This is a genomic window from Vibrio sp. QJM3NY_21, assembly GCF_057785975.1.
The window spans coordinates 1,672,474-1,730,144 of record NZ_CM173514.1; the positions used below are offsets into that span (position 1 = coordinate 1,672,474).

General features: G+C 44.4%; 49 protein-coding genes and 1 pseudogene (2 of these 50 only partly in view). 21 read left to right on the forward strand and 29 right to left on the reverse strand.

Going from position 1 to position 57,671, the window contains the following annotated elements; genetic code table 11:
- The 5 genes from AC3CID_RS22800 to AC3CID_RS22820 all read right to left on the reverse strand — a co-directional run.
- On the reverse strand, positions 1–382 hold the 5' portion of the coding sequence (locus AC3CID_RS22800; RefSeq protein WP_488527538.1) for a LacI family DNA-binding transcriptional regulator. The gene continues 617 nt to the left of window position 1, outside the view; 382 of the gene's 999 nt are visible here — the first part of the coding sequence; its start codon is at positions 380–382; its stop codon lies off the left edge, out of view.
- A gap of 99 nt (positions 383–481) precedes the next feature.
- Entirely contained in the window at positions 482–1,921 is a 1,440-nt protein-coding gene (locus AC3CID_RS22805) for a 6-phospho-beta-glucosidase (RefSeq protein WP_488527539.1), read from the reverse strand.
- A gap of 266 nt (positions 1,922–2,187) precedes the next feature.
- Positions 2,188–3,318, reverse strand: coding sequence for an RHS repeat-associated core domain-containing protein (locus tag AC3CID_RS22810; RefSeq protein ID WP_017081371.1), 1,131 nt, complete (start codon positions 3,316–3,318; stop codon positions 2,188–2,190).
- On the reverse strand, positions 3,308–7,000 hold the full coding sequence (locus AC3CID_RS22815) for an RHS repeat domain-containing protein (RefSeq protein WP_488527540.1): 3,693 nt from the start codon (positions 6,998–7,000) through the stop codon (positions 3,308–3,310). The genes AC3CID_RS22810 and AC3CID_RS22815 overlap by 11 nt, the downstream gene beginning before the upstream one ends.
- A gap of 63 nt (positions 7,001–7,063) precedes the next feature.
- Positions 7,064–8,191 carry a hypothetical protein gene (locus AC3CID_RS22820; RefSeq protein WP_054545941.1) on the reverse strand — a complete coding sequence of 376 codons (1,128 nt, stop codon included), beginning with the start codon at positions 8,189–8,191 and terminating at the stop codon, positions 7,064–7,066.
- 889 nt (positions 8,192–9,080) lie between these two features.
- On the opposite strand from AC3CID_RS22820, the gene AC3CID_RS22825 reads away from it, so the two are divergent.
- Complete coding sequence (locus AC3CID_RS22825) at positions 9,081–9,290, forward strand: hypothetical protein (RefSeq protein ID WP_235451147.1); 210 nt, start codon at positions 9,081–9,083, stop codon at positions 9,288–9,290.
- Between the two features lie 169 nt (positions 9,291–9,459).
- Here AC3CID_RS22825 and AC3CID_RS22830 read toward each other — a convergent pair whose 3' ends face one another.
- Together AC3CID_RS22830 and AC3CID_RS22835 are read right to left on the reverse strand one after the other, a co-directional pair.
- The gene (locus AC3CID_RS22830) at positions 9,460–9,984 is read right to left on the reverse strand and encodes a hypothetical protein (RefSeq protein WP_488527541.1); all 525 of its coding nucleotides are present in this window, start codon (positions 9,982–9,984) and stop codon (positions 9,460–9,462) included.
- A 51-nt stretch (positions 9,985–10,035) separates the two neighbouring features.
- Complete coding sequence (locus AC3CID_RS22835; protein WP_488527542.1) at positions 10,036–10,425, reverse strand: VOC family protein; 390 nt, start codon at positions 10,423–10,425, stop codon at positions 10,036–10,038.
- Positions 10,426–10,634: 209 nt separating this feature from the next.
- Between AC3CID_RS22835 and AC3CID_RS22840 the strand changes: the two genes are divergently transcribed.
- Positions 10,635–11,534 carry a DMT family transporter gene (locus tag AC3CID_RS22840; protein WP_114634510.1) on the forward strand — a complete coding sequence of 300 codons (900 nt, stop codon included), beginning with the start codon at positions 10,635–10,637 and terminating at the stop codon, positions 11,532–11,534.
- On the opposite strand, the gene AC3CID_RS22845 is transcribed toward AC3CID_RS22840, so the two are convergent.
- Positions 11,531–12,433 (reverse strand): LysR family transcriptional regulator, encoded by a 903-nt coding sequence (locus tag AC3CID_RS22845; RefSeq protein WP_065206627.1) that lies wholly within the window; start codon positions 12,431–12,433, stop codon positions 11,531–11,533. The two genes, AC3CID_RS22840 and AC3CID_RS22845, sit on opposite strands and share 4 nt — an antisense overlap.
- Positions 12,434–12,621: 188 nt before the next feature.
- Here AC3CID_RS22845 and AC3CID_RS22850 point away from each other — a divergent pair, with 188 nt between their 5' ends.
- Both AC3CID_RS22850 and AC3CID_RS22855 read left to right on the forward strand, forming a co-directional pair.
- Positions 12,622–14,694, forward strand: coding sequence for an alkyl/aryl-sulfatase (locus AC3CID_RS22850; protein WP_488527543.1), 2,073 nt, complete (start codon positions 12,622–12,624; stop codon positions 14,692–14,694).
- 356 nt (positions 14,695–15,050) lie between these two features.
- Complete coding sequence (locus AC3CID_RS22855; protein WP_488527544.1) at positions 15,051–15,881, forward strand: SDR family NAD(P)-dependent oxidoreductase; 831 nt, start codon at positions 15,051–15,053, stop codon at positions 15,879–15,881.
- Positions 15,882–16,033: 152 nt separating this feature from the next.
- Here the strand turns inward: AC3CID_RS22855 and AC3CID_RS22860 are convergent, their stop codons facing one another.
- Both AC3CID_RS22860 and AC3CID_RS22865 read right to left on the reverse strand, forming a co-directional pair.
- Entirely contained in the window at positions 16,034–16,735 is a 702-nt protein-coding gene (locus AC3CID_RS22860; RefSeq protein ID WP_488527545.1) for a lipoate--protein ligase family protein, read from the reverse strand.
- A 166-nt stretch (positions 16,736–16,901) separates the two neighbouring features.
- Positions 16,902–17,480: an O-methyltransferase gene (locus tag AC3CID_RS22865; protein WP_488527546.1), complete on the reverse strand. Its 579-nt coding sequence runs from the start codon at positions 17,478–17,480 to the stop codon at positions 16,902–16,904.
- A gap of 91 nt (positions 17,481–17,571) precedes the next feature.
- On the opposite strand from AC3CID_RS22865, the pseudogene AC3CID_RS22870 reads away from it, so the two are divergent.
- The 5 genes and pseudogenes from AC3CID_RS22870 to AC3CID_RS22890 all read left to right on the forward strand — a co-directional run.
- Positions 17,572–17,763 (forward strand): annotated as a pseudogene (locus tag AC3CID_RS22870) (IS110 family transposase); the annotation flags it as partial.
- 143 nt (positions 17,764–17,906) lie between these two features.
- The gene (locus AC3CID_RS22875; RefSeq protein WP_488527547.1) at positions 17,907–18,806 is read left to right on the forward strand and encodes a homocysteine S-methyltransferase family protein; all 900 of its coding nucleotides are present in this window, start codon (positions 17,907–17,909) and stop codon (positions 18,804–18,806) included.
- A 113-nt stretch (positions 18,807–18,919) separates the two neighbouring features.
- Entirely contained in the window at positions 18,920–19,930 is a 1,011-nt protein-coding gene (locus tag AC3CID_RS22880) for a Gfo/Idh/MocA family protein (protein ID WP_488527548.1), read from the forward strand.
- A 10-nt stretch (positions 19,931–19,940) separates the two neighbouring features.
- Positions 19,941–21,461 carry an SgrR family transcriptional regulator gene (locus AC3CID_RS22885; RefSeq protein WP_488527549.1) on the forward strand — a complete coding sequence of 507 codons (1,521 nt, stop codon included), beginning with the start codon at positions 19,941–19,943 and terminating at the stop codon, positions 21,459–21,461.
- Positions 21,462–21,614: 153 nt separating this feature from the next.
- Complete coding sequence (locus tag AC3CID_RS22890) at positions 21,615–22,013, forward strand: DUF1090 domain-containing protein (protein ID WP_102500893.1); 399 nt, start codon at positions 21,615–21,617, stop codon at positions 22,011–22,013.
- Between the two features lie 102 nt (positions 22,014–22,115).
- Here AC3CID_RS22890 and AC3CID_RS22895 read toward each other — a convergent pair whose 3' ends face one another.
- From AC3CID_RS22895 to AC3CID_RS22930, 8 genes are all read right to left on the reverse strand, one after another.
- Positions 22,116–23,210, reverse strand: coding sequence for an HDOD domain-containing protein (locus tag AC3CID_RS22895; protein WP_054545956.1), 1,095 nt, complete (start codon positions 23,208–23,210; stop codon positions 22,116–22,118).
- Positions 23,211–23,444: 234 nt separating this feature from the next.
- Positions 23,445–24,500, reverse strand: coding sequence for an alcohol dehydrogenase family protein (locus AC3CID_RS22900; RefSeq protein ID WP_488527550.1), 1,056 nt, complete (start codon positions 24,498–24,500; stop codon positions 23,445–23,447).
- Entirely contained in the window at positions 24,497–25,015 is a 519-nt protein-coding gene (locus AC3CID_RS22905; protein ID WP_135454218.1) for a TetR/AcrR family transcriptional regulator, read from the reverse strand. Before AC3CID_RS22905 ends, AC3CID_RS22900 begins: the two co-directional genes overlap by 4 nt.
- 412 nt (positions 25,016–25,427) lie before the next feature.
- A complete protein-coding gene (locus AC3CID_RS22910; RefSeq protein WP_488527551.1) occupies positions 25,428–26,903 on the reverse strand; it encodes a glutathione synthase in 1,476 nt (491 codons plus the stop codon).
- A 61-nt stretch (positions 26,904–26,964) separates the two neighbouring features.
- Positions 26,965–28,773: an ABC transporter ATP-binding protein gene (locus AC3CID_RS22915; RefSeq protein ID WP_488528008.1), complete on the reverse strand. Its 1,809-nt coding sequence runs from the start codon at positions 28,771–28,773 to the stop codon at positions 26,965–26,967.
- Positions 28,774–28,813: 40 nt separating this feature from the next.
- Positions 28,814–30,634 carry an ABC transporter ATP-binding protein gene (locus tag AC3CID_RS22920; protein WP_488527552.1) on the reverse strand — a complete coding sequence of 607 codons (1,821 nt, stop codon included), beginning with the start codon at positions 30,632–30,634 and terminating at the stop codon, positions 28,814–28,816.
- Between the two features lie 6 nt (positions 30,635–30,640).
- Positions 30,641–32,272, reverse strand: coding sequence for a glutamate--cysteine ligase (gene gshA / locus AC3CID_RS22925; protein ID WP_237298574.1), 1,632 nt, complete (start codon positions 32,270–32,272; stop codon positions 30,641–30,643).
- Between the two features lie 160 nt (positions 32,273–32,432).
- The gene (locus AC3CID_RS22930) at positions 32,433–33,368 is read right to left on the reverse strand and encodes a LysR substrate-binding domain-containing protein (RefSeq protein ID WP_017075712.1); all 936 of its coding nucleotides are present in this window, start codon (positions 33,366–33,368) and stop codon (positions 32,433–32,435) included.
- Positions 33,369–33,488: 120 nt separating this feature from the next.
- On the opposite strand from AC3CID_RS22930, the gene add reads away from it, so the two are divergent.
- Positions 33,489–34,487: an adenosine deaminase gene (gene add, locus AC3CID_RS22935; RefSeq protein WP_054545970.1), complete on the forward strand. Its 999-nt coding sequence runs from the start codon at positions 33,489–33,491 to the stop codon at positions 34,485–34,487.
- A 167-nt stretch (positions 34,488–34,654) separates the two neighbouring features.
- Positions 34,655–35,239 carry a sugar O-acetyltransferase gene (locus AC3CID_RS22940; RefSeq protein ID WP_372243353.1) on the forward strand — a complete coding sequence of 195 codons (585 nt, stop codon included), beginning with the start codon at positions 34,655–34,657 and terminating at the stop codon, positions 35,237–35,239.
- 37 nt (positions 35,240–35,276) lie between these two features.
- Here the strand turns inward: AC3CID_RS22940 and AC3CID_RS22945 are convergent, their stop codons facing one another.
- Entirely contained in the window at positions 35,277–36,233 is a 957-nt protein-coding gene (locus AC3CID_RS22945; protein ID WP_488527553.1) for a helix-turn-helix transcriptional regulator, read from the reverse strand.
- A 239-nt stretch (positions 36,234–36,472) separates the two neighbouring features.
- Here AC3CID_RS22945 and AC3CID_RS22950 point away from each other — a divergent pair, with 239 nt between their 5' ends.
- Together AC3CID_RS22950 and AC3CID_RS22955 are read left to right on the forward strand one after the other, a co-directional pair.
- Positions 36,473–37,717, forward strand: a complete 1,245-nt coding sequence (locus tag AC3CID_RS22950; protein ID WP_488527554.1) for a membrane dipeptidase — start codon at positions 36,473–36,475, stop codon at positions 37,715–37,717.
- A 283-nt stretch (positions 37,718–38,000) separates the two neighbouring features.
- Entirely contained in the window at positions 38,001–38,714 is a 714-nt protein-coding gene (locus tag AC3CID_RS22955; protein ID WP_065206599.1) for a GntR family transcriptional regulator, read from the forward strand.
- A gap of 29 nt (positions 38,715–38,743) precedes the next feature.
- Here AC3CID_RS22955 and AC3CID_RS22960 read toward each other — a convergent pair whose 3' ends face one another.
- Positions 38,744–39,943: an enolase C-terminal domain-like protein gene (locus tag AC3CID_RS22960; RefSeq protein ID WP_076679333.1), complete on the reverse strand. Its 1,200-nt coding sequence runs from the start codon at positions 39,941–39,943 to the stop codon at positions 38,744–38,746.
- 260 nt (positions 39,944–40,203) lie between these two features.
- Between AC3CID_RS22960 and AC3CID_RS22965 the strand changes: the two genes are divergently transcribed.
- From AC3CID_RS22965 to AC3CID_RS22975, 3 genes are all read left to right on the forward strand, one after another.
- A complete protein-coding gene (locus tag AC3CID_RS22965; protein WP_488527555.1) occupies positions 40,204–41,637 on the forward strand; it encodes a PTS transporter subunit EIIC in 1,434 nt (477 codons plus the stop codon).
- 107 nt (positions 41,638–41,744) lie between these two features.
- A complete protein-coding gene (locus tag AC3CID_RS22970; protein ID WP_488527556.1) occupies positions 41,745–42,713 on the forward strand; it encodes a sugar kinase in 969 nt (322 codons plus the stop codon).
- 3 nt (positions 42,714–42,716) lie between these two features.
- Positions 42,717–43,346 (forward strand): bifunctional 4-hydroxy-2-oxoglutarate aldolase/2-dehydro-3-deoxy-phosphogluconate aldolase, encoded by a 630-nt coding sequence (locus AC3CID_RS22975; RefSeq protein WP_488527557.1) that lies wholly within the window; start codon positions 42,717–42,719, stop codon positions 43,344–43,346.
- A gap of 95 nt (positions 43,347–43,441) precedes the next feature.
- Here AC3CID_RS22975 and AC3CID_RS22980 read toward each other — a convergent pair whose 3' ends face one another.
- The 6 genes from AC3CID_RS22980 to AC3CID_RS23005 all read right to left on the reverse strand — a co-directional run bounded on the left by AC3CID_RS22980 (position 43,442) and on the right by AC3CID_RS23005 (position 49,672).
- Complete coding sequence (locus tag AC3CID_RS22980) at positions 43,442–44,593, reverse strand: M20 aminoacylase family protein (RefSeq protein ID WP_479281970.1); 1,152 nt, start codon at positions 44,591–44,593, stop codon at positions 43,442–43,444.
- A gap of 24 nt (positions 44,594–44,617) precedes the next feature.
- Positions 44,618–45,580 carry a DMT family transporter gene (locus tag AC3CID_RS22985; RefSeq protein WP_171327679.1) on the reverse strand — a complete coding sequence of 321 codons (963 nt, stop codon included), beginning with the start codon at positions 45,578–45,580 and terminating at the stop codon, positions 44,618–44,620.
- Between the two features lie 3 nt (positions 45,581–45,583).
- The gene (locus AC3CID_RS22990) at positions 45,584–46,579 is read right to left on the reverse strand and encodes a DMT family transporter (protein WP_114634486.1); all 996 of its coding nucleotides are present in this window, start codon (positions 46,577–46,579) and stop codon (positions 45,584–45,586) included.
- Positions 46,580–46,659: 80 nt separating this feature from the next.
- Complete coding sequence (locus AC3CID_RS22995; RefSeq protein ID WP_488527558.1) at positions 46,660–47,619, reverse strand: DMT family transporter; 960 nt, start codon at positions 47,617–47,619, stop codon at positions 46,660–46,662.
- A 23-nt stretch (positions 47,620–47,642) separates the two neighbouring features.
- Positions 47,643–48,413 (reverse strand): maleate cis-trans isomerase family protein, encoded by a 771-nt coding sequence (locus tag AC3CID_RS23000; protein WP_017082838.1) that lies wholly within the window; start codon positions 48,411–48,413, stop codon positions 47,643–47,645.
- Between the two features lie 95 nt (positions 48,414–48,508).
- The gene (locus tag AC3CID_RS23005; RefSeq protein WP_488527559.1) at positions 48,509–49,672 is read right to left on the reverse strand and encodes a M24 family metallopeptidase; all 1,164 of its coding nucleotides are present in this window, start codon (positions 49,670–49,672) and stop codon (positions 48,509–48,511) included.
- A 342-nt stretch (positions 49,673–50,014) separates the two neighbouring features.
- On the opposite strand from AC3CID_RS23005, the gene AC3CID_RS23010 reads away from it, so the two are divergent.
- The 3 genes from AC3CID_RS23010 (at position 50,015) to dpaL (ending at position 52,403) form a co-directional block, all read left to right on the forward strand.
- On the forward strand, positions 50,015–50,692 hold the full coding sequence (locus AC3CID_RS23010) for a helix-turn-helix transcriptional regulator (RefSeq protein WP_408683886.1): 678 nt from the start codon (positions 50,015–50,017) through the stop codon (positions 50,690–50,692).
- A gap of 22 nt (positions 50,693–50,714) precedes the next feature.
- Positions 50,715–51,098, forward strand: a complete 384-nt coding sequence (locus AC3CID_RS23015) for a RidA family protein (RefSeq protein ID WP_488527560.1) — start codon at positions 50,715–50,717, stop codon at positions 51,096–51,098.
- A gap of 126 nt (positions 51,099–51,224) precedes the next feature.
- Complete coding sequence (dpaL, locus tag AC3CID_RS23020) at positions 51,225–52,403, forward strand: diaminopropionate ammonia-lyase (RefSeq protein WP_479301698.1); 1,179 nt, start codon at positions 51,225–51,227, stop codon at positions 52,401–52,403.
- A gap of 107 nt (positions 52,404–52,510) precedes the next feature.
- Here the strand turns inward: dpaL and AC3CID_RS23025 are convergent, their stop codons facing one another.
- Positions 52,511–53,062, reverse strand: a complete 552-nt coding sequence (locus AC3CID_RS23025) for a disulfide bond formation protein B (RefSeq protein ID WP_488527561.1) — start codon at positions 53,060–53,062, stop codon at positions 52,511–52,513.
- A gap of 9 nt (positions 53,063–53,071) precedes the next feature.
- Complete coding sequence (locus AC3CID_RS23030; RefSeq protein WP_017075701.1) at positions 53,072–53,227, reverse strand: DUF5993 family protein; 156 nt, start codon at positions 53,225–53,227, stop codon at positions 53,072–53,074.
- A 297-nt stretch (positions 53,228–53,524) separates the two neighbouring features.
- Between AC3CID_RS23030 and AC3CID_RS23035 the strand changes: the two genes are divergently transcribed.
- Complete coding sequence (locus AC3CID_RS23035) at positions 53,525–55,768, forward strand: hypothetical protein (protein WP_488527562.1); 2,244 nt, start codon at positions 53,525–53,527, stop codon at positions 55,766–55,768.
- 62 nt (positions 55,769–55,830) lie between these two features.
- Here the strand turns inward: AC3CID_RS23035 and melR are convergent, their stop codons facing one another.
- Positions 55,831–56,850: a transcriptional regulator MelR gene (melR, locus tag AC3CID_RS23040; protein ID WP_488527563.1), complete on the reverse strand. Its 1,020-nt coding sequence runs from the start codon at positions 56,848–56,850 to the stop codon at positions 55,831–55,833.
- Between the two features lie 327 nt (positions 56,851–57,177).
- Between melR and melA the strand changes: the two genes are divergently transcribed.
- Positions 57,178–57,671, forward strand: the start of a protein-coding gene (melA, locus tag AC3CID_RS23045) for an alpha-glucosidase/alpha-galactosidase (protein ID WP_114634478.1). Its footprint extends 859 nt past the window's final position; the window shows 494 of its 1,353 coding nt (coding positions 1–494); the start codon lies at positions 57,178–57,180; its stop codon lies off the right edge, out of view.

Consider the following 57,671-nt stretch of genomic DNA (forward strand, 5'->3'; position numbering starts at 1 on the left):
AGCACTGTGGATAGATGATGATGCCCGCGCACTTCATATCCAGCAGGAAGTTGATTGCCTTTCTTTCGTCTTCAGCGCTGTGTTTGCCATCGGTGATCACCAGCTGGTGATTCGACTTTTCGCTATAAGAAGCCGCGTGATACATCAAAGAAGAAAAGTAAGGGCCATTGAACAAGTCATTGGTGATTACAAAACCGATGAAGTTGGTCTTCTTGGTCGCCAATTGCTGAGCCAACAGGTTTGGTCGATAGCCTGTTTTTTGAATCGCATCGAATACCTTTTTCACCACATCTGGGCGCACGATGTTCTTGCCATTTAAGACACGAGAAACGGTCGATTTAGATACGCCTGCGCGGTTCGCGACATCAAGCATGGTTACCATTCGCTTCTTTTCCTTTATAAAAAATTAGCCGACATAGGCCGACTAATTCATTGCAAAATGACAGCTCACAGTTCACATAACTGCGCTGGGAAAGGCATTCTAAATAGTGGCACCGTTAGATGCAATCACGCCTTTATACCACTCGAACGACTTCTTACGTTTGCGATCTAAAGTACCGGATTGATCGTTGTGCTTATCTACGTAAATGAATCCGTAGCGCTTTTTCATCTCACCGGTCGTGAACGACACCAAATCGATGCAGCCCCAAGGGGTGTAACCCATGAGATCAACGCCATCAATCGCAACCGCTTTTTTCATCTCTTTGATGTGGTCGCCAAGGTAAGCGATGCGGTAGTCGTCATTAATGCTGCCATCTTCTTCAATGGTATCAACAGCGCCAAAACCGTTCTCAACGATGAACAATGGCACTTCATAACGTTCATACAGAGAAGCCAAACAGAAACGTAAACCCGTTGGATCAATTGGCCAGCCCCAATCGCTAGACTGGATGAACGGGTTATCAACCGAGTTCTCATGACCGCCGTCCATCGCCTCTTCAGTCGACTGATGCGAAGAAGAATCCAAGGTATTCGACATGTAGTAGCTAAAACCTAAGTAATCGGCCTTACCTTCTTTTAGGATCTGCTCATCTTCAGGTTGCATCTCAATGTTAAAGCCTTTGATTGCCCAGTCACGCTTAGCGTAATTTGGGTAATGACCACGCACCATTACATCCGAGAAGAAATAACGGTCACGCATCGCTTGCTGTGCCACCATAATGTCTTCCGGCTTTGAAGAGCGAGGGTAAAAAGGCACCATCGCACACATCGCACCAATTTGAAGATCTGGGTTGATCTCGTGACCTTTCTTAACCACCAAAGCACTCGCCACAAACTGGTGGTGAACCGCTTGATACATGGCTTGTTGCGGCTTTTCGCATTGTGGGAACTTCACGCCAGAGCATAACCAACCGAAGATATCCGCCGAGGTATTCATCTGGTTGTTGATCTCGTTAAACGTCATCCAGTACTTCACCTTGTGCTGGTAGCGTTCCATCACTGTGGTCGAGTACTTAACGAAGAAGTCGATCACTTTACGGTTCATCCAACCGCCGTATTCTTTGGCTAGGTGATAAGGCATTTCAAAATGGCTCAGCGTCACTACTGGCTGAATATCGTATTTCAACAGCTCATCAAACAGATCGTCATAAAACGCTAATCCCGCCTCACACGGCTCGGCTTCATCGCCATTCGGGAAGATACGTGTCCAAGCAATACTGGTTCTAAAACACTTAAAGCCCATCTCAGCGAATAACTTAATGTCTTCTTTGTAACGGTGGTAGAAATCAACAGCCACTTGGTTTGGGTAGTTTTCACCATCAATCACACCATCTGTAATTCGACGTTGTACACCATGAGCGCCTGCCGTTAATACATCGACCACACTCACACCTTTACCATTCGCATCCCAGCCGCCTTCTAGCTGATGCGCAGCAACCGCACCACCCCATAAAAAATCGTTCGGAAATTCGTTGTTCATACCATTACTCACTACAAGTTGTTCGTGAAAAAGATTGGGATTAGAAAAGCAACCGCCACTCTGAAACCGATTTCAATAAAGTAAAGATACATACTGAAACCGGTTTCAACAATGCCTTTTTGATCTTCTGTTGACCTAAGTGAGATCTAAGGAAAGTAATCATGGTTGATGGATAACGTTCGAGAACGCCTACACAGAATGCAAAAAAGCCAGTTCAATAAGGATTGAGCTGGCTTTGTGTTGTTAGAGAAAAAGAATAAATCAGACTACGACAATGGCAACTGACGGATCATCTGCTGAACCTCATTACCATATTTTATTCGTTGTCGTGTCTCTTCGAGTGCGTACATTTGCGTCTTCTTAGCTGCAGGGTTGGCACTTCGACCTTCCGTAACCATGGTATCCGCAGAAGACTTTTCTTCATCTAATCGCCCAGGGATTGTTTTAACCGATGACCAACCTAAACCACCAATCGAGCGCGCCGTCATTATGCCTTGATAGATGGTATAGCCTCGGGCGCCCACTTTGACTTGTCCAAGAAGAATCTTGGTAAACCCACCATGAATGGGAGGAGGCGTGTACGTCATCGTCTTACCGCCCTGCGTCATTCTGGTCGCAATCACCTGTCCCTTAGAGCTGCCTATACGCATAGCTGGGTTCGTTTTAGAGGCCCACGCAAGATTGTACTCACCGGAAGGTCTAATCTTGTTCATCAAACGAGAACCAAGACCGGGCTGAGTGACATCTTCCAATGCCCCACCCGCTCTTACCCAACGTAAGTTCTGAACCGACTTGTAGGCTGAATATCCGCCACTCACCACACCAATGATATCGAATGGAATGGTCGCAATATCGAGTTTATGAGAGATATCCCCATCATCGATAACACCCGAGGCAATTTGTAGCGCACCACTAGTCATACCTGCAATACCACCGATGATACCTGCAGCCAATACCAAGCTAGAACCGCCCGTTGGTGCAGCTAAGGCAATACCAACAATACCCGCAATAACCCCAAAAGCACCAAATAAGATCTTACTGATATTCAGATGTCCACTTGGGTCGGTGAAGTTAATCGGATCGTTATGGCAGTACACATAAGCATTGTGAACCCCCTCATTGAAAGGGGCCAAACTGTCCGGTGCATTGAAGCGCATCAACTTCGGCTGGTAAACGCGATAACCTTGGCCTAGATGGTAGCCTTGCAGTACAGGATCCAACCACTCGCCATTAAAGCCAATCTCCGAATGAGAGATGGTCATCGACTGCGCCATCGCCAAACGAACCGAAGTCGGAAGCAGTGAGATACCACCAGCCACCGCTGCAGTTTGACCAATTTTAATCAGGAACTCACGTCGATTAAGTGGGGTAATAAATACCGAGTCTTTATTGTTCATTTGCATTCCCCGCTTGATCACGTTGCCCATATGGAGAGTAACGGTACATAGACCCTGTTTTACCCGACGTATTTGACGCGATTACCGAACCATTTTGATCCGTGGCCAATAACGTGGTTTCCGAGTCCATCTCTGACCATTTAGGAACTCCTTCGTGATAGATATACTGAGTGAGTTTGCCATTTTCCTCGATCGAAGCGAGGTCACCCCATAGATAGTTAAAGTGACGAGATTCAGAAGCGGACTGTTGTGTAGATAGTCGGTCGTTGCTGTCATATTGATAGAGCCATTCGGTATTATCAGCTAACACACGCTGTAATCGGTCGAAATTGTCATATTCAAGAATTCGACCATCCGCATCTTGAATCATGTTGCCATTCAAGTCGTATTTCACTGCTACCTGACCGTCGAGTTGTGGGTGGGAATGAGTAATACGAGTCAACTGGCAAGGGTCATCCGACTCATAAAAGTAACGAGCAAAATCCTCAGATTCAGCAGTAGCTGTGCGTTGCGTCAGCATGTTACCTAGCTCATCATAGCTCCAATCAATAGACGTCATAGGCTGAGACCAATCGCTCAGTGGGCCCGCGCCGAAGAACTCGACTTTAATCAACTGAGAGAGGTCATCATAGGTATAGATTTCCGTCAGATTACCTAAAGTTGCACACTCCTTTTTACGAGAATTAAGCAGCCCTAACGCGTTATATTCTTGTGATTGCTCAAAGATATAATTATCGTTCAAGGCTATAGCTCGGTTGACTTCGCGACTATATTCATCCCATTCGAGTTCAGTGACTTGGGTTTGATTACCCGATATCAATGTTTCTAGTATCACTCGATCAAACTCATCATATTCGTAGTAAACCGTTGTTGAATTTGAGCTCAGCTTCACCAAGCGCCCGAGTTCATCATAACCATATTGGCGAGTGTCCGTGTCACTCTCAACTGCAGCGATAACCCCACCATCGGAGTAGCTGTAATAACGAGACTGACCATCATTCACCTCGGCTTCAGGCAAGCCTTTCGTTGAGTAGGTAATGGTACTTTGATTGCCTTCACTGTCCTGACTCCCTGTCGGTAAGCCGGATATTGGATCATGTCTGTAACTAGAAGCCTGCCCATCAGACGACTTAGCACTTAACACACCCAATTGGCTATCGCGAGTAAATAGCCTTGTTGGTGCTGCCATACTCGTTTCAGTTTCTGGGATATTGCTGCTATCCGCATAAGTCCACGCCAATGAAGCTTGGGGACTCGCTCCTCTGCGCAAAGATCTCGGACGCCCCAATCCATCAATATCGCGTTGCCCTAAAGTCACCCCACCAATTTTCAGGTCTACAACTTGTGACTGATCGGTGTGTTCAGCGTAAGTGATATCTTGATCGACACCGTTCGCTTGAGTCATGCGAATAACACGATCAAAACGGTCGTAATGGTAATACTTGGCTCGAGCGAGAGGATTCGTTTCTTTAATCAATCTTCCCCATGAGTCGTACTCATAATTCCAACTGTTGATGCCTTGCTCTTTTTTCTCTTCTAGCCCCCAGCTGTTCAGAGAACTGACCGTCATGGTCAAGCCTTCAATACCTTGGGTTTTCTTACGTGAGGCGAGATTATTGAACTCGACACGACGTTTTCCATTCGCTAACAGAGTCGCTTTAACCTGATCCCACTCATCGTATTCATAGCTTTCTGTTAACACCACAGGCGCCGATCTGGAATTGCGATCAGGCAGCACATCGTAGGTACTCTTGCTTTGGAGTCTGCCCAACGCATCGTACATTTTTGTCCATACGACCGAGCTACCAACTTTAGCCTCTAATTCACGTCCTTGACCGTCCCAGCTTTGTTCACACAAGTTGCCTTTGCAATCCGTTAGCAACAGAGTTTGTCTGCTCAAACCAGTATCAACAATGTATTGATACGAACGGGCTGCACTTCCTTCAATCCGTTCTTCAGTAGTTCTACGAAGCGAATCATAAGTAAATGCACAGCTAACTCCGTCTGAATCGACATGACGCGCGAGTTCTCCAATATCAAGGTAGTGCCCAACCGCAAGATTGGTTTTCGTATTGTCGTGACAAGTCAGCTCTTCGTGTTCTTCAAGGACATCGCTATCCAACTCATAGCGATAGTGAGAAATAGCAGAATACGTGCCGTTAGGATGAAGAATGTCATTTTGGACTGAAGCCAATCGGCCGAAAGAGTAAGTCTCACCAGTATCAGTTTGATAAGCGTAATGACTTCTATAGCGTTGGACGTCTTCTTCCAAACTCAGAACCACATCACGATGGCCATTCAGCCCCTCAAGAGAAACGTATTGATAAGAGATCACTCTCTGTTCTGATCCATTGTTGAGCGTACGAGATTTTACGAAATTCACCATGTCAGTAGGCGATGCAGGGCAATCTGCTTCACCATTTTTTGCGTAATATTCGTAACGTTCTGCGATATTATTCTCATCAACGAACTTAAGCATGTTGCCATATTCGTCGTAGCCCCATAATCGACTTTGAGCTTGACTATCTGCCCCTGAGAACCAGATTTGTTCCTCTTTGCTGATCAGTGAATACTGAGCGGGTTGAGCGGAAAACTGTTGATTATCAATCGCGGGGTATTCCAGCCTTTTCAAATGAACAAGGTTTCCGTTAACCTGCCGGGCTTCTTCAACGAGTAGATGAAATTGATTATATGTTTGCGCTGTTACAACGGTGCCATTTTCGATTTTTTGGACGCGATAAGTATATTCGTAACCACGCTCAAGCAGGTTATCAAGCCCTTCACTTAATTCACCACCACGTACACCATAACCCATGAAATTGCGGCTATCTGTACCAACACTGTCGTAGGTTGTGGTAATAACTGGCGAATTAAGGGTAAGGACATCGTGTGCAGTAACCGCTGGTAAGTAAGTCATTGAGTTGACTCGAATACCATCAGCTTTATATCTCAAACGCTCGGTCAAACCACAAGGGTGATTTACTTCATTGATTAGCGTATATGAACCAATGCTTTCATAACCGAAACTATAGCTACCTGCTTGTTCTGGTAAATTGCATTTGACGAGCTTGTTATTGCTAAGAGTAAGACTGAAGTAAGCTTCATGGGTACTACCAATATTAGTAAAAATATTAACGCGCCCTACCGAAATATATTCGACCCACAGCAGTGCGGTCTGTTTAGTTGTTCTGTCATCCCAAATTTTATCTAGGCGCTTATTTTGTCCCACGTTGAGCCAAGAAAAGTAGAGAGCATGACCATTGCTTTGGGTGATCTTAATGATGTCGCCATCTTTATCTAAAAGATCAGTACGGCCATTTTTATACGTGATTTCATAACCATTCGCGCTAGACGATACCGAAAAATCGAGTAGCTTTTTGTAGCGAATACTCATTTCGATATTGGCATTTAATTCAGCACGGTAGGATTGTCCATTTGCAAGATAGAGCTGTTGGTTCTCGATGTCGTATCTTGGAAGATTCAATTTCCAGCCTTTACCGAAACCAAGGTTGTCTGTCGAGTAAGGTGAGAATTGAATGGATATATCCAGATTTGGTCCCTTAAGCCAATTACCAATAAGAGAGCCAAGTAAGATTTGATATGAATAGCTTCTGGTTCTTTGGTCTACGCCTCCCGAACAAAAGCTATCAAAGTTAAAAGCGTTTGAAGTCCAATTAGACATAAATTTCCCCTAAAGTGAATGAGTTAGCCCAAATGGTTGGGCTAACTCTGTTTTATCCGAATGTTACTGGCTAACCAGGTTCCAATGGGTGTAATCCCATTTCTGGCCGCCACCGGTAAATTCACTTTGAGGATAAATAAGCTTTAGTGGTCCCTTATTTCCGTATTGGTCAAATACAGTAAATCGGTACTCTTTTTGAGAATCATTGTTCGATGTCCCGCTATTTGAATAAAGCAATTGGCTTAGAGTCACTGATCTTAGTTGCTGGTTAACTCGCCATACCGCCGTGCGACCTTCGCCAGCGGCGCTATTCCAAACATATTCATCAGATACATTACGCTCTGAACCTGGAGCGAACACATAACCTTTCACTGAACGAAAACCATTAGTGCAATCTGAATAACAACCTAACCACTCATCGTTTAGGAACACCTTATCGCTGTCCGACTCGTCGAAGTTATCCATAGCAACCTCGACCAGTTTCACTGAAGTATCTTTGGGCGTCACATAGAAGTTATACATCTCAGCTTTTTCGAAATAGAACCCATCAGCGTTACTCTCTTCCCATACCTTGTCACCTTCTCCAATCTCTGAAAAGTCAGCAGCACTATAGGACTTAGGCTGTACGCTTTGATAGAAGGCACTTGATTCATTTGGATAAGCGCAGCTGTCGTAATAGTTATTGTCATATTGGCTACCAGTATTGAATTTAACTTTCATACAAACTTCACGATGCTGAGCTACCTCGTTGCTATAGACCCAAGCGGTTAATTTGGTATCAGATGCTGCAACCCGAGACGTTGGTAGACCCTTAGAATATCCATAACTGTTCCCCATTTGGTGAGAATAGTCATTTGGGTTCAATGTATACCCCCAGCAATCTCTTCCGTAGGTACAGTCTTTATTTTTGCCTAACTCTTGTTCACTATTCTTAAGGTAAAAAGATATCGCACCTTCTAAGTCACTCTTAGATACGGTCACTGGTCTGCCGTAGCTATCTGCGAAGGAAACAGAAACACTGAGTTTTGACTGCATTCTCCCGTTAGCATAAAAAGGCATAGGTACGCCGTTGCTTTCATTATGATCAGCCGTTAAGTCATCGGCCACCACATGATAATCACTATTAATTCCTGCAAAACTTGCACTAGAAAAAAAACACGCTGACATTGCTAGTAACAATGATTTATTCATCGACAACTTCATAGTATTAACTCTACATATTATTAGGTAAGAAATTAAAGAAAAGACAATGATATCTCTGGGTATAACAACTTTGTTGATAGTTAAATTCACCCTAGGGTCTTTGCCCTATTTTAAAATTCACACTATCAACGATTACAAGTGACATTATCCATTCTGATAACCATTGCTTACACGCCATTTAATTGATTAAACAGACAGCGCTAATTTAATTAATCAATTCATCAATGTAAAATTTAAAAGTCTTCTTAGCCCTAGCCAAGCCATAAAATCTAATGAAAAACTATACTCATAAAAAACAACAACTTAAATTCTCACATGTAACATTATTTCAAATTCATTCATGCAATAGCCACACTCAGAATCGAGAGGGAATTACTTTTTATAAAAATAAGCCTGTTTATTTGTGGTGACTCGCATCGTTACAGCACCTTACTGTTGATACTATCAGCGCTTTTACATTGTTTTTATATTAAGAAGAACTATTAGAGATAATTACCCTTACCAATAAAATGGTAATATTCATTATTCAGCTTATATCCTCAGATATCTACCGCGTTCGTTAATTACGTCAAAATATAAAAACCACCATAAAATCACTACTGCGTTCAATTATTAACCGACAAGATGATAATTTATATGCTTTTATCTAATTTCTATTAATATAATTAATGAAAAGTTAATGAGTTCTTATTAATGCTCTCTCTCAATATTTTGAAAACTCTGTTTGCCCCCTCTACCAAGGTAGACTTCACACTCTAGAAAGCGAGTCTCTGTTCTATGTTGTTCTACGTTGGAACTCGGCTTAGTGGCCACGTTAGGCACAACGATTGCTGCTATCTGCGTAAGGAAAATGGCGAATGTGGAATAGAAGGTCGTAGTGCTAGCTTATCAAGTCATATTCGTGGGGGGTGTTGCGCTGATTCCGCCGCTTATCGAGTGGCAATGGCCGACGTGGTATGAGTTGGTGCTGTTAGTGTTGGTCGGTGTTATTTCTTCTATCGGCCAATGGTTTGGTGTCAACGCTTACAAATGGGGAGAAGCGAACATGGTTTCGAATGTTGAGTTCTCACAGATAATCTACTCATGATTCTTGGTTACTGTTGTTTGCCGAGTTGCCAAACACCATAACGCTGATTGGCGCCGCGGTGATTGTTTTCAATGCCATTATGCCTTTTATAATCCAACTCAAGAAAGGTCAATAATTCACGGCTCCATTTGCCCCTACCAATTCGATAGGGACGAATGGCACCCCAACATCAATGCTGCTCAAAATACTGGTCATGCTGTGATTTACCAGATTGGTCTTGAGTTCCAGGGTAGAACTGGACGAGTGTCTGATCGGCTAGTGTGAGGTGAATCCAACCCTCTTTAACTTTCAGCCAATTGGTGCCGTTGGTTTCATAGACGGCAGGAAAGTTGCCCCAGCCAGACTCTGATACCTGCAGCTCTTGAAAGCGGTTAATCGGGGTTAGCTTATTGCTGTCGAAGTTTGCGTCGGCATAAACTGATAAAGGCTCAATGGCATCGTTTGGCTTGAACGTATAACAGCTCACTGCGGCTGAAGTGCGATCAAACCATTGGTAGGGTTGTGCACCTGTTAGATCATAGACCGTACAGTCGTTAAATTGAATGGCCCATTCTTGATGGGCTTTGAAGCCAAGGTATCCAACGGGTTGGGATGGTTCAGGCTTCGAGTCAGCCTTTGGTTCATATACCGGTTCTGAGGTAGCACATCCCATAAGCCCAAGACTAAAAAGAAAAGTCAAAACACGCTTCATCATTGTAATACCTCCGTTCCGTTAGTAGATGAGTAACTCAATTAAGTCTCTACATTAAACGGTAAGTTCCAAGCGATTTCCATCAGGATCGAGTATACAGCTCTCATAATAGCCATCACCTGTTCTTCTTGGACCATCTAAGCGTTCATAACCGTTTTCAACCAAACGTTGAGTCAGTTCATCAACCGCTTGTTCCGACCCCAATGAGATGGCCATATGAATGAAACCGGTAAATTGATCATAGATATCATCTTTCGATTCAGGAACCGAATCCATTTCCATGATTTCTAATCGGCTACCACTCTCGAAAGAGAGGAAGTAGGAAGAGAAGCCTTTAGTTGGGTTGCGATATTTCTGGTTAGACGCCGCACCAAAGTAATCTTCATAAAACCGCTTAAGTACTTCGAGCTGTTTTGTCCATATTGCGATGTGTTCAATCTTCATTTTGTTCACCTAAGTTTGATGTCTAACACTAGATTACTCATCAAATCAGGATCAATAAACAGAACGAAATTCATCGAATGAGTTCCTGTTTAACGGTCAGTTGAGTCATCAAAATAATAACAAGTAGCTGAACAGTATTAACATCTAAGTTTGTGTAATAGTTATCTTTCCTCCATAGTCAGTGTTTTACACATTCTGAGATATAAGCCGTGAACTTTATAAAACTAATAACTCTCGCTGCGATATGGGGCGGTTCGTTTCTGTTCATGAGAATTGCCGCTAATCCGCTGGGCCCTGCGGTGCTGATTGAAGCGCGAGTTCTGTGCGCTGCCGTCACTCTACTCTTGGTTTCTTTTTATCTGAAAAGGAAGCTTTCTTTTAATGCCCATGCGAAACACTTTTTCATTCTTGGTTTGTTTAATACCGCACTTCCCTTTTTGTTTTTCGCTTATGCAGCGCAAACACTGAACGCCTCGACACTCGCTATCTTGAACTCTACCGCGCCAATATGGGCGGCGATCATTGGTGCGATATGGACAAAAACAACACTCGATGCAAGAGTTCTATTAGGGCTAGGTATTGGGGTAACGGGAGTTGGCGTGTTAGTTGGTTGGGACGCGATGAACATTGGCCGTGAGGCTGTGCTTCCTATCTTTGCGGCGGTGATGGCGGCCTTTAGTTACGGAATAGCGTCGAACTATACCAAACAAGCACCCAAAGTTGAGGCATTCAACAATGCTCATGGCAGCATGTGGGCGGCGGTATTAATCGTGTTGCCGTTTGTCTTCTTTATGCCGATGAGAGAGGCTCCGGATCTAACCATCACCACATCGGTGATCTTATTAGGCGCCGTATGTACTGGGCTTGCTTACTTGCTTTACTTCAATCTCGTTTCTGAATTGGGTGCGCCTTCGGCTCTGTCTGTCACCTTTTTGATTCCAGTGTTTGGCATCTTGTGGGGCAACCTTTTCCTAGACGAAGCGATTGGCCTTAACACCATTTTCGGTTCGGTTCTTGTTATTACCGGCACCATGTTAGTGACCGGTATGACACCTTCTAAGATAATAGAGAGCGTCAAACAAAAACGAGCAGCAAGAGCGGCTCGTTAGTCGGCCATGTATTGTTGAATCCTGTTTCTTAACCACTGATGAGCAGGATTCAAATCGGTTCTCTTATGCCAAATCATATACTGCTTCATGGGCAAGACCTCAAACGGCTGGTCGAGAACTTGCAATTGGAATCGCTCCGCAAACTGATTAGCAAAATCACGAGACGTACTACCAACACAATCAGAGCCAGAGACCAACACACACATCGTCATCAATGAATCACATTCGGAGCTGACTTTTCGCTGTTGTATCGGGCTTTTCGTAAAGTAATCTGCGGTATAAAGGCGAGAACGACGCATTCTGAAGGTGATGTGTTTCTCATGATAATACTGCTCTTCCGTCACCGAACCATCAATCCTTGGGTGCCCTTGCTTGGCGATCAATACGAGCTCATCTTCGATCACTTGCTGGTTCATATAACCATTCACTTGTGGATAGTGAATATCGATCGCTAAGTCGGCTTGCTGCATGCTCAAACTCTGCAGCAGATCTTCTTCATTGCTTGGCACCATATTGAATTCAATCGAGATGTTACCAAGCGTATCGTCCTTTTCCACAAGGGGCTGAAGCTTGGTTAAACCGATCTCGTTGACCAAAATTCGAAACACATGATGCTGCTGATTATCGAATTGCTTCAAGGTACTAACAGCGCTGGTGATTCCCTCGAGTGCAGGTTCCACTCGGCTTGCTAGTTGCACCGCAGCATTGGTTGGAATGATCCCTCGCCCTTCACGAATAAAAAGATCAGTATCAAGCTGAGATTGGAGTCGCTTCAAGGCTCCACTTACCCCGGGTTGAGTCATACCAAGCGATTCTGATGCAAGCGTGATCGACTTTAATCGATACACTTCTAAGAACACGCTCAATAGATTTAAATCCAACTTTTCCACGTCGCTCACCGTTACTCTCCCTGTCAATGTGGTCTTAATCAATCATAGGTCAGGTTTCGTCTTCGTTCCCCAACCATTGCATGACTCAATACATAGCCAATCGTGATGTATTAAATAAAGCTTACTTTATTTTTTGCTATATGTCTTATTCCTATAATCGCCTCAACGAAACAAAATTCTGAAATGAAGAGGCTCTTATGACAACTTCTCGCACGTTCAAAAATGCATCACTGTTCCTAGCTATCTCGCTCGCATTCCCTGCGATTGCAGCTAACCATGACCACGCACACTTCAGCGAAATTGGCGATCAAGGTGGCAAAAGCGCAACCGAGATGACCACTAAAGCAAACCAAGAGTTCGCAAAAACACTTAACTTTGCCGACACTCGCGCTTTCGACAATAACAATAAAGGTCTTGTTGCTAGCTTTGATCAAGAGACGGGTGACATCATTCGTAATAGCTTTAACTTCATCGATCCAAGTGTAACGAATGCAGACCAAGCACCAGATTCGGTAAACCCTTCACTGTGGCGCCAAGCGGTATTGAACCAAGCGGCGGAAGGTTTATATGAAGTTGTTCCGGGTAAAGTTTACCAAGTTCGAGGCGCGGATTTAGCGTCTATCTCTTTCATTCGTAGTGACAACGGTTGGATCGCCTACGACGTTCTTCTTACCAAAGAATCAGCCGCCAAATCACTCGAATTCTTCAAGAACAATGTGCCTGATGGCGGTGAACTGCCAGTCGTTGCAATGATTTACTCTCACTCGCACGCTGATCACTTTGGTGGCGCAAGAGCAATCAAAGACGCGTACCCAGATGTAAAAGTGTACGGTTCGAAAAACATCACTAAAGAAATCGTCGACGAAAACGTATTAGCAGGTAATGCGATGTCTCGTCGTACTGCTTATCAATATGGCGCAACCCTGAACCGACACGAACACGGTATTGTTGATGCGGCACTGTCTAAAGGCCTATCAACCGGTAGCATTACTTACGTCCTGCCAGACTACGAACTGAACCATAACGAAGAAATTGAAACTCTGGTTATCGACGGCCTAGAAATGCAATTCATGGATGCTTCAGGTACCGAAGCAGCATCTGAAATGGTGACCTACATTCCAAGCATGAAAGCACTTTGGACTGGCGAACTGACCTACCAAGGTATGCATAACCTGTACACGCTTCGCGGTGCAAAAGTACGTGATGGTTTGAAGTGGTCTAAAAAAATCAACGAGATGCTCGTCACTTGGGGTGAAGAAACTGACGTGTTATTCGCCTCTCACTCGGCACCAGTTTGGGGTGAACAAGAGATTTCTGATTACCTGAAGATGCAGCGTGATGCTTACGGATTTACTCACAACCAAACGCTTCGCTTAGCGAATAACGGTGTGGTTCTACAAGACATCGGTGACGAAATTTACAAGGTAATGCCAGACAGCATTCAACAGTCTTGGCACACCAATGGTTACCACGGTACCTACTCTCACAACGCTCGCGCTGTGTACAACATGTATCTTGGTTACTTCGACATGAACCCGGCTAACCTAAACCCATTACCAATCGAGCCAGAATCGGTGAAGTTTGTGGAGTACATGGGCGGCAGCGATGCTGTGATAGAAAAAGCACAGCAAGATTTCCAAGAAGGTGAATACCGCTTCGTTGCAACAGCACTGAATAAGGTGATTCAAGCTGAACCAGAGAACAAAGTTGCACGTGGCTTATTGGCAGATACTTACGAGCAATTAGGTTATCAATCAGAAGGCGCAGGTTGGAGAAACATCTACCTAACGGGCGCTCAAGAACTTCGTATTGGCACACAACCGGGCGCACCAAAAACTGCATCTCCAGATGTGTTGGCTAACATGACCATTGAGAACTTGTTGGATTACTTAGCGGTAAAAGTGGATTCATTGAAGGCTCAAAACACGCCATTTACGATGAACATTCAATTACCTGATGTAAAAGAGTTCTACTACGTTGAAATGTCTAACGGCAACCTGAACAACATCCAAGTATCAGAGCTGCAAGATGCGGATACCACACTGATCATCAATAAGTCTGACGTGTCTGATATCGTGCTTAAGAAAACAAGCCTTGGAAAACTGCTAGAAGATGGCCAAGCGGGCGTCAAAGGAGACAAATCATCACTTAACAAACTGCTGTCTTCACTGACAGAAGCTGACACCTCTTTTGAGATTGTTCCTCGTCCAAACAAAGGCGAAGAAGTAGACGCTGAGTTGTACCAAGATTCACACGAGCACGCTCACTAGATAGCTCTAAGGTAAAATAATCACAACGTCAAACTGGCCTAAATAGGCTGAAACAAGGCTAATACGACCAAGCCTCAACCATTAAACTGGTTGAGGCTTTTTTGATTTTAGCTTTATTCGATATCAAGAAAATAAATGAGAAACCCCACTCACAGCACTCAAAAAGCATTGAGTAAATCTTCTTATCAAGCCCAGAAAAACAGTACTGTGTTTGTTAAACCACACCCTTGTTTCACGGTTTATCAATCGCAATACACATCCGTACTTTCTATATCTCAGCATGTGAAGTAGTAGAAACTTTGTGCAATCAAACTTTGTTATAAAAGTTGTCCGGACTCTTTATTCAAGGAAGGAAGATGCGAAAAAAGATCATGATTACAGGTGCGACAGATGGTATCGGTTTAGAGACCGCGAAAATGTTAGCCCAACAAGGGCATCACATCCTTATCCATGGACGTAACCCAACAAAACTCAGCAAAGTAGAAACCGGCCTTTCTCGATTATCCAAGGATGCGATTATCGAAAGTTATGTTGCTGATCTCTCTTCTCTTTCTGAAGTTGAAGCCCTCGCCAACCAAATAAAGTCGAAGCATGAAGAGCTCGATGTACTCATTAACAACGCTGGCGTCTACAAGGTTTCCGAGATCACCACCAAAGACAATCTCGATGTCCGCTTTACCGTCAACACCATTGCCCCTTATTTACTGACTCAAAAGCTGCTACCACTTTTTGATGCCAACGGTCGCATCGTCAATCTATCTTCAGCCGCTCAGTCATCGGTCGATCTCAAGGCGATAGTCAGCCCAAACCCTGACGCTTTAGATGGCCCCATCTACGCACAAAGTAAGTTGGCGTTAACGATGTGGTCAATCCATCTTGCGCACCAATTAGGAGAGCAAGGGCCCCTAATCATTCCCGTTAATCCGGCCTCATTTCTTGGTAGTAAATTGGTTAAAGATGCGTATGGTTTGGAAGGTAATGACTTAGGGATTGGCGCTGATATCTTATGCCGAGCGGCACTATCGGAAGAGTTTTCTGATGCCTCAGGACGGTACTTTGATAATGATTCGGGATTATTCAAAGACCCTCATGCAGATGCATTAGATACGGAGAAAAATCAAAAGCTGGTGACAACTCTCGACCAGTTACTTGCAGAACAGCTCGAGCTGAAATCCCACTCTCGCTAGCCAGATACAATACAAGGAGTGCTCCATATTTAGGGGCACCAAAAACCCAAAACTGTCTGATGTCGTGACGAGAGAGCTTCAACTATTATTTCGATAGCATTGAAATGGTTCCTCTCCCAACAAATTGGCATAGCGTTAGCGAAATAGCGACATTACGCGTACTTGATAAAAGCTTGGCTCAACCGTTGAAAAAGTGAATCTACGTTGGGTAGAGTTGCCAAATGCGCGGACAACGGAGTATGAACCTGCGCATCTACCACGGTTGGGTTACTGCAAACTTGATTATAAAAGTTCACGGGTATCACTATGTTTTCTAAGTCGACATCTAACAAGATACAGGCTTGTGAAAGTACTATTTGACCACCCCCTCGTTTAAGCAAAACACGCTGAGCAGTACCCACTATTTTTTGTTTGTTGATATTGAGGTTGTAGTCGCCATCACAATAAGAACCTGGGGTTGCGTGTACGTCCACATCAACGCCTAACTCTTTAAAAAACTGAGTTAAAACATCACATAAATGCAGATACGCTTTTTGGATATTGTAGGCTTCATCACGAGGCCAATGGTAAATGTGCGATAGGTTAATGATACCCGGCAATTGGGGAACGGGAGCGCCACCTGTTTTACGTGAGGTGAGTTGCCAGCCTTGTGCCGCAAGTTGCTTTCTAGACTCTACGGTCACTGGCCACTTTTTACCTGCGGGTAAAACGAGTGTTGGCGTTTTTGCTTGCCACAGCATTAAGGCTTGTCCAATCTCGCCAGCCTGTATCTGCTGCAATAATTCAGCTTCTTTTTCAAACGCACGATCAACATCAATGTGCGGGTAACGTACGAGTTTATTCGTTAACTTCAATGCACTTTCCTCTACAGATTGTGGTGACCTAGTATTTGACGTTCTGGCATGGTCGATGAGATAAGCATCTCTCCAAAACCCAATCGTACAATCTACTTAATAAAGTGGCTTCGGGTTTGTTCAACACTCGGGATTTAGTGTTGGCTGCGCAACACCTTAATCCTTGTTAGGCAACTTTCACGCACATCACTATGCCTGTTGACCAACAAAGCTTCGCAACAACAAGATCATCTCGCTGTGATAAGTGCTCTATCAACGCTCGAACCTTTTCATTGTGCTCCTCTGACCAATCGGCACGAATTTGCATATCATCTATGATGTAAAAACCACCAACTTTTAGGCAAGCTAGAGCTTCATCTAGGTAGTGGTATTTACCTGGCCAAGTATCAGCAAATATCAAGTCAACCGACAATGGAAGGGTTCGATCGATAACATCCTCACCATTAGATAAAACAATTTCAATCCGTGGATCTTCCCCCAGATAACGGCGAGCTACATCAATATTTTCTACCGAATTATCTACCGTTGTTAAGTTCGAATCCTCCGACATTCCATGCAATATCCATGACGTGCAAAGACCAGTGCCAGTCCCTAATTCTAACAAGTATCCCGATTGCTTACTTGCAGCCAAAGCAGATAAAAATGAACCTATCGGAAGTTCTGATAATTGAGGAAAACCAATTCCAAGTGTGGCTTTCAATATTGCTTCATATTGTTTGGGATAAACTTCCATTGTCTCGTTCATATACTTTTCCTTGTAAACTAACGAATGACATGGATTCCCCCTTCTGAGGATCTGCCACACTTATGTGGTACTTAAATGCATCGGAGGCACCATGTCTGATTATTCTTATTTCTGCGGTATCGACCGAGCTAAGAACCACTTTAGCCTTCATGCCAATGACCAAAACGGTAAAGTCATACTTCATAAGTCAATAACCCGCTCTAAACTACTGACTACAATAGCAAATATGCAACTCATACGTATAGATAATGATACGTGTGGTGGTGCACATTATTGGGAAAGGGTGAATATAAATTATGCCGTGGCTATCTCCAAAACAGTCCGACACCTTTTCTCGTCCACACCAGGTCTTGATGGCTTCTGTCTGACAAGGTTGTCTGATATGGTGACGGCAGAACTTCAGCAATTGTTTAGATAGTATTAAATATGAAAACACTAACCATACTTGATGGCGGCATGGGCCGAGAACTTAAAGAAATTGGCGCGCCATTTTCTCAACCGCTTTGGAGTGCTCAAGCGCTGATTGAAGCACCCAATTTTGTCAGCCAAGCGCATCAAAACTTTGTCGATGCAGGTGCTGAAATCCTGATCACCAATAGCTATGCGTGTGTACCTTTTCATTTGGGTGAAGCGCTGTTCGAGCAACGCGGCTTTGAACTAGCCGCACTGTCCGGTGAACTGGCTAAAGCGGTTGCTGACAATGCTTTTCACACCGTGAAAGTGGCGGGCGCGATTCCACCTCCATTTGGCAGCTACCGACCAGACTTATTTAAGGTAGAAGAAGCGGCGCCAATTATTCAAACGCTTTACGATGCCCAAGACCCGAATATCGATCTTTGGATAGCGGAAACCATCTGCAGCCTGAAAGAATTCGACTCCATTCATGCGGTACTTAAGCAGTCAGATAAGCCGTGTTACTACGCATTCAGTTTGGAAGATACCAAGGGCGATTCTGCCAGCATTCGCTCTGGCGAAAGCGTAACAGAAGCGACCAAACTTGCCTGCCAATCGAACGCGAAAGGCATTATGTTTAACTGTTCAGTGCCTGAAGTGATGGATCAAGCCATTATCGATGCTAAGAAAGTGATCGATGAGCTAGGTAGTAGCTTAGAAATCGGGGTATATGCCAACAACTTTGCACCTATCAGCAGCGAACATGAAGCGAATGACATGTTTCAAGAAATGCGTGAGCTGGATGGCCAGGGTTATTTAACTTATGTAAAACGCTGGCACGCATTGGGTGCGAATATTGTCGGTGGCTGTTGTGGCATCGGGCCAAAACACATTCAAGCCCTAGCCGATTGGAAACGCTCCATACAGAGCTGATCCAGAGCTTCAACTAGAATAAAATAAATAGAGAACAGGTTGAGAAATCTGTTCTCTATTTGTATGTGGCGTCTCTGAGTACACTGAGACAAAACAACGATTTGGAGCAACTGATGAGCGACACGCAACGAAAAATCAAATGGGGCATCGCAGGGCTAGGCAATATCGCCAATCGATTCGCAACAGCTGTAACAGAGCATAGTCTGCATGGTGAACTGTATGCCGTTGCCGCAAGAGATCACTCACGCGCAACCACGTTCGCCGACAAATTTGGTAGCCACAAGGCTTATGGTTCTTATGAAGAGATGGCGAATGACCCAAATGTTGAAGCGGTTTACATCGCTACGGTTCACCCATACCACCAGCCACTTGCTGAACTGTTTCTAAAGAATAAAAAACATATATTGGTTGAGAAGCCGGCTTTCACCAATCTTGCTGATTGGCTTGAGATGAAAGCCCTCGCCAAGAAAAATGGCGTGATGCTGTTAGAAGCGATGAAAACTGTGGTGTTTCCCGCGTATCGTGAGCTCCAATCATTCTTGGTCAATAACCACATTCAAATAGATTCAATCGAAGCCAGCTTTGGTAACCATCACGACTATGAGCCCAATTTGTTTATCTTCAATCCGGATTTGTCAGGCGGATCAACGCTCGATGTTGGGGTCTATGGGCTTTGGTTCTTCTACGATTTGTGTCGAACACTGGGTGTGAATCCTTCAAAACCTCAGGTAGAGATGTCATGTCTGTATGAGGGGGCGAATGTTGATACCGATGCGTGCTTTACATTCTCTGGCGATATAAACGGTAAGATATCGGCATCAACGGTGCAAAACCTTCCCCGATCAGCACACTTGACTGGGCCCAACACTAAGATCACCATTCACGAAAAATGGTGGAATCCGGCCTTTATTGAGATTGAACATCAAGGGCAGAAGTCGACCATCAACAAACGAGTGACGGGCAATGGGTTCGAATTTGAAATCGACCATTTTTCAGATTTGGTGCTTCAAGGCAAAACTGAATCGGATATCCTAAGCTCAGAGGTAACCTCTCAAGTGCTCGATACGATGGAGAAAGCACTCATTGACTCTGGCTATAAACATTTAACTCAACCTCGTCGTTAGGAAAAGCAAATTGGGCAACCTTAAGCGCAAGCTTGAACTGTATGAAAAGATATTTCAGGCTTTTGGGCCTGGAGTATCACATTGTCAGGTCAACCAACTGGCCACACTGCTGCACGTGAGTGAACGTCACGTTCAAACCTTACTCAAAGCGATGACAGCACAAGGCTGGATTGAGTGGCACGCCAGCTCAGGCCGCAGCAAGAAGGCACAACTCACGTGTCTGGTTGAGCCCATTGAGGCGTGTTACCAATACGCACAAACCCAAGCTGACGCAGGCAACATCGAACAGGTGTTTAGCACCTTGAGCTTCAATGGCCGCAATGCTGGCGCTGAGTTACAAGCCTTTCTAAGCAATACCAATCCGTCGGCGCAGAATATCGCGTATATCCCATTTCACCGAGAACTCGAAGCGCTTCACCCTCAACGAGTACTTAGACGCACCGAACGTTTCTTAGTGATGCAAACTTGCCAACGCCTAACCTCCGTTAAGCACGGCAAACTCAGCGGCGATCTGGCTTATAATTGGCAGCCTGATCTAGATGCGACACAGTGGCACTTTCAAATTCGCAATGGCGTTCAGTTCCATAACGGTCGAACACTCGAACCTCAAGACATAACACGCAACCTTAACTCGCTAATTCAAAGCAAAATATGGCGTCGTTGTTATCAGCATATTGATGAGGTCTCTGTCTCGACTGGTAATGTGGTTGTCGTGAAATTGAATCAACCTGATTGGCACTTACCGCGCCTACTTGCCAGAGTTGAAGCCTCCATATTTGATCACTCATCACCGACTGAAAGGCTGATTGGATCTGGCGCGTTCTCATTAGACATATTCTCGAGCAAGATGTTGAGATTGAGCCGCAATAGCGCGTATTCACACAGTACACCCATTCTCAATCGAGTCGAATTGTGGGTCTATCCAGAATGGGCACAGAGCAAAGCTTGCGCTCAAAATCAGGTGTGCGTGAAACTGCCCGAGAAAACGATCACCGTGCGTGGCGATGACCATTCTTCTCAATCGGATTTCGGCTCAACATTTTTAAAAATTCAGAACCCAACATTGTCGAAAACCATTCGTGAATTCACTGTTGAAGACACCTCTGAATGCCAAACCCTTTTCGAGCAATTGTCAGTATCCGGCGACAGCAAAACCAGCGTGGAATATGGACACTACCTAACTAACTTCCTAACTACCAAAGACGTCGCGCTGTGCAGCATTATTGATGAGAACGACACCTTCACTTCGTGGTTAAGCTTTTTCACTCGCTTTCCGTTTGAGGACTTAGCTCTGCCTGCCGAGATGCTAGAGACAATCGAACAAGGCTTAGCCTCAATAAGAAACCAGCCCAACTTTGAGTTAGCGATGAATGCACTATTGGAACTCAAGCATTGGTTGAATGACTCTGAGGTTGTGGTTGAGCTCAAGCAAGAGGTGTTCAATTTACAAGTTTCTGAAAAGATACACGGCGCGCAAGTAAATGGATTCGGTTGGTGCGAACTCGATCAGTTGTGGATTAACCATTTGTAAATCTAGCCATGTTCAAAAATAAGTCATTAGGCACAGCGGCTTATCTTTAACACTCCCCTGCCAATTGCAAAGAAATGGAGTGCTAATGTACTCTCGGAGTGAGACTCAACAAATATAAGCACAAACTAAATAGCCCCAATAAGAAGGTAAACCATGACTCGACACCTAAAAGGCTCATTACTGTTTCTTTGCGCATTCTCTTTTAACAGCATGGCGGGCACCCAATGCGACGCACTAACTGGTTGTGAAAAGAAATTCTGTGAGATCGAATATCAAATAAAGAAAGCGGAGCAGTACGATAATCAGTACAAAGTGGAGCGATTAACCACGGCGTTAAAAGCCGCGAAAGAGAACTGCACTAATGAAGGCTTGAAGGATGATCTCCGTGAGAAGATTGAATCCAATGAACAAGATTTAGCTGAATACCAAGCTGACCTAGAAGAAGCAAAAAGAGACGATAGAGCGGATAAAATCCGAAAGTATGAGGGTAAGATCGAAAAAGAACTGCGTAAAATCGATAAATTAAAGCAAGAACTGGCTAAGATCCCTTAATCGATAATTGAAAAAAAATGGTCTTACTGCTTAGTAAGACCATTTAGAAAATACCGCTTTTTTACGACCTCAAGAATCAGCCTAGCCAACGCCATGCCGTTATTATCCTACCAGCGCTAACTCAGACTCTTTATAGATACGGTTAGCCACTTTGAAAGCCGCAGGTGACATCAATGTCTCTTTGCATCTGCGCTTAAACTGCTCGACTTCAATCGTTTGTTCTTCTAGTAAATAGTACAGCTCACTCAGATAGTTAGCTTCAAACACAGCTTGACCAAGTGGCGTGCATTCGTATCGGCTCGACTCTTGATAACCAATCACCGTCAGCACAGATTCTGGCAACTCCCAGAACTTAGCAATGGTGTAAGTCAGGCGAATAGAGTAGCTGTTCATTAAACGCTTCAATGCTAATGAGTTAGGTGGAACAGAAGGATCAACATGCTTGAAGGCTTCGACCATCATTTGGAAAATGATCATCTTGCCTAAGTTGCGAATCAACCCAACAAAGTACGCCGCCGCTTGATCTTCTTGGGATGAAGAGTCTTTCATCAACTCCTTAGAAAAAGACGCGGTTTGAACGCTGTGATTCCAAATTTTCTCACCGAAATGACGCCAGTAAATATTGTTGCCCGGCGTGAAGTTCTTCATGTAGCTATTCACAACCCCTTCAACAAGTCCTTGAGAACCCATATTTAGGAATGCTGTTTTTAGGTCGGTTACCTGTTTTTCACTACGTTTGTAGAATGCGCTGTTAGCCAGTTTAATCACATCGGCTGCCATGCTCGGCTCGCGCTCAATTACTTTTAGCAATGCATCTACGTCAAATTCGTCACTCTGTAATTCTGCCATTAATGTGGTTACAGAGGCTGGCATCACTGGCAATTCATTGAGCAAGGCTTTTGGAGAGCGAATCAAACGTTCGATCTGACAAGCAACAAAATCACTAAATGGGTCAGACTCCGTTCGAAGGCGAGACTCTCCAAACAAATAATCAAGGAACTCACCATCGTGAAGGCTAAGCGTATTATCGACGATTAATGATGATGGTTGAGCTGACGACGGCGGAACAAAGGTTGAAGACTGAACGGAATCAGTAGCAACGGTTTGTTGTTGCTCTTTTTGGACAGGCTCTGCAGAGGGTTTGTTTTTTGAATCAACAAAAGGTGAGAATAATGCCTGCAATACCCTTTTAAACATCAATACGGCTCCTAGATGAATACAACATAGATAGGGATATATAACGGCGGTGATTATCGCACAGACAACCCATAAACCATACAGTGATAATTGAATCATTAACTATTCAACTGTATAGGATCTGTTACTTAACAGCCTGCGAGACTAGGCCTCCTGTATTCGTCAGAAACAAAAAAGCGAGCACATAACACTGGCTCGCTCTTACATAGGTTAGATGTGTGGCACTGTCTGAAGTTAGCTCTGGGACACTTCCAATACGATCTTACCGACATGCTTTTTCTTCAAGAACTCGTCTTGTGCTTTGTGGATATCAGCGAGCGGATAAGACTGCGCGACGATTGCTTCGATCTGCTGTTTCTCGATACGATTGACTAGATTCTGGAACACTTGTGGTTCTAAAACCGTACAACCAAAAAAGCTGAGATCTTTGAGATACAAAGTTCGTACATCGAGCTCGACCATAGCTCCACCAATTGCGCCAGATACGGCGTAACGGCCACGGGGTTTCAGTACTTCAAGGAACTGAGGCCACTTGTCACCGGCAACTAAGTCGATAACCACATTGATGCTGTTTGCGCCCAACGCTTTAACCAGATCAGCATCACGAGCAACCACTTCATCTGCGCCAAGTTCAAGTAACTGTTGGTTTTTACTTGGGCTAGTAATGGCAATAACATAAGCGCCACGAGCTTTAGCTAGTTGAATAGCCGCAGAGCCCACACCACCCGATGCACCAGAAATAAGCACGCGATCACCTTCGGTTACGTTAGCACGGGTTAGCATGTTTTCTGCGGTCGAGTAAGAGCACGGGAAAGACGCTAGATCAACATCCGACATAGTGCTGTTCACCGCATAAGCGTGTTTCGCGGCCACTTTGGTGTACTCCGCAAAGCCACCATCGCACTCCGAACCGAAATACCATGGCTGTGGCAGATCTCGTCCGTAAACTTCAGTCAAACAAGGTTCGATAAGAACACGTTCACCAATACGATCGGTAGAGACTTCATTCCCAACTGCTACGATAAAACCACACACATCAGCGCCTTGGATACGAGGAAACTGCAACGCTTCACCCGACCAACTTGCGTCGTCTGAGTCATCACTTTTTGAGTACCAGCCGATTCGAGTGTTGATATCCGTGTTGTTTACGCCCGCAGCCATCACTTTGATCAGCACTTCATTAGGTTCAATTTCAGGAACAGCGATATCTTCACGGTAGCCAAGCATTTCTGCTCCGCCGTGTCCTAACATCTCTACGCCTTTCATTGTTTTAGGTAGTTCGAATTTCATCGTGTTTCCTCGAGTAATTTTGTCACCATATTCTGTGCTGATGTCACCGCTTCTTCGCCTAATACTGGCCACGCGCTTGATACACCTTCATGAAGTAGAAAAAGCTCTGAAGCCAGATCGTCTCGTTGACTCTGCTTACCCAGAAGTGCTTTTACTTCTCGTTTATGTTCAGTAACAGCTTGGTTAATTATCTCGTTGTCAGGAAAAGCCGCCATCGCATTCATCGACATACAACCGTGCGGCGCATACTCTTCCATCCACTGTTGTAACTTGTTGAAGATATCAAGCATCGACTCAAGGCCACCAGCAGGTACATTTTCTAATAGGAAATTTAGGTAACGGTGATGACGGTGCTCTAAGGCGCCCACTATCATCGCTTCTTTCGATGGAAAATGTTTATAGAGCGTACGTAGGCTCACGTTGCACGCCGTCTTCAGTTGAGCAACGCTCGGTTCCGCAAAACCTTGCTGGCTAAACGCCACTTCAAGACTTGCTGCAATCTGTTCTCTTAACAAGCTGACCTCTTATACCTAACCAAAGGTAGAATGATTGTTCTACACATATAGTAGAGCGATCATTCTACCCATGTCAATATGCAAATTTTCGAAAGGATAAAATGATAAATCCCGCATCAAATAGGACGTGGGATTTATCAATATGAATGAGAGACTTACCGTTAAATCTAGAGTCGGCTGCGTATCAACATCAACATCAACATCATCGGAAACAAGAACCAGATAGTTAGTTCACTCAGTTGGAGAAAATACCAAAACACTTACTCGATTATTCAAACAACAAACAGGACAAACACCGCTGGCTTTTACTAAGTCAGGAACGTGATTCTTTTTGTACCCACGCATTGACTTTGCGGATGACAAATACAAAAAAACCAGAACATGGGTTCTGGTTTTTGTTCGATATATTGAGTTAATCAATCAACACCAATGAATCGAGAATGCCTTTTCCGCTGTGGATCCCGCCTTCGTTTTCGCTGGCTGGTTTGCTGCGGATTAAGTAGCCCGCGTAGCCGTCTAATTCGGTAACGGGTTTGCCTTGATAGTAAGCGGTGAATAGGCCGACTTCGCTGACTAAGTCTGTCACTAGCGTTTGCTGAGTGTCACGAACTGCAATGGTAGGTACGTCTCGTTCATGTGGGTACAAGCGTTGCATCAATGCCCATGCATCGTATTCTTCGGGCTTAAGTTGGCTCAGTTTTTCACTGATATCGTCACCAAATACACAATGGCCACCGCCCTCGCCTTGGTTTTTCAGCACCCACTCTTGCTTGTCGGCTTGCGTGTTAAACCATTCAATCGATTCACTGGTGATTGGTTTCATGTCCGCCAATACACTCTTCACCAATTCAGCCTCTTCTAGGGTTAAACCCCAACGTGCGTATTCTGACGCAGACATCATGGTCAGCAACATTTGCATGGTTTTACTGGTGGCGAGTTGTTGGCTTATCGTCGCATTCATTGCCACATGGTGCTGCTCGATGAACAAGCGAGTTTGGCTAAGCGTATGACAACAAATAGATTCGTTTAGCTCTGGAGCCCAATAGTCAGAATACTGATAGCCGGCGCGCAGATACACCACATCAATAGCGCCAATGCCTTCGAGTAATAAACGTTTGTTATCACCTGAAGAAAGCTGAGAGCTGAGCTGCTCAAAGGTACGTCGAACCGTGCGAATACCCTGCTTCTGCAGTTCCACTTCGAGTAAGTGTTGGTCATACACATTGTCTTCATTCTTCTGCACCACCATCAAAAATGTTGGTTTTTCAGGAGCATTTTTGTCTGAACAATTGAAGTCCGCTCTCACCTTTCTCGCAGAAGTCGCAATACCGAAAGCCAGCTGTTCAAGACCTTGGTTTCCTGCCGAAGTCGCCGATTTATCTTCCAACCATTTTTGGTAAGTTTCAGGCCATTGATTTTGCATATAGGCATGAAACTCTGTCGCTTTCTGGCCAAACGGAGCCATGCCTGCCGCAATACCATTAAACTCAATCACTTTTGCACCGTGTTGACGGTCATCCATGAAATCAGTGCGCATTAACAACAGTGGCTGACGAGCAGGATTCAAGCGTTCATCAGCACTGCCATGCGCTTGTAAGTGCAGCTCCATCAAACGACCAAAAAACGGGTCAGCCTTAGCCATATCACTCAATGATGACTGCAAGAAGTCATGATCCTCAGATACGTTACTCACCAACTTAGTCATCAGAGGCGTAACCTTACGTAAGTGCTCATATACCTTACGTTCCATTGTCATTGGCGCGATACTGAAAGGACAATGCCTCGCCGTGTTATCGGCCTGACGGAAAGCGACACCATGCATAATTGCCCATTCGCAAGCGTCTTCAATCGTTTGTTGTGAAATCAATGATGCTTTTTCGATATTCATTATTTTTACTCTCAAGTATTAATGATTAGCCGTGTCATTCTTCTAATAACACGCCCATCAACTATGCTGTGGCAGCCGACAATCCTAGCTTGCTGCTTAGGTGTTCTTGTTCTTCTTGCGCCTTTTGGGCTAGATATAAATCACGGTAGTCGCCATCTTGAGCAACCAATTCGTGATGTGTGCCGCTTTGAACAATTCGCCCTTTGTTCATCACCAAAATTTGGTCAGCGTGTTTGATCGTTGAAAGTCGGTGCGCCACCGTTATAACCGTTCTGCCTTCTTGGATTTTCTCTAATGCTATCTTCACTGCCTCTTCCGTATCACTATCAATGTTAGCGGTGGCCTCATCTAACAGGAAGATTTTAGGATCATGCGAGAGCGCTCTTGCTAACGCCAACAGCTGTTTCTCACCAACGGAAAACGAAGCTCCACCGTGACTAGGTTGATGGTCATAACCATTGGTTAAACGTTCAATAAATGAGTGCGCTTTGACTTGTTTCGCAGCATCGATAACCTTGGTTCTTGCTGCTCGCTCACGTTCAGCTAGGTAGCTTCCAGACAGGTCTATGTTCTCAAGCACTGAACCACTGAATATGGTCGGGTCTTGAGACACTAAACCAAACAGTTGCCGTAGTTGCTCCTCTGGGAATGCCGATAAAGGTTGTCCCCCCACCAAAATTGCACCCTTTTGATGATCGTAGAAACGCATCAATAGGTTTATCACCGAACTTTTACCACTTCCGCTATGACCAACAATCGCTGTGAATTGGCCACTTTTAGCCGTAAAACTGACGTCGTTGAGTACTAGCGAACCTTCTTCATAGCTTAATTGAACATCTTTAAACTCAATGTCATACGGCTCTGAAACCTCGACCAACCGGTGAGAATATCGATGATGTTCCGATTCATCATCCAGCAGCTCGAATACACGCTTAGAAGAAACCGTCGCCACCTGTAGCTTTCTTAGTTCCATGGATAACTGGCGGAATGGGTCGAAAAATCGTTCTATATAGTTAAGAAAAGCATACAAAGTACCGACTTCAACGACCGTGCTAAACGAAGCACCAGCAAACCAAGCCACAATGCCCGCAGCAGTTAATGTAGAGACTAAACGAGTGAGCGGGATCAGCATGAAGCTGTCTATTGCGATCGATTTGGCTCTAAATTCAAACCAGCTTTGGTTTTCTTTTTCAAACTTTTCTTTAAACGACTTTTGCTGGCGGAAAGCTTGAATGAGCGCCATTCCCTGCAAAGATTCATTCAATCGACCGTTGATGTTACTCACTTGAATGCGAATGCCATCAAATACTGGCATCGAAATTTTTCGATACAAATGCATGGTCATCAGCAGAATTGGGATCAGCACTAAACTCAATAGCATCAAACGCCAATCAAGTAGTGCAATAGCAATGAAGATCACCGTAATACGTAATGCACCTTGGATAATAGTCGGAAACGTAGAAACAAACATGTTGCGCATCGCTTCGGTATCATTGGTGATGTACGACACCAGTTTACCCGCCGCTAACTTATCAAAAGTATTGATTGGAAAATTGAGCACATGGCTAAACAATTCTCGGCGAATATCATTAACCACCAGCAATGCACTATGGCGGAATGTGACAGCCTGCAGGTAAGTAAACACGGCGGCAATGATGTAAAACATCATCACTCCCCCAGTTAATATAGCAAGGTGTTGCAACTCAAATGTCTGAGGGACAATCACATCGTCTAAGATAATTTTAGCGAGCCATGGGATCGCCATCTCCGCACTCACGGCAACGGTCAACATCGCAAAGGCCAAGATAAAACGCGCTCTATGTGGCAATGAATAAGCCAACAACCGACGGTACATTGAATTGGCCTTCATATCTGTTTGGCTTTGAGACCGTTGAGTTTTTTGTGTTGGCTTAAACATAACTTGCTCCCGTTTCAACAACCTTAGAATTAAACGTGTGAGCCGTTTCTGTAACATCGATAGTTGTCTGAATATCGTCTTTACCGAGCTGGCTTTGACGTTGATAAACCATTGAGTACCAACCTTGCTTAGCAACAAGTTCGTGGTGAGAACCTTGCTCTTCAATTTGACCTTGGTTCAATACCAGAATATGGTCAGCTTCTATCAAGTTGGTTAAGCGTTGAGTGACCAACAACATCGTTTTGTGGCCGTAATGCGCCTTTAAGTTTCGGCGAACCACCACTTCTGTTTTCATGTCCAACGCACTGAACGGGTCATCAAGCAATAAAATATCGGCACCTGAAAGTAGTGCTCTCGCAAGGGTTAATCTTTGCTTTTGACCTCCAGACAAATTATTACCACCTTCGCGTAGTTCAGTATCAAACCCATCAGCCATAGCTTCAATCTCAGCTTGAATACCAGCCATTTTCGCCACATGCTTAATCTCTTCATCGGTAGCGTCCGGCTTTGCTAACGCAATGTTTTCAGCAATCGTCCCTGAGAATAAAAATGGTTTTTGAGGAACCCACGTCACTTTGCTTCGCAACGAATCAAACGTCAGGTCATCGATCGAATTACCGTCCAATGCCATCTTCGAATTTCCGTCCAACGGAAACTGCCTCATCAACAATTGCAACAGCGTACTCTTCCCACCACCAGTCGGGCCCGTAATGCCGACTAAACCGCCTTCACTCACGCTGAATTTGATCGCTTCTAACGTTCGTCTATTTGCACCTTGGTGAGTAAATGAATGAATGTTGACGTCAAGGCTTGATCTCACGTCGTCTGATAGGGTTATCGTCCCTTCCGTTACGTCTTCTGGCTCTGACAATAGGCTGTCGAGGCGTTCCCATGATTTACTGCCACGTTGGAATACATTGAACTGCCAACCAAACTGTAAGAATGGTCCTAGCAACTGACCAAGATACAAAGTGAACGTTGTGAACAAGCCCACCGTAATGCTGCCTTGCTCAATTAACCAAGCGCCATAACCTAATGAAATAACAAACGACAAGCCATAAACCAATTGGATCGTTGGAGCAAATGCCGAATCCACCTTTGCCACTTTAAGGTTCGCTTCCAACGTCTCATCTAACGTCTTACCAAAACGTTGCTCTTGTCGTTGACCAATACCATGTGAACGGACGGCACGGATACCAGCAACGGTTTCACGAGTCTCTTCGCTTAGTTCAGAGAAGCTCGCTTGCGCATGTCCAAAGGCGGTATGTAAACGAGCACCATAACGACGAGTAAAGTAAACCAACAGCGGGAATGGTAATAACGCCACAGCGGTTAAGTGACCACTGACGACAAAAATCATCCCGAAGATCACGGTAAAACCAGCGATAAGAGAGTCAACCAGCGTCATGATGCCCATGCCTGTCGCCTCTTCCACGGCATTAAGATCATTAGTCGCATGCGCCATCAAATCTCCCGTACTGCGACGAGAATAAAATGATGGCGATAAGCGTGAGAACTTATGGAAAAGCTCGCTACGCATGACTCGTGTAATACCAATCGCCGCGCCATAGAGTTTGCTCTGCCATACATAACGCAACCCGTACATGGCAAATGCCGAACCCGCTATACCACCCACATAAAACATGAGCAATGATAGAGTCAGTTCACCATCACTGATGCTATCAACGATGCGACCAATCAGCCATGAAGGTACTAGGTTGAACAATGCGACCACTTGTAAAACAACAAAGGCGATCAAATATTGGCGGCTGAACATTTTAATGTAGCCACGTAATTTCCAAAGAATATCCATAACTTGTTAAACCATCATTTCTTGTTGTTTGCAGTCGCGCTGTAGTTGATTTTGCTTTTTCAAAAAATCATCAAAGCTGATGTCTGGCTGCCTTTCCATTTGTTGCTGCTTGGAAAGCGATTCATCAACCAACGCTGTTAAGTTGTCCATTTTTTCCGTCTCAACTTGGTGTTGCAAATGCACTAACAAGTGCTCATCAGAAAGACGTTGCATTAAGCCTTGATGACTCAGTCCTTGGTCTTTCATTTGTGCCAACAGTTTTGCCGAAGGGGTTAAGTCACTGTTTTGCAGTTTCATACGTTCACTGAAGATACTGGTTTGGTATGAATCCGTAGAAAAAGCATCATCAAACAGCGCTGCTATTTCTTGGATAGCGTCCAACAGATCAAGCCCCAAAGTTTCTAATGACACTTCGCCTTCTAATGTAGGAAGTGTTAAGTCCGGTTTTCGGCCTTGTGTTGCCACGACTTCTTGACGTTGAACGACAATGGCGCGTTCCTCTTCGGTCAAGTTGGGGCTTGGCGCTAATGCACTGTAAACCAGAAAAAGATCCAAAAAGTGGCTTTGCTCTTGCGCAATACCAAGTGGTAAATATGGATTGTTATCCATGCTGCGCAGCTCAACATACTGCACACCGTAATGACACATCGCATACAACGGACGCAATGTATCGTTAACGATTTTTGGTCGCACCGAGCCATACAATTCGTTTTCCAGCTGTAACACAGAACCATTCATTTGCTGATCGATGTCTAGATGTAAGTAGCGCTCACTTGGACGAGTCAAAGCGTTATGCAAATCAGATAAATACTGCTGCCTGTTATTAAAACTGATTGGGTACGATGACTGCTCATCACTGCTGTAACCGAGATTACTCAGACGCAATGATGTCGCCCACGGTAAGTAACAAGTCTCGTCATCAAACACTTCAAGCGCATGTGCTTTGCCTTGCAAATAACTGTTATCTACCGCAGGGGAAGCACCAAATAAATAGGGTACTAACCAACCATGACGCAGCACGTTACGAATCATATGAAAGTAGCGTTCAGAAACGAATGCTTCCAGAGGTATTTGAGCGACACTGCTATCGATGCTCTTCTGGTGATAGTACAGCGCAATCCAAAATGCTTCCGGCAGAGAAAAGTTGTAATGAATTCCAGAGATAAGCTGCATGCGTTTGCCATAACGATTGGCTAACCCTTCTCGATAACGTTTTTTCAGTAGGCCAGCATTCGAAGTGCCATAGCTAGCGATTCTAATCGCGTCCTCACTTTCCGCCTCATCATTCGGCAGTTGTGGTGGCATGCTCGCGCCCCATAAGGTTTCACCCTCAGGTAGGCGAGTCGCAACAAAATGATGCAGTGAAGCAAGCGAATCGAATGTCGCAGTTCGGTCATCCATCGCAGGAGTCACTAACTCTAATTGAGCCTCGGCAAAATCAGTGGTGATATAAGGGTGTGTGAGCGCAGAACCAAGTTCGACTGGATGAGTTTTATCTGAGATACCACCGGTCGCTTGTGTGCGAATTAGCTCACGTTCAATACCGCGACGGATACCCGCCAAAGAAGCATGAACTTGTTCATTTTGTAGGAAGGAAGCGAGATTGGCTTCAATTTTTAATACTTGATTATTTTTCATTGTTTCGTCTTAAAAAAGCTATAGCAACGTAATTAAGACGAGGCTCATGATAAAAAGACGAAATAAAAACAAAAAAATATCCAACTAGTTTCTAATTCGATATTTTTCTTTTAATTTTCAATAAGTAACCAATACTAACTCTTAATTACTTTATCGTTTATTATTGAATCTGTTCGATGATCAAATCGCGAAGCCACTTATGGCTCGGCTCTGAATCGAAGTATTTGTGCCACAGCAAGAATAGACCTCCCGGCACCAAATCGACTGGAACAGGCTTCATCACCAGTTCACCGCTATCAATGTAATCACGTACCGAGTTGTATGGATAACACATCAGCAAATCACTCTGCTTACACAATTTAATGGCGCTGGTGATGTCTGACACGTTAGCGGCTTTATTGATTTCCAACTGCTTAGAGTTCAGCACTTCCATCAATAGCCAATCCCCCGCTCCGCCCGTCACCAACTGTATGTGTCGATACTTCAAGAAGGTGTCGAGGTTCCACTCTTCCTTTAACGCCGGATGGTCATTTCGCATCAAACACACAGAATAGTCCAAGCACAGTTCTACGTAATCCAGATCATCGGGAATACACTGCACATGGGTAGATGCTCGCTCATCTAGCTCAAAAATACCGATGCCAAAATCCACTTCACGTTTTAGCAAACGCTTGAAGCTGTCGCTGCTCCACGTTGAGCTGTTGATGGTAATGTGAGGCGCCTCCGCGAGAGCAGTCGGCATGAAGTGCGGATAAATCGCGGTGTAGGCGGTTTCGACAAGGTCTATAGTGAAGGTACGCTCACTGGCTTTAGGATCGAAAACTTCGGGAACGGTCAGCTTTTCAATTTGCAGTAGGATTTGGTGGACTTTAGGTGCCAAAGCGAGTGCTTTGGGCGTTGGGAACAACCCCTTTGATTCTCGCTCAAACAGCGGATCATCAAACAAAGCTCTGAGTTTAGTGAGCTGTTTACTTACCGCTGACTGGCTCAAAAAGAGTCGATCTGCCGTTTTGCTCACACTCCGTTCTTCAATAAGAACGTGTAAGCAAAGCAGCAAATTCATATCGCATTTAAGTAAGCTTTTCACATCTACCATGATATTCCCTAAATTCAGGTTAATGATGATTAATTGTCACTTTAAATCATATCATTGTCTTGGTAAATTTAGCGCATGTGAGTTAACACGCTCAAATAATAATAGAATTAAGGAATACTCATGGATTTTCTAGCACTACCAAAGATTGATTTACACTGCCACCTAGACGGAAGTGTTCGTCCAGATACGATTATTGACCTAGCAAAACAATACAATATCGAACTACCTGAAGATCGCGATGCGGTTGTTCAATCTCTAACGGTGCCAGAAGATTGTAAAAACTTAGATGAGTACCTGGCTTGTTTCAGCCTGCCATTACAAGTAATGCAGACTGAAGAAGCGATTGAACGTATCTCTTTCGAGCTTTACGAAGACGCTGCACTAGAAAACGTTAAGTACCTAGAAGTTCGCTTTGCACCAATCCTGCACGTAAACAAAGGTCTGTCTCTTGATGCAATAATCGCTAGTGCAGTTAAAGGCATGAAGCGTGCTGAAGAGAAATACGACATCAAAGGCAACTACATCATGTCTGTGCTTCGTATGTTCCCTAAAGACTCTATCAAAGACGTGATCGATGCAGGTCAACCTTACCTAGGTAAAGGTGTTGTAGCATTTGATATCGCTGGCGGTGAAAAGCCAGGCTTCTGCGCTGAATTCCCTGAGTACACACAGTACGCTCTTGAAAAAGGCTACCGCATTACCGTGCACGCTGGTGAGCAATGGCATGGTCAAAACGTTTACGATGCAGTTACTTTGCTAGACGCTGAGCGTATCGGCCACGGTGTTCACATCCAAGGCAACGAGGACGCATACAACATCGTTAAAGAGAAGCAAGTTGCGCTTGAAACTTGCCCAACAAGTAACGTGCAAACTAAATGTATTCACAAATTCAGCGACCACCCAATTGCTGAATTCAAGAAAGACGGCATCGTTGTTACGATCAACACAGACAACCGTACTGTGTCGAACACAACCATGACTAACGAAGTGAAGCGTGTGTGTGAAACATTCGGCCTAACTAAAGAAGACTACGCAGAGATCTACAAATACTCTGTAGACAGCGCTTTTGCTTCAGACGAAGTGAAACAGCACCTAATGGGTTTCGTTGAGCAAATCTAATTTGGCAAAGCGCGCCTTTTGCTGAATAGCTGGGCTCACTTAGCATTAGTGCTTAAAGCACAAAATAGGAAGAGAAAGGCTGAGGCTTTTCTCTTTTTTTATGTCCAAAAATCGCTAATCTTGCAGTATTAGTCATTTAGACCGAGACTCTCGGAAAGTGGGCAAGCATGAGTAATACAAGCGATAAAACTGAACTGGAAAAGATGCTATCTGGGCAAGTGTATGATGGTGCAGACCAAGAAATTGATACCATGCGTTCCAATGCAAAAAAGGCGCTAATGGCTTTCAACAACCACCAAACCCCAGATCAACAACACACATTGCAAGAGCAGCTATTCGGTAAGGTTGGTAGTAGCAGCTTAATCCAGCCCCCTTTTCATTGTGAGTTTGGTAAAACCATTGAGATTGGTGACGACACCTTCATCAACATGAACGTGGTGATATTGGATGGTGCGAATATCAAGATCGGTAACAATGTTTTAATTGGACCAAGTGCCCAATTCTATACGCCATCACACTCCCTTGATTATCGTAGCCGCCGTAAATGGGAAACCTTCTGTTTACCAATAACAATCGAAGATGATGTGTGGATTGGCGGTAACTCAGTGATCAACCAAGGCGTGACGATTGGGGCTCGTTCAGTCATCGCAGCTAACTCTGTGGTCAACAGCGATGTACCACCAGACTGCTTATACGGTGGTACGCCAGCCAAGTTGATTCGACACTTGAATACTGAGCAACAGAGCGACTAATTCAGCAACAATCTAAATCTAAGAAAGGCCATGTTTATCACTCAACATGGCCTTTCTTCCATTGATAAGGTGTAATCCCATTGACTCGCTTAAATGCTCTTATAAACTGCGATGAATCGGCATAACCTAAGTGAAGTGCGACATCAGAAATAGTATAGGTTTGCTGAGAAATAACCCGCTTAGCGAAATCAAACGCGAGCGTCTCTTTTATCTCTTTGAAGGTTGTATTTTCTTTATTCAACGCTCTTTGAATAGTACGCTTTCCAATCCCGATCAAATCGCAAAATGTATCTAAGTCGATATCGACTCGACCAATATATGGCGACAAAGCCTCAGTGACATTGCGAGCATCGGCCATGGGTTTCACTTTGGTTTCCAGCAAATGTTCCACTTCTAACCGATCGTATTGAATACGCGTACTCTCTTGCCCAAGGTATTGAGGTGTCTCAGTTTGGATTTTTAACTCGCTTAATGCCTGCGACTTCGTTGTCACTAAATCATATCGAATTGGGTTACCGAGCTCAGCATATTGCGCCTTCAAATAAGCGTGAGTATAAGCGATAAGAAACAACTCAGATTCAACGCGACTAACTGACTGCATTGACGTCTTAAACGAGACCGAAAACTCTGCCCCACTTTGTTCCACAGATAGCCTTTCAATGGGGAAAAAATCAAGGAAATCTTGCATCGAAAGAGCAGGAAATCGAAGTTCTTTAGCTGCTCGACTTGCACTCTCTAACAGCACAGCAATGAAGTCATTCGGGCTTAGGTTAGCCCTGATATGGTGTAAGAAGAGGGAAAAAACGTTATACGGAACATAGCTAGCCGATGACGTATCCATACTGAATGGAAGTTTCACTTCTAACGCCAGATCTGCAACCAATGAGCGGCCGAGAGCAAGCGAGTTATCTTCTTGCAAACACTGTTGAAAGTGGTTCACCACACGCTTATCAATCAGAGGAATATCAAGCCCCATCACTCTATCCTTTTCCATATTAACTAGTGACGCAAAATGCACATTTTCATTTCAGAGCTTAGCTACAATTATCTCAAGTTAACAAGGTTCACTTACAGTTTTCACTAATAAAGTGAACCACATAGCCAACAAGAGCAGCTTTGATTGCAAAGTATGACAGGGTTATCAATTTTAAATAATCCCGAGATACCGTCAGGGTCTACTATTAAATATAGATATTGAATAAATGGACTTAAACCAATAATTGAGAGGTTTTCATGTTTAAAAAGATCACGTTAGTAGCAGCGAGTATAGCAATGAGTTTTGGTGTTGCTAACGCCAGTGTTGAAAGCAAAACTTGGCCAGCATCAGACAAAGCCAAAACATTCGTTCAAGACACGATCGTCATTGGTATGCTCGCGAGCCCATATGGAGCGGGCTGGAGTGACGACCAACAATTATTGGATTACTTCCAAGGTGCACGTGACGCGGGTATTACAGGGCATGAATACACCATTACTGCTGCCGACCACAACTTTGATGACTTCTTGTTCCACCATCACAAGCATCGTTCTGTGATGGCAAAACAACCTGATAAGTTCATCGTTGCCCACTCTAATCACGATATTGAAAAAGCCCATACAGAAAGAAAGACTGCCGTTCTATGGAATAGCCAAACTGCGACAATTTTGGAAGAAGATGTCACCAAGATGGCGATCCTTAAAGACATGGGTCTCAAAAGCATGATCTTGTCTTATAACGACATTTTCAGAACAGGTTCGGGACAACTGGCTGCATATAATGGCAGAGACATCGGCTTAACATCTTGGGGAGAGTCTGTTATCGATTCGATGGTCGAGTATCAGGTGATTCTAGATCTCAGCCACACAGGCTCAAAAACGGCTAACGATGCCATGAGTTATATGGAAGAAAACTACCCTGATGTGCCATTTGTATACACCCACTCTGTGCCTGCCGGTTTATACAAAAACGAAGCGAATGCGACACCAAAAGGCTGTTACCGCGCCATTCCTGATGATGAAGCAATACGCGCAGCCAAATCAGGAGGCTACGTTGCCCCAACTTTCACTGAATGGATGATGGACGGCGTTTGGCCTGAAGATATCTCTCCAGTTCAAGCTGCCGATATGATCGACTACTACGTAAAATTGGTCGGCGTTGACCACGTAGGAATCGCTACCGATGACATGTTCTCAACTGACATGGTAGTGGATTTCGCAACCAAGAACGCGAAAATGTACGACGATGGTGGTTACATGATCGAGGCGTTCAACAAAGGCGCGACGGGCAATGGTGAATTGGCGAAGATCCTTGCAGCCATCACCGATGAACTGTGGAAACGTGGCTACAGCAATGATGATCTTGCGAAGATCTACGGCGGTAACAAGATGAGAGTTTACGCTCAAGTTTCTGAAGGCGCAGACCCTGACACGTTCCAAAAAGAGTATGCAAAGCGCCTAAAAGCACTCACGAAATTGAGAAATGAGAACTTGGCTATGTAGCTCGCAACTAACAAAGCTCAAGCATTCGAAGCACGTCCTATTGGGCGTGCTTTTTTATTTAACATCTTGTAGACAACATCCTCATTCAGCCGCTATATATCAAAGAAAGAGAATGAAGTCACACACCCAGAAGTAATACTCGAATTCGCCCTCCAAAACACCCTATATCCCATCATCTAATAGGCCTTCTATGTTAGAATTAACGGCTGGTTCGGAATGCGCTGAGTATCTGATTTAGTTAACTATAATTTAATCACCATGAGTGCTTTTTTAAGTTTTTAGAATGAAAAAATATGAATTAGTTGTCCAAGATATTGTGAGCAAGATCTGTCAAAACAGTATCAATCATAAGCTTCCTGCAGAAAGGGAACTCTCTGAAATATATGGCTTATCTCGATTTACTATTCGAAAAGCGCTAGCCAAACTAGAAGCGATTGGCATGGTGACATCTAAGGTGGGCTCAGGGTACTTTGTTAATACATCTTTGGTTGGAACCCCTCTAGTTTATAACTCGATTACTGAAAACAGCTTTGAAGAAATATCTTATAAAAAGATTCAATTAAATAAAGCGTTACCAAACAACCACGAACAACAAATATTTTCTCTACGTGACGATGAATATATTTGGAAGATCAAACGTCTTAGGTTAATTAATAATAAAGTCGTTCAAATTGAAGAAACAAAAATACCTGTCAGTATCTTTCATGAAATGAACACAGACATCATCGAGAGTTCGCTTCAAAAACACGCACTCGCTCAAGGCTTAGAGATCGACAGTTACCTAACGACTTATCAAGCCATCAACGTATCCAAAGATGATGCCGATTTACTGGGCTGTAAGAAGAATGTCGCGGCAATGAACATCACCAACCGTGGCTTCCTTACCTCTGGCGAATTGTTCATCGTCAGTGACATTATCGACATTAACTATCAATGCACTTATCACACGCCTTTTAACAACGAGAGCATGAATTTCAGAGATAAAAATAGCCGCTAGTGCGGCTAAATTTTAATTGAAATAACAAACTATGGCGTATGAATTGAGCCATCTGGTAGTCGACTTTGAGTCCACTCATGAGGGCGGTACATCACAGGAAACTCGGCTGCAACCTCTCGATCCATCTCTACACCAATACCTGCGATTTCAGAAGCGTATAAGTAGCCATTAATTGGCTCAGCAGCGTTCGGGAATACCTTATGTGTATTCTCGTTGTATTCAACATGCTCTTGAATTGCCGCATTGTGCAAATGTACATTCAAATGCGTATTTACCGCAGCGCCAATTGGCGTCATGTCTGGCGGACAGTGCCATGCAATACGAACACCAAAGTTCTGACATAAATGTCCGAGTTTAAGCGCAGGTGTAATGCCACCAATTTGTGAAACATGGCAACGAATAAAATCAATACGGCGGTTGGCAATCAAAGACTTCCACTCTTCAGGGTTGTTAAACAACTCCCCTAAACCCAATGAAACCGAGCTTTGGCTACGAATGTTATCCAACCATTCAGTTTGGTTTGGCGGAAGAATATCTTCAATGAAGTAAGGCTTATATTGCTCGACTTCTTTGGCAAATTGTATCGCTTGATTTGGGAAAAGGCGCTCATGAACATCGTGAAGAATATGGAATTGGTTACCGTATTTTTCTCTAAGCGACTTAAACATTGTCAGTGTATTGTCCATGTACTGATCTTGGTCGTAGTACGAGCCTTCAGTCGGATTTTGAGTGGTATGTAAATCGGTTGGAACACCACCATAGAAACCAAGCTGACAGCGAATATGCTTGTAACCTTTGTCTAGGAAAGATTCCACCAACTCATAAATACCTTCCATTGTGTCGCTAGTTGCGTGTGTGTATACAGGAATAGCATCACGAGACTTACCACCAAATAATTGATGTAACGGCATACCCGCTAATTTGGCTTTAATATCCCACAGCGCCATATCAACACCGGAAATTGCATTATTGATAACAGGGCCATTTCGCCAATAAGCATTGACCATCATCATTTGCCATAAGTCTTCAATATTATTGGCATTTTTACCAACTAGAAGAGGTTTTAGATACTCATCGACCATTGTTTTTACAGCAAGCGGTCGTTGTTGGAAGGTCGCGCAACCAAAGCCTGTCACACCTTCATTGGTTTCAACAACAACCGTGATAAGGTTATGCCTATCTGGCTTAGTAATAATACAATGGATATCGGATATAATAGTTTCTTTCACAATTAAATAACCTAAACTAACTTCAACTCTTATTATCTAACCGTGTTAAAAAGCACATTTCAAGCGTTAAATTTCATGAAAAATAATTGGTACGTTTAGTGTTTTTATTTGATAAACAAAACATACCAATTGGCCCAAAACGGTCGAAAATAATTTATTCGAATTTTAAGTGTGATTGAAGTCTCTTTTTATCCCATTGGCTTTAAATAAGTTATCGATATGATTACTGGAGTTAAATATATCCCAGTAACAGGTGTAGTATGCAAATTGTTGAAAATAATGATGCTGTTATGAATAACTCTAAGTCATCGTCTAAAAAGAAAAATTTCAAAGAAAATCTACAGTTATTAGTCACTGCACTTGGTGGTGAAGATAATATTGTGAGTCTCACGCACTGTATGACAAGACTAAGATTCAAATTGGCAGAAGAGTCTCTGGTAGACGAAGAGGCTATCAAGCTGATCGCTGATGTGAAAGGTGTGGTACTTCAACAAGGCCAAACTCAAGTTATCATTGGAGTTGAGGTCGAGAAGTGGTTCAACGCGCTATCAAACACTCAACAAGCTGACGCTAATCCTGCTGATGAGCTAGAGAAAGGCAAGCTGTTCCAGGGCGTGATGCGCATTGTCGCAGGCATCTTTGGCCCTGTCGTGCCTGCAATTGCTGGCGCTGGTATGTTGATGGGCCTGTTGTCTGGTCTTATTGCGACCAATGTTATCTCTGAAACCTCAGACACAGTTTATTTCTTCCGCTCAATCTCTGTTGCTGTGTTCTTCTTCTTACCTATGCTGGTTTCTTTCTCTGCAGCTAAAGTATTCAAAGTAAACGAATACATTGCGCTTGCTGTTTCCTCCGCAATGTTAGCACCCAAGCTAGTAGATAAAGCGGCGATGCTGAAAGATGCTGGCGCTGCTCCGGAGCTGACGGTTCTTGGCGTGGTTCCGATTGAACTGCTCAACTACGGCGGCGCAATTGTTCCTGCGATTCTCGCAATCTGGTTATTGTCTAAAGTGACTCCGTTAGTTGACCGTCTAGTTCCTTCTTCTGCGAAGCCTGTATTTACACCACTGCTTGCCTTTACGGTAACTTCGACCATCACGCTATCATTTGTTGGCCCTGCTGGTATCTGGCTAAGTAACGGCGCGGGTTGGGTAATGAGCTCGCTACTGGAGATCTCTCCGACATTAACGGGCTTTGTGTTTGGTCTAACTCGCCCGATTACCATCGTATTTGGTATTCACCACAGCATGACCCCGATTAGCCTGAACAACTTTGCTCTGTATGGTAAGGATTTACTAATGCCGATCATGTGTTTAGGTAACATGGCAATTGCTGGCGCGACAATGGCTATCTGGCATAAGCAACGTAAAACAGTTTCTAAAGAGCAATCTTCAATCACGATGGGCTCAAGTGTTACCGCTATCTTAGGCATCACGGAGCCGGCTCTATTTGGTGTCCTAACGAAATACACCAAAGCGATGATGACCGCGAGTTTGGCTGCAGGTGTGTTCGGTGCAATCTCGGTAACAATCGATACGCACTTAACGAGCTACATTCTTTCTTCTGTATTCAGCTTGCCAGCTTACCTTGCAGCCGGCACACAGAACTTTATCCAAGCGATTATGGGTGTGGTTGGTGTGTTTGTACTGTCTTACGTACTAACACTGTTGTTCGTAAAGCTAGACAACAAATAACACTTCCTCCCAACCTATTGGGAACAGAATCAACGTGGCTACCTTCCTTGTAGCCACGTTCCATCATTTATAGCTAGCAATACCCATTCTTCTGTAAGGGCACACTTATGAGCCACATTGCGATTATCGGCGAGTGCATGATTGAACTGAACGGCGCTCCATTCGGTACCATGCAACAAACCTATGGTGGAGATACGCTCAACGCTGCTGTGTATTTGAACCGAAGTACCACCAGCCATTCCAGTTCGACAAATACTCCTAGAATTCGTACCAGTTACGTCACGGCTCTTGGAGCAGATTCCATTAGCCAAGAGATGCTTAAGCGTTGGCAAGATGAAGGGTTATCAACCGATTTAGTGCTTATCGACGAACAGCGCTCGCCAGGCCTGTATCTGATTCAATTAGACGACGTTGGCGAACGCACATTCTTGTATTGGCGTAATGACTCTGCTGCTCGTTACATGGTGCAGCACCCAGATTTCGATAAGATAACAGCCCAACTTTGCGATGTTGATATGGTGTTTTTGAGCGGGATATCTCTGGCGATCTTGCCTCATGGCGATCAGCTAAAGTTACTCACTATCATCCAAGGTCTACGTGAACGTGGTGTGGCCATCGCCTTTGATAGTAACTACCGACCAAAGTTGTGGGACTCACAAGACGCAACCAAAGAAGCTTATCAGCTTGCCTATCAAGCGACAGATATCGCCTTGGTTACCTTTGATGACGAACAACTATTGTGGGGCGATACAACGCCGCAAGACACCATAAGAAGGCTGCATTCACTCGGCGTCAAAACCGTTGTTGTGAAGCTTGGTGCTGAAGGCTGCTTGATCAGCGAAAACCCCGAAAATGAGCCAGTAAAAATCACAACGACACCTGTCGAGACTGTGGTTGATAGCACCTCTGCTGGCGACTCTTTTAACGGCGGTTTCTTATCTTGCTATCTCGCTGGAGGTTCTGTTTCAGAAGCCTGTCAACAAGGTAATGCACTCGCAAGACTAGTGATTCAGCACCACGGTGCAATTATTCCAAAAGTCATCACCGATACTCTTTCAAACCCTATTAAGAAGTAAACCATGCCTACAATTAACGAACAGCTAAAAGCACTTAAAGTTATCCCTGTTATCGCGATTGATAACGCAGAGGATATTATCCCTCTAGGCAAAGTATTGGCTGAGAATGGCCTTCCAGCTGCTGAGATTACGTTCCGTTCAGACGCCGCTGTTGAAGCTATCCGACTGCTTCGCGAAGCTCAGCCTAACATGCTGATCGGCGCGGGCACCATCTTGAACCGTGAGCAAGCACTCGCAGCCAAAGAAGCGGGCGCAACGTTTGTGGTATCACCGGGATTCAATACAAACACGGTTAAAGCATGCCAAGAAATCGGCATCGATATCATTCCTGGAGTGAACAATCCAAGCACCGTTGAAGCGGCATTAGAGATGGGCTTAACAACCTTGAAGTTCTTCCCAGCAGAAGCTTCTGGCGGTATCAGTATGGTGAAATCGTTAGTCGGACCTTATGGCGACATAAGACTCATGCCTACAGGCGGTATCACGCCATCAAACATTGGCAACTACCTAGCCGTTCCTCAGGTATTGGCATGTGGTGGCACCTGGATGGTGGATAAGAAGCTCGTCGAAAACAAAGAGTGGGATGAGATTGCACGCCTAACAAGAGAGATTGTTGAGCAGGTGAATCGCTAAGTAGTTAAGTAGTTAGTCTAAACTGTTCGCAGATTTGGAAATGCGTTACATACAAAAAGAGCGAGAGGCTTGCCTCTCGCTCTTTTTTCATCTATCTATTGTGACAATTGTTGCTCTACAAGCGTCTTCCAGAACCCAACGCCATGTTCCAGAATATTGTCGTTGAAATCGTAGTGTGGGTTATGAAGCGCAGTGCCTCCACATTCACCAACACCATTCCCAACTAGCACATAGCACCCTTTTACTTCGCGTAACATGAACGAGAAATCCTCACTGATGGTGAAACGTTCACAAACTCCATTCACATTCTCTTCACCAACAACCGCTTGTGCTGCTTTGATTGCGTGAGCAGTCTCTTCCGGCGTGTTGATTGTTGATAGAAAGCTATTGTTAAAATGATATTGATAATCAACGCCTGCTGACATGCACTGACCCGCAACGACACGCTCGATCGCTTTCTCAATCTTGTGTAACGCTTGATCCGTGAAGCTACGAGTATCACCTGAAATGGTCACTTGCGAAGGAATCACATTAACTGTGCCGTTGGTAACAAAATTAGTCACTGAGATAACCGCCGTCTCATCAATTGCACTCAAATTACGTGAAACAATGGTTTGTAAGGCGGTCACAACCTGAGCTCCAACTACAATCGGGTCGGTTCCCATGTGTGGCATAGCAGCATGACCACCCGTAGCCTTGATAACAATTTCAAAGCTACTTTCACTCGCCATTAATGAATTGGGGCGAGTCACAAACTTACCTTCAGGAATACCCGGTAGGTTATGCATTGCGTAAATCGCATCCATATTCCAACGAGTAAACAGGCCGTCTTCGATCATCGCTTTGGCGCCTGTACCACGCTCTTCATCGGGTTGGAAAATGAAGTAAACGGTGCCATCAAATTGCTTGCTGTTTGCTAGCTCTTGCGCGGCACCCAACAACATAGCTGTATGCCCGTCATGACCACAAGCATGCATCGCGCCATCATGTTTAGAAACATGACAAAACGTATTCTCTTCATGAATACGCAGGGCATCCATGTCAGCACGCAACCCAATCGAGCGACCGCTTGTACCATTTTTTAAAATCCCCAGAACACCGGTTCCACCAATACCACGGTGAACTTCAATGCCGAACTCTTCGAGTTTATTCGCAACAAATTCAGAGGTTTTGAACTCTTCAGTACCAAATTCAGGGTACTGATGTAGATGGCGACGCCATTCTGTGACAGTGGCAGTGTTAGTCATGGAAACTCCAATAAATACTTAAAATTAATTTGTTGAAACTGTTTTGGATGTCATTTCGCGAGATTTGTTGGAGGTTGCAAATAGCATCATAGCAACGATGATTAAGCCAACCGCCATCGCCCTCAAGGGGGTGATAGGCTCTCCGAACACCAAAACAGCAATGAAAAATGCTGACATAGGGATGAGGTTTAAAGCCATGCTGCTGCCTTCAACTCCCACACGTTCTATGCCGTAGATATATGCGATATAGCCCAGACCTGATACAAAACCTCCTAGCACCATAATGCATAGAAGTGACCAAGAAGGGCGCATCACCAGTAGCAGGCTGGGTACATCTATACCTGACACCAATAAATAAATGAAAAAACCAACAGCTGCGAAACCAAACTGATAATGCATGGTGCGAGTTGCACCGTATTTTTCTGCCAGATGAGCCCGTAAGTGGGTGACAGATGCAAAGCTCAACACACTCAATAAGCAAATCAGATGGCCAATGTTCACTCCGCTATCTTCCGAAGTAAACGGCGGAGCAAGAACCAATATGCTCACTCCAATCAAAGCAATCCCACTTGAGGCAATTTGCATACGCGTAAAGCGTGCACCATAGAAAACTTGCCCAATAGCCAAGATTGCAATCGGTACAAGACCTTGAATGACTCCGTTTTCCGATAGCGAAATATAATCGAGTGATAGAAATGACAAGAAGCTAAATAAACCTTGGCCTACTACACCACACACTAATAACTTAAATAAATCGCTTCGATTAGCCCAACTGAACGACAGTTTCGGTTTAGTTTGAGTATTGGCTTGACGTATTGCGCCAAAAATCAGGACTAAAGATAAAACCGAGAATGCCATCATGTAGCGCAGCCACACTAACAATCGCGCATCAATGGTTTGCAGTGGCAAGGTAGCTAAAGCAGCCTCAGAGCCCCATAGCAAACCAACGCTAATTGCTGCAATCCAACCTTTAGTCACTGATTTCATCACTTAGCTCACTTCTGGCGTTGCTTTCTTATCGCAAGCTAAGTTTTCTGCTGTCTGTTCTTCTTGCTTCGTTTCAAACTTAGTGAACACGTAAAGTGCTACGACAATCAATGAAACGACAATGGTTTTCCCCATGGCCATCTGCTCACCAAGTGTCACAACTGCCACTAAGTAGCCAACCAAAGGCATGAGATTTAATGCCATCGTTGCCTTTTCTACACCGATACGCTTGAAAGAATACAATTGAATCAAGTAGCTACCACCAGAAATGCCTGTACCTAAGAAAATAAGCAGTGCAATCAACAGCGGGCTAGAGAAAATAATGTAAATCTGAGACAAGTCCAAGCCCATGGTCAACACAACGATAATGCCCATCACAGCAACCGAAATGTATTGGTAAAGCATGGAAACCACTGAGCCGTACTTGTCCGCTAAGCTAGCACGTAAATGTGCCGTCCACGCTAAAGCCAGCATCGAACATGTCACGTAAACATAACCCAGCAGCGGAGTACCGCCTTCAATGGTGTTTGTTGGCCCGACACTCATTGCGTAAATACAAACTGCAGATGCGATGAAAGCGCCCCACTGAATCTTGTTCATACGGAAGTTCATAAACATCATGCCAAAGAAAACCGTCGCGAACGGCTGCATACCTTGGATAACACCGTTTTCAGTCGCACCAATATGAGAAAGAGAAAGGAAATTAAAAAGTGAGAAAACCCCTTGTCCCACGATGCCACAAAGCGCAATACGTCCAATATCTTTGGTATCGATCTTTAATGAAGAACCTAAGTCTGCACTTAAGTTTTTGCTACGTGATGTAAAAAAGAAAATGATTGATAGGCCAATTACCGCGGTAACGTAGCGGAAAAATACCAATGTCATCGGATCAACAGCCATAGAAAGCGGCTTAGAGACCACCCCTGTTACGCCCCAGATACAGGCAACAGCAATGGCTGCAGTCCATCCTAAAAATGTGTCTCTGTTTGTTGTGTTCATCTTTCTATCTTCCATAATTTTTCGATAATGGCGGTGCGGCACACCGCCTTATTACTTGTAATTTGTATCGTGGTTGACGGTTAGTTAGCGTTTGTCGCCGTTTTCATCTGAGGCGCTTTCTTCGCCTTACCAAACTTCATGAACAGCATCATTGAGCCAATAACGACCGCAATCGCTAATAGTCGCATTGGCGTTACCGCTTCACCGAGAGCAAACACAGCCAAGACGAAAGAAGACAGAGGCATCAAGTTAAGTGCCATACCCGTTCCGTCTACGCCGACTCGTTCCATGGCATAGATGTAGATTAGGTAGCTGATACCTGAAATACCCACACCCAAAATTGCAATACAAGCCATACGAAGTGGAGAACTGAAAATACCGAGTGCTGAAGAGAAGTCCGCCCCCACAACCAGTAGATAAAGACCAAAACCGATTGCCGCAAAAATGAACTGGTGGTACATCGTCGCCACTGAGCCATATTTCTCAGCAAGTTTCGCACGAGCGTAAGCCATCGTAGAGAAACTCGCCGCGCTACCAAGACAGATCAAGTGACCAATGTTGAAACCACTGCCTTCAACAGATGGATCCATTACCAAGATAGCGACACCAGCGAACGCACCAACCGCCGCCAAAATTTGCATTGGAGTAAAACGTTCACCATGACGAAGGAAACCAACACACAAGATAATGATTGGAATAAGCCCTTGGATTACGCCGTTTTCTGAAGCAGTGATGTAGTCAAGAGACAGGAACGATAGAAAACTGAAAGCGCCTTGACCAATAATGCCGCAACATGCTGCCCAGAAAATGTCGTGTCGATTTGCCCAGTTAAGCTTAAAGTCGACTTTTTTCTGTGGTTTACCCATCGCATTGCTGACTTGGATAATCACAAATAAGGTAATGAAGGCTACGGTATAGCGAACCCATACCAAGACCTGTGCATCCATTACTTCTAGAATTGGTGTTCCAACGATCCAGGGAATACCCCATAGCAGGCCAATGAAAATGGCCGCGATCCAACCTTTTACTGTATTACTCATCTTTAAATTCCTTTCATTGGTTGCTATTGATTTAGCAATTGTCCGTAACCTGGACACTGAGCTGTCTTGCCGACTAGGTGCATGCAATGCCAGAACATCGCAGAGTTGCTACACACGACAGGGATACCAAATCGATCTTCAATCTCTTGAATATGGTCAAGAACACGAAGGTTGGTGCAAGACATAAATACAACATCGGCACTAGAATCAGGCAGCATTTCGCTTAATGCTTCCATCATTGATTCCTTTGAAACCGTGGTAATGTCAGTGTCTTTCTCAATGCCAAGTGAACCTAAAACAGGAACTTCAAAGCCAGCGGCAGTCAGTTGTTGATAAAGAGGGAAATTCACTTCTGTTGGATAAGGGGAAAACACGGCAACTTTCTTTGCACCCAAGTGCTTAAATGCGGCTTGAGCAGCTGTCCATGGATTGGTTGCGGGAATATCACCGCGATTTTGTGTAAGAAGGTTTGCTACTTTTTCTTCACCAATGATGATAGAAGCTGAAGTGCAACCAAACGCCATAACATCCATGGGTAAGCCAGTAGCAATCAAATCTGATGCTTCACTGATCCCAACCGCAATTTGGTCGAGCGCTTCTGGAGTCATTTCGCTACTGTAATAAACACGGGAGCTAAACACACCCGCTTGTGTACCCAGTAACTTTGCCCAGTCCATCTCTAAAGAGTGGTCAGTACTTAGTTGTACTAAACCGATATGAACTCGACCAATTCTTGGGGCCTGAACGTGCTGTAATGGGATTTCAAATTGACGAAACTGTTCTATTGTTTGCATGAGAAACTCGTATTTTTATAATTTTTATGTGCTGACTCTGGAGTCCAGAGCCAGCTTTTGTAGGGTGTTAAATTTGTAAGGTGTTAAGTTTTTAGCTAAATAATGATCAGTTCTGGCTCTGCACGTTTGCTTAACCATTCAGCGCCGTCTTCAGTAATCACGATATTCTCTTCGTGAACCATTGACTTACCCGGTGCGTAAACCATGCCCGGTTCTAGTGTCATCACCATACCCGGCTTAAGTACTGTGTTGTCGGTAGCCGTGTTAGACGGGCGCTCTGTCAGCTCCATACCTAAACCATGACCAAGACGACCAACGTCGTTGCCCAATGCACCATTGGCTTCTAACACTCCCCACATCGCGTTGTAGATGTCAGTCGTGGTTGCGCCCGGTTTCGCAGCCTCAAAGCCTTTCGTGGTCGCTTCGTAAGTAGCGCGGTATGCCGCTTTGGTTTGCTCACTTGCATGACCAAATGCCCAGTTACGGTCGAAATCAGAGAAATAACCATCACGTACAGCACCGGTATCGATGATCAACACATCTCCCGGCTCAATGATGCGATCAGTTGGGCCCATGATGATGCTGTCATAACCATCTGGCCCTGAGCCTGCGATGATGTAAGGGCATTCGTCCGCACCTTCTAACAACATATCGATACGGAACTGTTTACAGATTTCACGCTCGGTCATGCCGGCTTTTGCGTATTGAGGGATCTTGCTAAACCCAACATTGGTAATGCGGCAGATTTCACGTGTTTTCTCGATTTCAGCTTGTGACTTGATCTGACGAAGTTCATGCATTGCTAAAGACACATCAACAAAGTCTTTCTTAACCATGGTGGTTAATTTCAAGTAATTGTTCACAGGCATACGTAGGTGAGATTCAATGCCCAGCGTTGCGCCTACTCGGCCATGACGACAAGGCAGAGAGTTCAATGCGCTAGCTACTAAGCTAATGCCATCATCTTCAGGACGAGGAGAAGGCCAAGTAATAATGTTATCGACCCATGTTCCCGCCATACCACTTGCTCCTATTTCAGGAACAATCGCAATCGGCTTTCCTTCTGCAGGAACGATGACAAACCATGGGCGAGTTGGGCTTTGCCAAAACTGAGTGTGGAAGCCAGTGAAGTAGCGAACGTTTGGTTCGGTTGTGAAAATCATCGCATCCAGATTCATCTCATGCATGACTTTTTGAGCGCGTGATGTTCTGTTTTCAAACTCAGCTTGTTCAAAGCCGCGATTTAGGTAGTTAGTCATTGGAACCTCTAATTATTGTATTTAGGTAGGCACTTCTGCTGCTCTTCACAACCAGTAACCAACCCTATAGTTCAATTTTGTTTACGTTACGATGAGCATCTTACTGACATTTAAGTTAAATAATGTGACCAAGATCTTAGGGTTAACTATAGTGACCAGAAAGTATCTAAAACTGGGAATATTGTTGATTGCGATCAATTTTAGGTACTTATTTGTAACTTTAGCCTTGTATGGGAAGCAGATGTATAGTCTTATAGTTACATAAAGTTAATTGGCAACTTGAAATACATCGAGTAACCAAAGATAATGAAAGGCAATTAAAGTTAACAACAGTGGTCTAAAATGAACGCATCAGCATATAAATCGTTTAACGTAGAATTCACCGACAATGATAGAGAGCATCTCGCACTGAACTTTCGCTTAGCCGAAACCATTGCCGACTTTATTGGTCCGCACTGTGAGGTTGTGATTCATTCATTCGAGAGCTTTGAAAAGTCGGTAGTGAAGATAGTGAACGGACACCACACGGGTCGAGAAGTAGGATCACCTATCACCGATCTGGGGCTGAAGATGCTGAGTGTGTTTGAGAGCACTGGTGAGATCACGCCAAAGAGTTACTTCACCACCAGCAAAGATGGATCGTTACTTAAGTCTACGACCTGTGTGCTAGCTGGAGAAAATGGCAAACCAATTGGGCTGTTCTGTATCAATATGAACTTGTCTCACCCGTTTCCTGAGATCATAAAAACTTTAATGCCAGACATGGCTCATGCCCCTGTGGGTGTGCATGAGAACTTTGGAGCTTCAACAACAGAAGTGATTGAGCAAGCGCTTGAGCACGCTATTTTTGAAGTCGACAACGATGAGTCAGTCAACTTAAAAGGTCGAAACAAAGCCATTACCAAGCTATTGCTTGAGAACGGTATTTTCGAATTAAAAGAGGCGACAGCATTCGTATCTGAGCGTCTTGGTATTACTCGCCACGCTATTTACAAATACATCCGCGAGTTTAGAGCATAGAAATCATATAAAGAGAAACGAAATGAAAACAAAAATCCATACAGATCTAGCACCAGCAGCAATCGGCCCTTACTCTCAAGGTATGGCATTCAAAGACCTAATCTTCACTTCAGGTCAATTACCGCTTGATGCAAAAACAATGGCGTTTGTTGAAGGTGGCATCAAAGAGCAAGCTCGTATGTCACTAGAAAATCTAAAAGCAGTTTTGGAACAAAGTGGTGGTTCACTGGATACCGTTATTAAAACCACATGTTTCCTATCTGATATGGAAAACTTCGTTGCATTTAACGAGGTGTACACGGAAGTATTTGGTACAGAGAACGCGCCAGCACGCTCTTGTGTTGAAGCCGCTCGTTTGCCAAAAGACGCACTAGTCGAAGTTGAAGCAATCGCTTACATGAAGTAATCACGTATTGCTTTTAGTGACTGCGTATAGCAAAAAATAACTATGTAATGTTATTAACGACAAAGTAAGGTCATTGAACATCGCTTGATGGCCTTTAATTCCTCTGCCTGTATCTAAGTGTGCCCTATGTTAAAACTATCAAAAAATTCATTCTACACTGGACAAGTTTGCGAGCTATTCACTGCATCTCAAGCGCAACAAGCGCGTGAGTTTCACCGTCAGATCGAAGGTTACCAACCAACGCCACTTGTCTCTCTTCCTAATCTTGCTAATCACCTTGGTGTTAAGGCGATCCTCGTTAAAGACGAATCAAAACGCTTCGGTTTGAATGCATTCAAGGTACTCGGCGGTTCTTACGCTCTGGGTCGCCAATTGGCAAAACACCTTGGCATTGATATCTCTGAGATCAATCTTAAAACCGTTGCTTCAAAACTGGATAAGCCACTTGTATTTACGACAGCAACAGCGGGTAACCATGGCACTGGTGTCGCGTGGGCAGCTCGTGAAATGGGCCAAAAAGCCGTGGTTTACATGCCAAAAGGTTCATCTCAAGCAAGCGTTAACCGCATTCAGGGTCTAGGTGCAGAATGCATCGTGACGGAAGTTAACTATGACGACACGGTACGTATGGCGAACCAAACGGCGCAAGACAATGGCTGGATGCTTGTTCAAGACACTGCATGGGATGGTTATGAAGAGATCCCAACATGGATTTCACAAGGCTACATGACGATGGCAGATGAAGCCGTCGAGCAAGTTCAAGAGCAAGAATTTAGCGCTCCAACTCACGTATTCTTACAAGCTGGCGTAGGTGCAATGGCAGGCGGCATATTAGGCTACCTTGCAGACAAGCTAGGCGCAGATACATTTGAAACCATCATTGCAGAGCCAGCAGCCGCAGATTGTATTTTCCGCTCAGGCGAGAAAGGCGAAATGGTCAACGTAACCGGTGAGTTGAACTCAATCATGGCGGGCCTTGCATGTGGTGAACCAAACCCAGTGACATGGCCAGTATTGCGTGATTGCAGTAACTACTTTATCTCGGTTGACGACAGTATTTCAGCAAACGGGATGCGTATTCTAGGTAACCCACTACAAGGTGACAGCCAAATCATCAGCGGTGAGTCAGGTGCGATTACACTAGGTCTTCTTTACCAACTTTGCCGAGAGGGCGCAGACCAAGCAACGCGTGACACTCTAGGCTTAAATGAAGACGCAACCATCATGCTCTTCAGCACCGAAGGCGACACCAACCAAACACGTTACCGCGACATCGTTTGGAATGGATTGCACCACTCTAACTAATTGCTGACGGTCATAAACTCCACAACACCAACGACAAAGCCACAGCGAACGCTGTGGCTTTTCTTTTACCAGTTGTTCTTTAATCGCTCTCTCAAAGCACCATTTTTCTAACTCGCACCTTGATTAAGTAACCAATAGCTCACCGGATTATCCGGACACTGATATGGCCCACACTCCACAAACGTAGCAATAGCATTCAATGCCACCACCACGATTGCTAGTAAACACACAATCCGTCCAAAGTTACTCATTTTGTAAGGTTCGTGAGACTCGGCCTTATTGGTTAGTATCAAGATCACGGCTACACCCAATATGGTTGCAGCGAACAACACAAAGGCCCAAGTGTAATAATGCATCCCCAAAATAGGGCTACCGTAACCAGGAGTGCCCGGAATCACGTGTAGGGAAACTTGTCTTAACGATGTGGCGACACCATACAAAGCGCCAATTAGCACAACCCCATAGTGACGCGGTTGAGGCCCATAAACCACATTCAGCATGAAGCCAAACGCGACCATCACAAAGCCAATCCGTTGCAGTAAACACAGTGGGCAAGGAAGTTCATTGAGGACAAACTGAAGAATAAAGCCGATCAACAAAACGGCTGTCATACCCAGTAAGCCAAGCGTATTCAGAAGAGTTAACTGATTTCGATTCATGTTAGCTCCTTACAATAAGATCGACAGAGGGTCAGTCGCATGGTGATTAAACCAATACAAACCAAGGATCACTGAGCCAGCGAAAAAGCCATACGCGGCGGTCTTCTTGCCGAAAAACCCGCACACCATCGCCACAAGTAATAACAAAAACAGTAAAGACATCATAAGGGGCATCCCCTCCTTACTTATCGAGTTCAGTCATATTGAACATCACAAAACACCCGCACCTACGTCCTTAGTCATTCAACTTAGGTGAACCAATGGATTACGGATTAAAAATCATCAACTTAATAGTTGTTAGTAACCTCCAAACTGTCAAGTTAGAAGCTACGTTCTGATATCTATTCGAGCTAACCTCCAGAGGTAAACCCAACCCCAATACCGTGCTTTGCTACACTGACATAGCGTGAGATGCTTAATTTGGCTGATATAAAATCGCTCCCATTGTGACTAGGAAGCTTGATGAAAAAACACCGTACTCGACTACTATTGGCCCTTCCCTTTACATGCCTTGTGTCTTCAAACACCAGCTTGGCAAGCTATACCATTGTGCTACCAAGCCAACATGAGAATGGGTTCAACTTACATGGCTCCTCCTTATCAGCCAGAGAGGTGATCGATTGGGAGGTCAACAATAGTGACTTGGTGTTTGGGGCTTACGCCGATAAAAATGATAACGAAAGCGTCAGCGCGATTGGTTATATGTACAACCAAAAATTGGATCTGAATTCAGGAGAATTAGAAAACGAAATTAGAAATGCCGCAGAGCGAAATGGCATTGATTACGAAGATTTTTTCCTACACTTTTCAGAAGACACGATTCTGGCAGAGCCTGATACGAGTCACGGTGCCAATACCACTTTAAATCGCAAACCTATGATTATCGGCTATACCGCTGATGAAAAGCACGCGGGCTTTGCTCTTTATCAACCACCACCTTGGGATGCTGATGTGTTTGAACATTTTGACAAAGGTGGCGCTCTCTACGTTTATCACTCTGAGAAATTCAATCACTTAGCATTTGAATTTTCACACTTTGCACAGGGCGGAGAGTTTCAGATTGAGTATCCATCATCGATGAACTTTGAGGGTAAAGTCACGGCATGGTCTAGCGTCGATATAATGGAAGATAACACAAGCAACATGACCCGAAACCAAGCCGTAAACTGGCGAGTCCCATCTAACTGGGTAAGAACAAATACTCACGATGGAAGTGGCCAGAGTTATGGTGGGGGGCAGTATTTTGGTTCTACGTTTATTCGAGATGGCGGGCGTTTATACGTTGTTAGGGTACGCTGGCAAGGGAACCAAAATGATATTCGCCCTCGCTTAAATCAAGTTCAATTGAAAGACCATTTCCCGAAAATCGAACTCAAAGAACTGCAGACTTCAAAGACAGATTCACAACCACCAAACGAAACCAAGTATTGGCGCAAGATCCGTGGTTTTGACCAGTCAGCCGATCTCAACCAAGACAACTATTTATCACCTTCTGAATATGAAAATAGGAATAAAAAATTGGCTACAGCTCGATTTCGCTGGGAGTCTCGCGTCATTCCTTTCGGCCGAATGTGGAACCAAAACTCATCATGGTCATTGACCAACCTTGCTAACCCAGATCTACTGATGTTGATACGAAACTACTATTCCAAACATTGGGGGCAACAAGGGCTCAATGGCGCCTACAACGACGATACCAACAAACTCCTTGGCAGCAATCAATTTGAGGTTTATTCAGGAGGAACCATTCAAGAGCTTGGTCTTGTCGTAGGGCCTAATGAAGCGGATAAGCAATACAAGACGCACTTCGCAGCCTTTCTCAAACAGTTATCAGCTAACGACGATACTCTTTCAATTGGCCTTAATATTGGAACGGCCAACCTTTATGGCCGAAACGGGCAATCACACTTAATTAACTCAGGAAACCTGTACTTTAGGGAGCACTACTTATTCCCCTCTACAGGCTTTAGTGGTTATGCCGGATTGTCTAAGTTTTGGGATAACTCAGCGTTAGCTAACACTGATTCAAGCGTTATATTCCAAGCCACTACTCGCTATGGGCGCGTTCAATACCTAGGTAACAGCCAAGATAACTGGCAACAAGATCAGTATTCAACCCTCGCTATTTATTACCTCAGCTACCAGCCACAACATAGTTATTTTAACCAGTGGAATAGCAGTTATGTGTATGGCAGTGGCAATACTACCGAAGAGAATTTTTGGAAGAGTGGTGTGCCGAAAAACATGGCTTACCGACCGACACAGCTGCTCAAGGTCGACCTAGGCTTTCCAGCCAACCGGATTCCGAATAAATTAGAGCCCATTCCGTTGATGCTTTCGACCACACACTCAACACCCAGTGACTACACCATTGTCGGCGATTCAACCAAGCATCAAGTTGTGCATGCTGATCTGCCAAACGGTAAGGTTCAGCTGTTACCAACCTATACCTATTTTCTTTATCGTTCGAAAACAAATATCGTAGAGGGAGGCCCACAAGAGATGGTGCTCGCGAGAGAGTTTGAGCATGGGCGCGTACTTTATCGAACCGATTTCTATGGTAAAAATCGTGACTTCTATTCGGCACCGAAACTCAGTATTCCATTACACAAGCCAATGAGGCCCGTCGATATGAATGGCAAGGTTGGTGAGTATGTGAAAGAAGTTAAGCTTGGGGGGTATCAAGGGCTATTTCTGCTTTATTAGCCCCTTAGCCCCTGAGCCCCTAGTTCAGGGTATTAGCCATCTTTACGCAACGGAATAAACACTTACCACTTTTCCTTTAAATTATCGGTGACCGTTAGCGGCCTTTTACCATCACACGCGCCTTTCTCAAGGTCGTAGACGGGGCTGGCTCCATGACTGCTCCACCGATGATCTTCCCTCGCTATTTTTCGATATTGCGTCGGCGTGACGCCAATGTACGTTTGGAAGGTTTCATAGAATCGGCTACTCGAATTGAAGCCCACCGTGAGTGAGATATCGAGAATGGTTCTGTCAGTATCACTCAGTAAAGCGCGAGCATGATTGATGCGCATCGCAGTAATGTACTGCTTGATGGTCATCTGCATCGTTCGTTGAAATACGTTCATTGCATAGTTGGCATGTAATCCAATATGTTCTGCGATATCTTTCACGGTTAATGGCTGGTTGTGATGCGTGGCGATGTATTCCAACATTTGGCTGACATAAAATTGAGAGTGTTTCGACACCCCTTTTGAGGTCGATTTGTCTTGTCGATTTACGAGCAGTTGTTGCCAACCATCAAGGCAGATTCGCTTAAGCATCAAGCCAATTTCATCGATGGCCAACTGCTGGCGACTTTCTGACGAATGCTTTATCTCTTGTACCCAACGGGCAATTTCAAATTCACTCACTAGCGAACAAGAATTCGATTGCAACACACTGCCGTGAGTTATCTGATTGACTAAATCTCGACTGAGAGTCCACGACATAAAATGATGAATCGGTATGTTGATGATCCCCATATTATGGCTTTGGCCGGGATTGGTGAGTCGATGAGGTACCGATGCCCAAAACAAGCCAATCGATCCACTCTTAACCACGATTGGGCTGCCGTTAATGATGTATTCCACATCGTCCCCAAAAGGAATATTCACCTCAATTTGACCATGCCAATGATAGCCGGGCATGGAGTGAGGAGCTCTAAGTTCGATATCAATTTTCTCATAGGACGAATAGAGAGAAAGCGGGCTTACCGACACGGTCTCGGATGAGTACTTATCTAAAGTGATAATTCTCAGCGTATCAGGGGTTGATTGCGGCATATCTCGTTCCTTAGGAAATCGTATAAATGACTTTTAGCAATTCCTCGATAATAAAACTCTGAAGGCGATCATAGTGCCGAAATACCCCATTTCATAAGATCAACACAATGTGATTAGAGTCAGCATCTTAAGTGCAAAACTCGCTTCATTACACAACCCCTCTCCTCAAAAGCCAGTAAGTTATCCCATTTCCTAAGATTTTCATTCAATGATTTTAAAATATTAGAAAACGGGAGAGCTATTTAATTATCTGAGACGAATCGACGTGGGTTCTAGGTGTACTTTGTCTGTATCAACAAAGAACTCAGAGAGATAAAGGATTCCACTATGCAAAGCCCTAAGATCACATTCATCGGTGCAGGATCAACCATTTTTGTTAAGAACATTCTTGGTGACGTTTTCCATCGTTCAGCACTACAAAACGCTCATGTCGCCTTGATGGATATTGATGAGACCCGATTAGAAGAGTCACACCTAGTCGTCAGTAAACTCATGGAATCATCGGGTGCTACTGGCTCTATTTCGTGTCACTTAAATCAAAAAGAGGCACTACAAGATGCAGACTTCGTTGTCATCGCTTTTCAAATCGGCGGTTATGAACCTTGTACGGTCACGGATTTCGAGGTGTGTAAACGCCATGGCCTGGAACAAACCATCGCAGACACACTAGGCCCAGGCGGTATTATGCGTTCGCTACGCACGGTCCCGCACCTTTGGAGCGTGTGTGAAGATATGACCGAGGTTTGTCCGAACGCCACTATGCTCAACTACGTCAACCCTATGGCGATGAACACGTGGGCGATGTACGAGAAATACCCGCA

Bases quoted from the DNA above. Each gene is read 5' to 3' on its own strand.
- AC3CID_RS22900 (WP_488527550.1), bottom strand. From the start codon at position 24,500: ATGAAATTCGAACTACCTAAAACAATGAAAGGCGTAGAGATGTTAGGA.
- AC3CID_RS22895 (WP_054545956.1), bottom strand. From the start codon at position 23,210: ATGTTTAAAAGGGTATTGCAGGCATTATTCTCACCTTTTGTTGATTCA.
- AC3CID_RS22805 (WP_488527539.1), bottom strand. From the start codon at position 1,921: ATGAACAACGAATTTCCGAACGATTTTTTATGGGGTGGTGCGGTTGCT.
- AC3CID_RS22920 (WP_488527552.1), bottom strand. From the start codon at position 30,634: ATGGATATTCTTTGGAAATTACGTGGCTACATTAAAATGTTCAGCCGC.
- AC3CID_RS22875 (WP_488527547.1), top strand. From the start codon at position 17,907: ATGAAAACACTAACCATACTTGATGGCGGCATGGGCCGAGAACTTAAA.
- AC3CID_RS22985 (WP_171327679.1), bottom strand. From the start codon at position 45,580: ATGAAATCAGTGACTAAAGGTTGGATTGCAGCAATTAGCGTTGGTTTG.
- AC3CID_RS23030 (WP_017075701.1), bottom strand. From the start codon at position 53,227: ATGATGTCTTTACTGTTTTTGTTATTACTTGTGGCGATGGTGTGCGGG.
- AC3CID_RS22975 (WP_488527557.1), top strand. From the start codon at position 42,717: ATGCCTACAATTAACGAACAGCTAAAAGCACTTAAAGTTATCCCTGTT.
- AC3CID_RS22810 (WP_017081371.1), bottom strand. From the start codon at position 3,318: ATGAACAATAAAGACTCGGTATTTATTACCCCACTTAATCGACGTGAG.
- AC3CID_RS22950 (WP_488527554.1), top strand. From the start codon at position 36,473: ATGTTTAAAAAGATCACGTTAGTAGCAGCGAGTATAGCAATGAGTTTT.
- AC3CID_RS23025 (WP_488527561.1), bottom strand. From the start codon at position 53,062: ATGAATCGAAATCAGTTAACTCTTCTGAATACGCTTGGCTTACTGGGT.
- melR (WP_488527563.1), bottom strand. From the start codon at position 56,850: ATGCCGCAATCAACCCCTGATACGCTGAGAATTATCACTTTAGATAAG.
- AC3CID_RS22945 (WP_488527553.1), bottom strand. From the start codon at position 36,233: ATGGAAAAGGATAGAGTGATGGGGCTTGATATTCCTCTGATTGATAAG.
- AC3CID_RS22970 (WP_488527556.1), top strand. From the start codon at position 41,745: ATGAGCCACATTGCGATTATCGGCGAGTGCATGATTGAACTGAACGGC.
- AC3CID_RS22930 (WP_017075712.1), bottom strand. From the start codon at position 33,368: ATGGTAGATGTGAAAAGCTTACTTAAATGCGATATGAATTTGCTGCTT.
- add (WP_054545970.1), top strand. From the start codon at position 33,489: ATGGATTTTCTAGCACTACCAAAGATTGATTTACACTGCCACCTAGAC.
- AC3CID_RS23015 (WP_488527560.1), top strand. From the start codon at position 50,715: ATGAAAACAAAAATCCATACAGATCTAGCACCAGCAGCAATCGGCCCT.
- AC3CID_RS22915 (WP_488528008.1), bottom strand. From the start codon at position 28,773: ATGAAGGCCAATTCAATGTACCGTCGGTTGTTGGCTTATTCATTGCCA.
- AC3CID_RS22890 (WP_102500893.1), top strand. From the start codon at position 21,615: ATGACTCGACACCTAAAAGGCTCATTACTGTTTCTTTGCGCATTCTCT.
- AC3CID_RS22940 (WP_372243353.1), top strand. From the start codon at position 34,655: ATGAGTAATACAAGCGATAAAACTGAACTGGAAAAGATGCTATCTGGG.
- AC3CID_RS23000 (WP_017082838.1), bottom strand. From the start codon at position 48,413: ATGCAAACAATAGAACAGTTTCGTCAATTTGAAATCCCATTACAGCAC.
- AC3CID_RS22990 (WP_114634486.1), bottom strand. From the start codon at position 46,579: ATGAACACAACAAACAGAGACACATTTTTAGGATGGACTGCAGCCATT.
- AC3CID_RS22830 (WP_488527541.1), bottom strand. From the start codon at position 9,984: ATGATGAAGCGTGTTTTGACTTTTCTTTTTAGTCTTGGGCTTATGGGA.
- AC3CID_RS22815 (WP_488527540.1), bottom strand. From the start codon at position 7,000: ATGTCTAATTGGACTTCAAACGCTTTTAACTTTGATAGCTTTTGTTCG.
- AC3CID_RS22910 (WP_488527551.1), bottom strand. From the start codon at position 26,903: ATGAATATCGAAAAAGCATCATTGATTTCACAACAAACGATTGAAGAC.
- AC3CID_RS22855 (WP_488527544.1), top strand. From the start codon at position 15,051: ATGCGAAAAAAGATCATGATTACAGGTGCGACAGATGGTATCGGTTTA.
- AC3CID_RS23005 (WP_488527559.1), bottom strand. From the start codon at position 49,672: ATGACTAACTACCTAAATCGCGGCTTTGAACAAGCTGAGTTTGAAAAC.
- AC3CID_RS22955 (WP_065206599.1), top strand. From the start codon at position 38,001: ATGAAAAAATATGAATTAGTTGTCCAAGATATTGTGAGCAAGATCTGT.
- AC3CID_RS23035 (WP_488527562.1), top strand. From the start codon at position 53,525: ATGAAAAAACACCGTACTCGACTACTATTGGCCCTTCCCTTTACATGC.
- AC3CID_RS22880 (WP_488527548.1), top strand. From the start codon at position 18,920: ATGAGCGACACGCAACGAAAAATCAAATGGGGCATCGCAGGGCTAGGC.
- AC3CID_RS22995 (WP_488527558.1), bottom strand. From the start codon at position 47,619: ATGAGTAATACAGTAAAAGGTTGGATCGCGGCCATTTTCATTGGCCTG.
- AC3CID_RS23010 (WP_408683886.1), top strand. From the start codon at position 50,015: ATGAACGCATCAGCATATAAATCGTTTAACGTAGAATTCACCGACAAT.
- dpaL (WP_479301698.1), top strand. From the start codon at position 51,225: ATGTTAAAACTATCAAAAAATTCATTCTACACTGGACAAGTTTGCGAG.
- AC3CID_RS22835 (WP_488527542.1), bottom strand. From the start codon at position 10,425: ATGAAGATTGAACACATCGCAATATGGACAAAACAGCTCGAAGTACTT.
- AC3CID_RS22820 (WP_054545941.1), bottom strand. From the start codon at position 8,191: ATGAATAAATCATTGTTACTAGCAATGTCAGCGTGTTTTTTTTCTAGT.
- gshA (WP_237298574.1), bottom strand. From the start codon at position 32,272: ATGAAAAATAATCAAGTATTAAAAATTGAAGCCAATCTCGCTTCCTTC.
- AC3CID_RS22850 (WP_488527543.1), top strand. From the start codon at position 12,622: ATGACAACTTCTCGCACGTTCAAAAATGCATCACTGTTCCTAGCTATC.
- AC3CID_RS22865 (WP_488527546.1), bottom strand. From the start codon at position 17,480: ATGAACGAGACAATGGAAGTTTATCCCAAACAATATGAAGCAATATTG.
- AC3CID_RS22965 (WP_488527555.1), top strand. From the start codon at position 40,204: ATGCAAATTGTTGAAAATAATGATGCTGTTATGAATAACTCTAAGTCA.
- AC3CID_RS22980 (WP_479281970.1), bottom strand. From the start codon at position 44,593: ATGACTAACACTGCCACTGTCACAGAATGGCGTCGCCATCTACATCAG.